The organism is Acinetobacter sp. ANC_7503 (assembly GCF_056780035.1).
Genome location: NZ_JBWYJA010000015.1, coordinates 1 through 56331, shown reverse-complemented (window position 1 = coordinate 56331; position 56331 = coordinate 1). Strand labels below are relative to the sequence as shown.

Annotated in this window: 53 protein-coding genes and 4 tRNA genes; 25 read left to right on the top strand and 32 right to left on the bottom strand. The window is 39.5% G+C overall.

Features of this window, described 5'->3' with window-relative positions; all coding sequences use genetic code 11:
• The first annotated feature begins 278 nt into the window (after positions 1–278).
• The 3 genes from yfiR to yfiB are packed head-to-tail and all read left to right on the top strand — an operon-like array spanning position 279 to position 2508.
• A complete protein-coding gene (gene yfiR, locus AC1M9M_RS13905) occupies positions 279–794 on the top strand; it encodes a regulatory sequestration protein YfiR (protein WP_481592344.1) in 516 nt (171 codons plus the stop codon).
• Complete coding sequence (gene dgcN, locus AC1M9M_RS13900) at positions 787–2004, top strand: diguanylate cyclase DgcN/YfiN (RefSeq protein ID WP_481596631.1); 1218 nt, start codon at positions 787–789, stop codon at positions 2002–2004. The genes yfiR and dgcN overlap by 8 nt, the downstream gene beginning before the upstream one ends.
• A 24-nt stretch (positions 2005–2028) precedes the next feature.
• Positions 2029–2508: an outer membrane lipoprotein YfiB gene (yfiB, locus tag AC1M9M_RS13895; protein WP_481592342.1), complete on the top strand. Its 480-nt coding sequence runs from the start codon at positions 2029–2031 to the stop codon at positions 2506–2508.
• Positions 2509–2618: 110 nt separating this feature from the next.
• Here the strand turns inward: yfiB and AC1M9M_RS13890 are convergent.
• The 8 genes from AC1M9M_RS13890 to secA all read right to left on the bottom strand — a co-directional run bounded on the left by AC1M9M_RS13890 (position 2619) and on the right by secA (position 8954).
• A tRNA-Pro gene (locus AC1M9M_RS13890) sits at positions 2619–2695 on the bottom strand.
• Positions 2696–2712: 17 nt separating this feature from the next.
• A tRNA-His gene (locus AC1M9M_RS13885) sits at positions 2713–2788 on the bottom strand.
• A 37-nt stretch (positions 2789–2825) separates the two neighbouring features.
• Positions 2826–2902 (bottom strand) — tRNA-Arg (locus AC1M9M_RS13880).
• A 47-nt stretch (positions 2903–2949) separates the two neighbouring features.
• A tRNA-Pro gene (locus AC1M9M_RS13875) sits at positions 2950–3026 on the bottom strand.
• Between the two features lie 156 nt (positions 3027–3182).
• Entirely contained in the window at positions 3183–4250 is a 1068-nt protein-coding gene (gene nadA, locus AC1M9M_RS13870; protein ID WP_481596634.1) for a quinolinate synthase NadA, read from the bottom strand.
• A gap of 114 nt (positions 4251–4364) precedes the next feature.
• Positions 4365–5585, bottom strand: coding sequence for a bifunctional glutamate N-acetyltransferase/amino-acid acetyltransferase ArgJ (gene argJ / locus AC1M9M_RS13865; protein ID WP_481596630.1), 1221 nt, complete (start codon positions 5583–5585; stop codon positions 4365–4367).
• 169 nt (positions 5586–5754) lie between these two features.
• The gene (locus AC1M9M_RS13860) at positions 5755–6105 is read right to left on the bottom strand and encodes a hypothetical protein (RefSeq protein ID WP_092768561.1); all 351 of its coding nucleotides are present in this window, start codon (positions 6103–6105) and stop codon (positions 5755–5757) included.
• A gap of 134 nt (positions 6106–6239) precedes the next feature.
• Entirely contained in the window at positions 6240–8954 is a 2715-nt protein-coding gene (gene secA, locus AC1M9M_RS13855) for a preprotein translocase subunit SecA (protein ID WP_092768537.1), read from the bottom strand.
• A 330-nt stretch (positions 8955–9284) separates the two neighbouring features.
• Here secA and AC1M9M_RS13850 point away from each other — a divergent pair, with 330 nt between their 5' ends.
• Positions 9285–9926, top strand: coding sequence for a peroxiredoxin (locus AC1M9M_RS13850; protein WP_481596629.1), 642 nt, complete (start codon positions 9285–9287; stop codon positions 9924–9926).
• Positions 9927–10069: 143 nt separating this feature from the next.
• On the opposite strand, the gene AC1M9M_RS13845 is transcribed toward AC1M9M_RS13850, so the two are convergent.
• The 4 genes from AC1M9M_RS13845 to trpA are packed head-to-tail and all read right to left on the bottom strand — an operon-like array spanning position 10070 to position 14001.
• Entirely contained in the window at positions 10070–11032 is a 963-nt protein-coding gene (locus AC1M9M_RS13845; RefSeq protein ID WP_481596628.1) for an SPOR domain-containing protein, read from the bottom strand.
• Positions 11019–12308: a bifunctional tetrahydrofolate synthase/dihydrofolate synthase gene (gene folC / locus AC1M9M_RS13840; protein WP_481592338.1), complete on the bottom strand. Its 1290-nt coding sequence runs from the start codon at positions 12306–12308 to the stop codon at positions 11019–11021. The genes AC1M9M_RS13845 and folC overlap by 14 nt, the downstream gene beginning before the upstream one ends.
• The gene (accD, locus tag AC1M9M_RS13835; RefSeq protein ID WP_035267924.1) at positions 12305–13201 is read right to left on the bottom strand and encodes an acetyl-CoA carboxylase, carboxyltransferase subunit beta; all 897 of its coding nucleotides are present in this window, start codon (positions 13199–13201) and stop codon (positions 12305–12307) included. Before accD ends, folC begins: the two co-directional genes overlap by 4 nt.
• Complete coding sequence (trpA, locus tag AC1M9M_RS13830; RefSeq protein ID WP_035267926.1) at positions 13198–14001, bottom strand: tryptophan synthase subunit alpha; 804 nt, start codon at positions 13999–14001, stop codon at positions 13198–13200. Before trpA ends, accD begins: the two co-directional genes overlap by 4 nt.
• Before the next feature lie 351 nt (positions 14002–14352).
• Between trpA and AC1M9M_RS13825 the strand changes: the two genes are divergently transcribed.
• Positions 14353–15690 (top strand): Na+/H+ antiporter NhaC family protein, encoded by a 1338-nt coding sequence (locus AC1M9M_RS13825; protein ID WP_481596627.1) that lies wholly within the window; start codon positions 14353–14355, stop codon positions 15688–15690.
• Between the two features lie 62 nt (positions 15691–15752).
• On the opposite strand, the gene AC1M9M_RS13820 is transcribed toward AC1M9M_RS13825, so the two are convergent.
• Positions 15753–16808, bottom strand: a complete 1056-nt coding sequence (locus tag AC1M9M_RS13820; protein ID WP_481590896.1) for an AraC family transcriptional regulator — start codon at positions 16806–16808, stop codon at positions 15753–15755.
• Positions 16809–16949: 141 nt separating this feature from the next.
• Between AC1M9M_RS13820 and AC1M9M_RS13815 the strand changes: the two genes are divergently transcribed.
• Positions 16950–17825, top strand: coding sequence for a metal-dependent hydrolase (locus AC1M9M_RS13815; protein ID WP_035267930.1), 876 nt, complete (start codon positions 16950–16952; stop codon positions 17823–17825).
• Between the two features lie 157 nt (positions 17826–17982).
• Positions 17983–18852 (top strand): metal-dependent hydrolase, encoded by an 870-nt coding sequence (locus tag AC1M9M_RS13810; RefSeq protein WP_481596626.1) that lies wholly within the window; start codon positions 17983–17985, stop codon positions 18850–18852.
• A gap of 53 nt (positions 18853–18905) precedes the next feature.
• On the opposite strand, the gene AC1M9M_RS13805 is transcribed toward AC1M9M_RS13810, so the two are convergent.
• Both AC1M9M_RS13805 and AC1M9M_RS13800 read right to left on the bottom strand, forming a co-directional pair.
• Positions 18906–19901 carry a DUF2804 domain-containing protein gene (locus tag AC1M9M_RS13805; protein WP_481589542.1) on the bottom strand — a complete coding sequence of 332 codons (996 nt, stop codon included), beginning with the start codon at positions 19899–19901 and terminating at the stop codon, positions 18906–18908.
• Between the two features lie 131 nt (positions 19902–20032).
• Positions 20033–21151, bottom strand: coding sequence for a CaiB/BaiF CoA transferase family protein (locus AC1M9M_RS13800; RefSeq protein WP_481592334.1), 1119 nt, complete (start codon positions 21149–21151; stop codon positions 20033–20035).
• Positions 21152–21361: 210 nt separating this feature from the next.
• Here AC1M9M_RS13800 and AC1M9M_RS13795 point away from each other — a divergent pair, with 210 nt between their 5' ends.
• From AC1M9M_RS13795 to AC1M9M_RS13780, 4 genes are all read left to right on the top strand, one after another.
• On the top strand, positions 21362–22372 hold the full coding sequence (locus tag AC1M9M_RS13795) for an AraC family transcriptional regulator (protein WP_092768523.1): 1011 nt from the start codon (positions 21362–21364) through the stop codon (positions 22370–22372).
• A 125-nt stretch (positions 22373–22497) separates the two neighbouring features.
• Entirely contained in the window at positions 22498–22965 is a 468-nt protein-coding gene (locus AC1M9M_RS13790) for a hypothetical protein (RefSeq protein WP_481596625.1), read from the top strand.
• A gap of 154 nt (positions 22966–23119) precedes the next feature.
• Positions 23120–24325 (top strand): acetyl-CoA C-acetyltransferase, encoded by a 1206-nt coding sequence (locus AC1M9M_RS13785; RefSeq protein WP_481596624.1) that lies wholly within the window; start codon positions 23120–23122, stop codon positions 24323–24325.
• 11 nt (positions 24326–24336) lie between these two features.
• On the top strand, positions 24337–26469 hold the full coding sequence (locus AC1M9M_RS13780) for a 3-hydroxyacyl-CoA dehydrogenase NAD-binding domain-containing protein (RefSeq protein ID WP_481596623.1): 2133 nt from the start codon (positions 24337–24339) through the stop codon (positions 26467–26469).
• 37 nt (positions 26470–26506) lie between these two features.
• Here AC1M9M_RS13780 and AC1M9M_RS13775 read toward each other — a convergent pair whose 3' ends face one another.
• Entirely contained in the window at positions 26507–26974 is a 468-nt protein-coding gene (locus AC1M9M_RS13775; RefSeq protein ID WP_481596622.1) for an Lrp/AsnC family transcriptional regulator, read from the bottom strand.
• 137 nt (positions 26975–27111) lie between these two features.
• On the opposite strand from AC1M9M_RS13775, the gene AC1M9M_RS13770 reads away from it, so the two are divergent.
• Together AC1M9M_RS13770 and AC1M9M_RS13765 are read left to right on the top strand one after the other, a co-directional pair.
• Positions 27112–27765 (top strand): LysE family translocator, encoded by a 654-nt coding sequence (locus AC1M9M_RS13770; protein ID WP_481596621.1) that lies wholly within the window; start codon positions 27112–27114, stop codon positions 27763–27765.
• A 120-nt stretch (positions 27766–27885) separates the two neighbouring features.
• Positions 27886–28215, top strand: coding sequence for a hypothetical protein (locus tag AC1M9M_RS13765; protein WP_481592331.1), 330 nt, complete (start codon positions 27886–27888; stop codon positions 28213–28215).
• Positions 28216–28253: 38 nt separating this feature from the next.
• Here AC1M9M_RS13765 and AC1M9M_RS13760 read toward each other — a convergent pair whose 3' ends face one another.
• Complete coding sequence (locus tag AC1M9M_RS13760; protein WP_481596620.1) at positions 28254–28682, bottom strand: GNAT family N-acetyltransferase; 429 nt, start codon at positions 28680–28682, stop codon at positions 28254–28256.
• Positions 28683–28703: 21 nt separating this feature from the next.
• Positions 28704–29915, bottom strand: a complete 1212-nt coding sequence (locus AC1M9M_RS13755; protein WP_481596619.1) for a class I SAM-dependent methyltransferase — start codon at positions 29913–29915, stop codon at positions 28704–28706.
• Positions 29916–30018: 103 nt separating this feature from the next.
• Between AC1M9M_RS13755 and trhA the strand changes: the two genes are divergently transcribed.
• Together trhA and AC1M9M_RS13745 are read left to right on the top strand one after the other, a co-directional pair.
• On the top strand, positions 30019–30657 hold the full coding sequence (gene trhA / locus AC1M9M_RS13750; RefSeq protein ID WP_481596618.1) for a PAQR family membrane homeostasis protein TrhA: 639 nt from the start codon (positions 30019–30021) through the stop codon (positions 30655–30657).
• A 141-nt stretch (positions 30658–30798) separates the two neighbouring features.
• Positions 30799–32109: an MFS transporter gene (locus AC1M9M_RS13745; RefSeq protein ID WP_035267948.1), complete on the top strand. Its 1311-nt coding sequence runs from the start codon at positions 30799–30801 to the stop codon at positions 32107–32109.
• A gap of 44 nt (positions 32110–32153) precedes the next feature.
• Here the strand turns inward: AC1M9M_RS13745 and AC1M9M_RS13740 are convergent, their stop codons facing one another.
• Positions 32154–33164, bottom strand: a complete 1011-nt coding sequence (locus AC1M9M_RS13740; protein WP_035270000.1) for a metallophosphoesterase — start codon at positions 33162–33164, stop codon at positions 32154–32156.
• A gap of 171 nt (positions 33165–33335) precedes the next feature.
• On the opposite strand from AC1M9M_RS13740, the gene AC1M9M_RS13735 reads away from it, so the two are divergent.
• Complete coding sequence (locus tag AC1M9M_RS13735; protein WP_481596633.1) at positions 33336–34898, top strand: phospholipase D family protein; 1563 nt, start codon at positions 33336–33338, stop codon at positions 34896–34898.
• Between the two features lie 34 nt (positions 34899–34932).
• Here the strand turns inward: AC1M9M_RS13735 and AC1M9M_RS13730 are convergent, their stop codons facing one another.
• On the bottom strand, positions 34933–35727 hold the full coding sequence (locus AC1M9M_RS13730) for a lysophospholipid acyltransferase family protein (protein WP_481596617.1): 795 nt from the start codon (positions 35725–35727) through the stop codon (positions 34933–34935).
• Between the two features lie 378 nt (positions 35728–36105).
• Between AC1M9M_RS13730 and hflX the strand changes: the two genes are divergently transcribed.
• Genes hflX through AC1M9M_RS13715 form a run of 3 tightly spaced genes read left to right on the top strand, consistent with a single transcriptional unit; the run spans position 36106 to position 38538 of the window.
• Positions 36106–37437, top strand: coding sequence for a ribosome rescue GTPase HflX (gene hflX / locus AC1M9M_RS13725; RefSeq protein WP_481596616.1), 1332 nt, complete (start codon positions 36106–36108; stop codon positions 37435–37437).
• A 42-nt stretch (positions 37438–37479) separates the two neighbouring features.
• Positions 37480–37851, top strand: a complete 372-nt coding sequence (locus tag AC1M9M_RS13720; protein ID WP_092768555.1) for a hypothetical protein — start codon at positions 37480–37482, stop codon at positions 37849–37851.
• Positions 37852–37860: 9 nt separating this feature from the next.
• Complete coding sequence (locus AC1M9M_RS13715; RefSeq protein WP_035270007.1) at positions 37861–38538, top strand: LrgB family protein; 678 nt, start codon at positions 37861–37863, stop codon at positions 38536–38538.
• A gap of 78 nt (positions 38539–38616) precedes the next feature.
• On the opposite strand, the gene AC1M9M_RS13710 is transcribed toward AC1M9M_RS13715, so the two are convergent.
• The 5 genes from AC1M9M_RS13710 to AC1M9M_RS13690 all read right to left on the bottom strand — a co-directional run bounded on the left by AC1M9M_RS13710 (position 38617) and on the right by AC1M9M_RS13690 (position 41820).
• The gene (locus AC1M9M_RS13710; RefSeq protein WP_180028601.1) at positions 38617–39468 is read right to left on the bottom strand and encodes a symmetrical bis(5'-nucleosyl)-tetraphosphatase; all 852 of its coding nucleotides are present in this window, start codon (positions 39466–39468) and stop codon (positions 38617–38619) included.
• On the bottom strand, positions 39469–40281 hold the full coding sequence (gene rsmA, locus AC1M9M_RS13705; protein WP_035270009.1) for a 16S rRNA (adenine(1518)-N(6)/adenine(1519)-N(6))-dimethyltransferase RsmA: 813 nt from the start codon (positions 40279–40281) through the stop codon (positions 39469–39471).
• 30 nt (positions 40282–40311) lie between these two features.
• The gene (gene pdxA / locus AC1M9M_RS13700; RefSeq protein ID WP_481596632.1) at positions 40312–41280 is read right to left on the bottom strand and encodes a 4-hydroxythreonine-4-phosphate dehydrogenase PdxA; all 969 of its coding nucleotides are present in this window, start codon (positions 41278–41280) and stop codon (positions 40312–40314) included.
• 118 nt (positions 41281–41398) lie between these two features.
• Positions 41399–41554 (bottom strand): hypothetical protein, encoded by a 156-nt coding sequence (locus tag AC1M9M_RS13695; protein WP_481596615.1) that lies wholly within the window; start codon positions 41552–41554, stop codon positions 41399–41401.
• An 80-nt stretch (positions 41555–41634) separates the two neighbouring features.
• Positions 41635–41820, bottom strand: coding sequence for a hypothetical protein (locus tag AC1M9M_RS13690; RefSeq protein ID WP_481596614.1), 186 nt, complete (start codon positions 41818–41820; stop codon positions 41635–41637).
• Between the two features lie 211 nt (positions 41821–42031).
• On the opposite strand from AC1M9M_RS13690, the gene rplM reads away from it, so the two are divergent.
• From rplM to AC1M9M_RS13665, 5 genes are all read left to right on the top strand, one after another.
• Positions 42032–42460 (top strand): 50S ribosomal protein L13, encoded by a 429-nt coding sequence (gene rplM, locus AC1M9M_RS13685; RefSeq protein WP_035270016.1) that lies wholly within the window; start codon positions 42032–42034, stop codon positions 42458–42460.
• A gap of 12 nt (positions 42461–42472) precedes the next feature.
• The gene (gene rpsI / locus AC1M9M_RS13680; protein ID WP_035270019.1) at positions 42473–42859 is read left to right on the top strand and encodes a 30S ribosomal protein S9; all 387 of its coding nucleotides are present in this window, start codon (positions 42473–42475) and stop codon (positions 42857–42859) included.
• Between the two features lie 864 nt (positions 42860–43723).
• Positions 43724–44377 (top strand): glutathione S-transferase N-terminal domain-containing protein, encoded by a 654-nt coding sequence (locus AC1M9M_RS13675; RefSeq protein ID WP_481596613.1) that lies wholly within the window; start codon positions 43724–43726, stop codon positions 44375–44377.
• 21 nt (positions 44378–44398) lie between these two features.
• Positions 44399–44833: a ClpXP protease specificity-enhancing factor gene (locus AC1M9M_RS13670; protein ID WP_035269488.1), complete on the top strand. Its 435-nt coding sequence runs from the start codon at positions 44399–44401 to the stop codon at positions 44831–44833.
• A 21-nt stretch (positions 44834–44854) separates the two neighbouring features.
• Entirely contained in the window at positions 44855–45505 is a 651-nt protein-coding gene (locus AC1M9M_RS13665) for a hypothetical protein (protein WP_481596612.1), read from the top strand.
• A 45-nt stretch (positions 45506–45550) separates the two neighbouring features.
• On the opposite strand, the gene AC1M9M_RS13660 is transcribed toward AC1M9M_RS13665, so the two are convergent.
• The 6 genes from AC1M9M_RS13660 to AC1M9M_RS13635 all read right to left on the bottom strand — a co-directional run bounded on the left by AC1M9M_RS13660 (position 45551) and on the right by AC1M9M_RS13635 (position 54128).
• Complete coding sequence (locus AC1M9M_RS13660) at positions 45551–47500, bottom strand: acetyl/propionyl/methylcrotonyl-CoA carboxylase subunit alpha (RefSeq protein WP_481596611.1); 1950 nt, start codon at positions 47498–47500, stop codon at positions 45551–45553.
• Between the two features lie 83 nt (positions 47501–47583).
• Complete coding sequence (locus AC1M9M_RS13655; protein WP_481596610.1) at positions 47584–48414, bottom strand: enoyl-CoA hydratase/isomerase family protein; 831 nt, start codon at positions 48412–48414, stop codon at positions 47584–47586.
• A gap of 14 nt (positions 48415–48428) precedes the next feature.
• Positions 48429–49586: an acyl-CoA dehydrogenase family protein gene (locus tag AC1M9M_RS13650; RefSeq protein ID WP_481596609.1), complete on the bottom strand. Its 1158-nt coding sequence runs from the start codon at positions 49584–49586 to the stop codon at positions 48429–48431.
• A 141-nt stretch (positions 49587–49727) separates the two neighbouring features.
• Positions 49728–51341, bottom strand: coding sequence for an acyl-CoA carboxylase subunit beta (locus AC1M9M_RS13645; RefSeq protein ID WP_481596608.1), 1614 nt, complete (start codon positions 51339–51341; stop codon positions 49728–49730).
• A gap of 31 nt (positions 51342–51372) precedes the next feature.
• Complete coding sequence (locus tag AC1M9M_RS13640; RefSeq protein ID WP_481596607.1) at positions 51373–52254, bottom strand: SDR family oxidoreductase; 882 nt, start codon at positions 52252–52254, stop codon at positions 51373–51375.
• 74 nt (positions 52255–52328) lie between these two features.
• A complete protein-coding gene (locus tag AC1M9M_RS13635) occupies positions 52329–54128 on the bottom strand; it encodes an acyclic terpene utilization AtuA family protein (protein ID WP_481596606.1) in 1800 nt (599 codons plus the stop codon).
• A gap of 160 nt (positions 54129–54288) precedes the next feature.
• Between AC1M9M_RS13635 and AC1M9M_RS13630 the strand changes: the two genes are divergently transcribed.
• A complete protein-coding gene (locus tag AC1M9M_RS13630; RefSeq protein WP_035269534.1) occupies positions 54289–54891 on the top strand; it encodes a TetR/AcrR family transcriptional regulator in 603 nt (200 codons plus the stop codon).
• A 52-nt stretch (positions 54892–54943) separates the two neighbouring features.
• On the opposite strand, the gene AC1M9M_RS13625 is transcribed toward AC1M9M_RS13630, so the two are convergent.
• Positions 54944–56107 (bottom strand): acyl-CoA dehydrogenase family protein, encoded by a 1164-nt coding sequence (locus tag AC1M9M_RS13625; protein ID WP_481596605.1) that lies wholly within the window; start codon positions 56105–56107, stop codon positions 54944–54946.
• Between the last annotated feature and the right edge of the window lie 224 nt (positions 56108–56331).

The window sequence follows — 56331 nt, the reverse complement described above, 5'->3', positions numbered from 1 at the left end:
AAAACTTAGATCCAACCTATTCAGCTAAATCCTTGTTTTTCAACAAGTTTTAATCAACATCACCGCCGATGGATGTGCATTCTACAGTATTCCTCCCCCAATGCAACCTCTTTTTTCAATATTTTAGTATTTTTTTAAATTATGAGTGTTGAGTGGGCATTTAATAGTCAAATTCACATCATTCACTATGATATTGATAAAAAATCGAACACTTTAACTTTATTAAAATTAGATTAGAATAGTCACTATTATTTAACTGACTAGAACTATGTTACTAAATGGCTATATTTAAAATCAAAAAAGCCGTATTGATCTCCCTACTGCTTTTGATGTGCAGCTTTAGCCATGCCAATTCCAACCAGAACATTTATCAAATGACTCTATCTATTTTGAGCTATGCCAAAATTTCATCTCCACAACCAGATTTATGTCTAATTGATAACACTGTGGCATTAGCAGAGTTTAATCAAACTATTCAAAAGCAAAATTCAAATATCAAAGCACAAAATATTCATGATTATGAATTAAACAAGACCAATTGTGATGTTATATTTTTCTCTAAATCTTCTCCAACAGTCGAACAAAAACTCATCCGAGAATCACTAAATAAGTCAATTCTCTCATTTTCAACAAATAATGAAGATTGCGAGGTTGGAAGTGTTTTCTGTCTCTATAGCAATAAAGCAGGTATTACAAAATTTAAAGTCAATTTAGACAGTCTTGCAAAAACCAAAATCCACGTTGATCCTCGTGTATTACTTCTTGCACAGAAATGGAGTAATTCAGATGATTGATAAATTTTTTGGATTAACTTCACTCCAATCACTATTTAGAAGATCACAATTTTTAATTTTTGCGATTACTTTTTTGATCTGCACTTTAATTTTTGCAACGATTTCAATTTTTACGGTGAAATCATACGCCAATCAAAACTTAACCTTAGTGAGTCGCACAATTGCGGAACGCATTCAACCTGCTCTTGTTTTCCAAGATAAATACACTTTAGACAATATTTTACACGAGTACACACAACAACATTCAATTCGCCTTATCCAAGTATTGGATAGCAGTAAAGTTAAAATAACTGAAAGCAGTAAACTGATAGATCGCCATTCAGAACTTCAAACTTGGTTTGATGGATTATTTTTTTCTAAGCCGATTCAAATTGAAGTTACTCACAATGGACAATTGGTCGGTGAGCTTCATCTATTCGGCAGTTCTCAAGATATCATTTTATTCATTATCAAGATTTGCTTAGCCTTGATTTTAGGTATGCTTTTTATGATTTTCGCCTTATGGTGGTCGGTTAATGCAACCTATCGTCATATTATGAATTCTATATCACCAATTATTCATACAGCACAATTAGTGAGTCAACAAAAAGCATATAATCTCCGCTTTCCAAAAAATGATATTCAAGAATTTCATCATCTAAACTCAGTATTTAATCAACTATTAGAAGAAATTCAATCTTGGCACAATCAGTTACAGTCTGAAAATACTCAGCTTAATTATCAAGTACAACATGATGAATTAACACAATTACCAAACCGACATTACTTTTATAAAGTTTTGTGTAGCCTTTTCGATCAGCCTGATAAACTTGAAAATACTGTTTTGATTTTTATAGATAACAATAAATTTAAGTCTATTAACGATCAATATGGTCATTTAGTAGGGGATGAAGTGTTGAAAGAAATGGCTAAACGATTAAAACAAAACACTCGTCAAAATGATTTTGTCGCAAGATTAAGCGGTGATGAATTTGCAATTATCCTAAGTCCTGTCAGTCAGGTGGATCACTTAATTTCGATCGCCGAAAATCTTATAAAATGTTCTGATGAGCCCTTAAAATATAACGGACAATCAATTCATTTTAGTTTTAGTCTTGGTATTGCTTTGGCTAAAGAAGCTCATAACCCAGAGGACTTAATTTCTCAAGCAGACCAAGCGATGTACAAAGCGAAGAATCTAAAACATCATTGGCACATATTTCAACAATAGAGTTTTTACTGAGGATTAATACCTATGCTCAATCGTAGTTTCAAACTTTTTATCATGAGCATTCTTTGTATAGGATTAAGCGCATGCTTGGGTATGGGATCTTTAAGCTATAAACAAGTAAAAATGTTAAAACAACAAGGTTTCGTACTCACAGAGGAAGGTTGGAGTTTGGGACTACCCGAACGACTTCTTTTCGATTTCGATCAGGCTGAAATCTCTAAAAAAAATCGTGAACAGATTCAACATCTCGCAGCACAACTACAAAAATACAATTTAAAGAAAGTCCGTATCGTCGGTCATACCGATCTTATTGGCAATCCAGATTATAATTTTAAACTTTCTGAAAGCCGTGCCCGAAGCGTAAGCACTATTTTTATCGAAGAGGGTTTTAACCCTACTCATATCCAAACCATTGGTCGCGGTTCCACCCAACCTATTAATACTGCAAATACTGACGCTGCCCATGCAGAAAATAGACGCGTTGCTGTTATTATCGTGCCTTAAACATTCAACAAAAAAAGATCCTGATAGGATCTTTTTTTAACAGTAAAAATCAGACATAAAAAAACCGCTTAACGCGGTATATTTTATCTGACCATTTATAATGAAATAAATGGTCGGAGCAGTAGGATTCGAACCTACGACCCCCTGGTCCCAAACCAGGTGCACTACCAGGCTGTGCTATACTCCGATTACATCGGTTTGTGTTGGGGTGAATGACGGGATTCGAACCCGCGACAACCGGAATCACAATCCGGGGCTCTACCAACTGAGCTACATCCACCATCACAAAATTTGGTTCTATAAAATCAAGCGACCAATGGCGCGCCTGACAGGATTCGAACCTGTGACCATCCGCTTAGAAGGCGGATGCTCTATCCAACTGAGCTACAGGCGCATTACCCATGATTGCGAGATCATTGGAAAACCTTTGCCTTGAAGAATTGGTCGGAGCAGTAGGATTCGAACCTACGACCCCCTGGTCCCAAACCAGGTGCACTACCAGGCTGTGCTATACTCCGATTCATCTCAGCTTTTGTACCGTTCAACTTATCGTTTGATGTATCGTTCGGTACGGTGTGCATTCTAGGCGTGACGCTGGATAACGTCAACACCTATCTTCAAAAAAAATCAAAAAAACACTTCAAATGTATATTTATCAAGCATTTTGACTAATATTAACGCTTTAATGACGCACTAAAGTTTAACATTCGATCTAATGGTAATTTAGCGCGCTCTGCTAAAGCGGGATCAACATGCACTTCCTGATCACCATGTCGTAAAACATGCAAAATGCCATCCAATTCATTCATTGCCATCCATGGACAGTGTGCACAAGAACGACAAGTCGCCCCCTCACCTGCCGTAGGAGCCTCAATCAAAGTCTTATTCGGCACCATTTGTTGCATCTTATAAAAAATACCGCGATCGGTCGCAACAATCATTGTTTCATGCGGTAGTTCTTTTGCAGCTTTAATCAATTGTGAGGTACTTCCTACTGCGTCAGCAACATCAATTACCGATTCTGGTGATTCAGGATGTACTAAAACTGCAGCATCAGGATAGATGGCTTTCATCTGAGCGATGCCACGTGCTCTAAATTCTTCATGTACGATACAAGAACCATCCCAGAGCAACATATTCGCTCCAGTTTTCTTTTGAATGTAACGTCCTAAATGCTGATCAGGTGCCCAAATAATTTTTTCACCTAAACTATCTAAATGCTCAACAATTTCGACAGCACAACTTGATGTTACCACCCAATCTGCACGTGCTTTTACCGCAGCTGAGGTATTTGCATAAACCACAACAGTATGATCAGGATGAGCATCACAGAACTTGGTAAACTCATCTACAGGACAACCTAGATCGAGTGAACAAGTTGCCTCTAAAGTAGGCATTAAAATGGTTTTGTTAGGTGATAAAATTTTAGAAGTTTCACCCATAAACTTCACACCAGCCACAACGAGTGTTGTCGCATCATGATCACGTCCAAAACGTGCCATTTCAAGTGAATCTGAAACACAACCACCAGTAAGCTCCGCAAGCTCCTGTACGACCGGATCACAATAATAATGAGCAACCAATACCGCATTACGCTTTTCCAATTCAGCCTGGATCTCAGCAAATTTTTGCTGCTTTAACTCTGGTGTTAAATCTTGATTGTTAGATTCACCAATCAGGTCTAAATGAGCTTGAACAATTGCTTTCGCATCATTTGCAATTAAATTGGTTGCATCATTCATTATTTGCATCTCTATCCATAGCGCTTATCAATATAAGCAATTACACACCGATTGGATTTGACCAATCATTAAAATTTGATAAATAAAAAGCCTCAACAGGGAGGCTTAATTTATTTAAGAACGATAATCTGCGTTGATCTTGACATAATCATATGACAAATCACAGGTGTAAACCGTATCTTTGGCAGAACCACGGCCCAAATCAACGCGGATAGTAATTTCTGATTGATTCATTACTTTAACACCAGCCTCTTCTGTGTAATCTGCCGCTGCACCACCATCTTTACAGATCTGGACATCATCTAACCATACTTGGATTTTGTCGACATTTAAATCTGGGACACCAGCATAACCGATTGCAGCCAAGATACGCCCCCAGTTAGGGTCAGAAGCAAAGAACGCTGTTTTTACCAAAGGTGAATGTGCAATGCTGTAAGCGATGTCACAACACTCTTGCGTATTTGCACCACCTTCAACTGAAACAGTTATAAATTTGGTTGCACCTTCACCATCTCGAACGATCAACTGAGCCAAGCGCTTCATGACACGTGTAAGTACATCTAAAACAACAGAGTAACCAGCATCTTCTTTAGATGTAATTTCAGCACCACCTGCTTGACCAGTTGCTGCAAAAATACAAGAGTCGTTAGTAGATGTATCACCATCAATCGTGATGCGATTAAATGATTGTTCAACCGTGGTTTTTAATAGTTTTTGAACCAATTCACGAGCAATAGGCGCGTCTGTCGCTACGAAAGACAACATTGTTGCCATATTAGGACGGATCATTCCTGCACCTTTTGAAATCCCCGTCATTGTATAAACAACCCCGTCAATTTCAAATTGTTCAGAAGCCCCCTTAGGTAAAGTATCCGTCGTCATAATACCTGATGCTGCCTGAGGCCATACATCATCTTCAAGACTCTCAAATGCTGGTTTTAACCCAGCAATCAAACGCTCCATTGGTAATTGTTCACCAATTACGCCTGTTGAGAATGGCAAAACCTCGTTCTCATTTACACCAGCAATTTTGGCAAATTCAGCACAAGTGTCCTTTGCATTTTTCATACCTGTAGGACCAGTACCTGCATTCGCATTGCCTGTATTAATTACAAGGTAACGTGGATTTGTTTGAGACAAATGCAGTTTTGAAATATGTACTGGCGCTGCGCAAAAAGCATTTTGGGTAAATACACCTGCAACTTGAGTGCCTTGTGCAAATTCAAATACAACCAAGTCACGTCGATTTGGGTAACGTACATACGCTTCTGCTGAGCCAATTCTTACACCCTTTACCACATGCATTTGTGGCATTGATACGTCACCCACCGCCATTTTTGATTGTCCGAATTAAAAAAAATGATGGCTAAGCTTATTAGAAATTAGAAAAAAAATCGAGTGAATAAGGCATTAGGGTTGATTGAAATGAATGATTTGAAATAAATCTCGATCCCTAAAAACAATAAAGCCAGTCAAAGACTGGCTTTTGTACGAAATTCTAAAATTAATTAGATACAGTTTGTTCCAATAAGGCTTGTTTTGCTTTTTCTTGACTTGAACTTGAAAGAGCTGGATTTGATGCAACAATACGATTTGCTGTAGCTGGAGTTGCTGGTGCTATTGCAGCTGTTTGAAGAATGATTGGTCGACCAGCTGTATTACCAAGTGTGTAACGAATACCAGTGCGAGGACTTATCACCGTTGTGGAGTCATTTTTAACTTCAGTTTGTGCTTGAGTAACACCCGCAGCTGCTTGAACTTTCGCTAGAGGTACAGTTTTTGTATCAGTATTGGCAAATGCAAAAGCTGGTAAAGCAAAAACTGCAAATAGAGCCGGTTTTAGTATTTTTTTCATTGTCGCTTCCATATATTCAATCATGCAAAATTAAATAGCATTAACTGAGAAAATTGGCAATGCTTATTCACATGAACTGACCAAGCACTATAATAAAATAAAAAAAGCAGAACCTAAGTTCTGCTTCATGAAATTTAGATTTTACCGTGACACTGCTTGTATTTTAAACCAGAACCACATGGACAAGGTGCATTACGGCTTTGAGGTGGCGTAATCTCAACTTCATTCTGATCCAATTCTTGAGTATTAACTGTTTGCTCACCTGTTAAACCATCAACTTCAGCATGAGAAAGTGAAAGTTGCATCGCTTCAGCTTGAGCTTGCTGCTGTGCTTCCATTTCTGCCAGCTCTTCAGGCGTTGGTAAACGTACTAATGAAAGATCTGTCACAACATCAGACTTAATGACAGCTAACATATTTACAAACAGATTGAATGCTTCTTTCTTATATTCCTGCTCAGGATTCTTTTGCGCATAACCGCGTAAATGAATACCTTGACGTAAATAATCCATCGCTGCTAAATGATCTTTCCAGTGGCGATCTAAAGAACTTAACATAAAGTTTCGTTCTAACACTGCTGCAGATTCAGCACCCATTTGTTCACGACGCGCACGATAGCGTTGTAAAACCTCATCAGTAATACGACGTGCTAATGCTTCTTCATCTAATCGACGATCTTGATCCAACCATTGCTGCACAGGAAGATCAATATTAAAGTCTGAGCGTAATGCAGATTCAAGACCTGGGACATCCCACTGATCATGAATTGATTCAGGTGGGATATACGTTTCAATCACCCCTTTCATCACTTCTTCATGCATTGACTCGATGTATTCTTGCAAAGTACTTTCTGCCAGAATTTCATCACGCTGTGAGTAAATAATTTTACGTTGTTCGTTATTTACATCATCATACTTCAACAGGTTCTTACGAATATCGAAGTTACGCGCTTCAACTTTACGTTGGGCGTTTTCAATCGAACGAGACACCATTTTATGTTCAATGGCTTCATTTTCTTGCAGACCCATTGCACGCATCATTGCGACGACACGATCACCCGCAAAGATACGCATCAAATCATCTTCTAACGATAAGAAGAAACGCGAAACACCTGGATCACCTTGACGACCTGAACGACCACGTAATTGGTTATCAATACGACGAGATTCATGACGTTCAGAACCAATAATGTGTAAACCACCAGAATTCAGCACCAGTTGGTTATTTTGTTCCCATTCTGCTTTTAAACGTGCTTCATCTTCAGGAGTTGGATTTTCAATTTTCGCCAGTTTCGCTTTCCAGTTACCACCGAGCAAGATATCCGTACCACGCCCTGCCATGTTGGTCGCAATAGTCACGGCACGTGGAGAGCCAGCTTGTGCAATAATATCCGCTTCACGCTCATGCTGTTTGGCATTCAGTACTTCGTGTGCGATACCCGCTTCTTTCAGTTTATCCGATAAGATTTCAGAAGCTTCAATTGTTGCCGTACCAATCAAAATCGGTGCAACACCAGCTTCATGAATTTTCTTAATTTCTTCAATAATCGCATTGTATTTACCATTACGATTCAAATAAATTAAGTCATTCAGATCTTTACGAATCATTGGACGATGGGTTGGAATCAACACCACATCTAAGCCATAAATTTCTTTCATTTCAGCAGCTTCAGTATCTGCTGTACCTGTCATACCTGAAAGTTTACGGTATAAACGGAAATAGTTTTGGAATGTGGTCGTTGCAAGCGTTTGGTTTTCAGGTTGAATCTCTAAACCTTCTTTTGCTTCTACCGCTTGATGCAAACCTTCAGACCAACGACGACCAGGCATCGTACGACCTGTATTTTCATCGACAATAATCACTTCACCGTCATGGACGATATAATGCACGTTACGATGATACAAGTAATGTGCACGAATAGAAGCTGTGACATGATGAACAAGATTTAAGTTGGCTGCAGAATATAGACTTTCACCCTCTGCCAATAAACCCATCGCAATAAGTTCACTTTCAATGGCTTCAAAACCAGCTTCTGTAATTTCGACTGAACGTTGCTTTTCATCGATCCAGAAGTGCCCACCATCTGCAACTTTTTCTTCTTTTTGAGCATGTAACTTTGGCGGAATCGCATTCATTGCCGCGTAAAGTTGTGAGGAATCTTCGCTTTGACCCGAAATAATAAGTGGAGTACGTGCTTCGTCAATTAAGATTGAGTCAACCTCATCGATAATCGCATAGGCAAGACCACGTTGTTTTTTCTCGGCTAACGAGAACACCATATTGTCGCGAAGATAGTCGAAACCAAATTCGTTGTTTGTACCGTAGGTAATGTCTGCTCGATAAGCTTCTGCTTTTTCGACAGGATTCTGCATGGAGTAGATCACCCCAACAGATAATCCCAAAAATTCATAAAGTGGACGGTTTAACTCAGCATCACGTTGCGCCAGATAATCATTGACAGTAATAACGTGAACACCTTGTTCACTAATTGCATTTAAATATACAGCCAAAGTACCCATTAGGGTTTTACCTTCACCTGTACGCATTTCTGCAATTTTACCTTCATGTAGGGTAATACCACCAATCAACTGTACGTCATAATGACGCATACCCATAATACGCTTACCAGCTTCACGACATACTGCGAAAGCTTCTGGTAACAAGCGATCAAGACTTTCGCCGTTTTTATAACGTTGTTTGAATTCTTCTGTTTTTGCAGATAAGTCTGCATCACTTAACACAGATATCGTCGGCTCGAGCGCATTGATCTTCTCGACAATTTTACGCATACGCTTCAATTCGCGCTCGTTTTTAGTACCGAAGATTCCTCCGATCAGACTTGCCAACATATAGACTCTCTAAAACTTACTTATCAAAATGATTTTTCTCAAACGTTATTATGGTGCTAGAAATTTGAAGTACAAGGGTTTTAAACAAATGCAATCAAAAAATTTCTGGATTATTTTCCATGACGCATGAGCAACGGCGAGTTAATGTAGCAAATTTGATCAGAAATATATATCGTTCAAATTCAAATTTATGAACGTTTATTTGCCTTCAGACATTCAAATAAATCTGTTTTTCTCATAACTAAATAAAAAAACACTATTTTTAATTATAAAGAGTTTCCGCCATATTAATTTCAGCACATTAAGGTTTTGATAAAAATAGAGGTTTATATGGCATTACGTTTAGGTGACACCGCTCCAGACTTTGAACAGCAATCAAGTGAAGGAGTAATTAATTTTTATGATTTTCTAGGAGATCATTGGGGAGTTTTATTTTCACACCCTGCCGACTACACTCCCGTATGTACGACGGAATTAGGTTTTACAGCAAAGCTAAAAAACGAGTTTGAAAAACGTAATGTTAAAGCGATTGCTCTCTCTGTAGATGATGTTGAATCACATCATGGTTGGATTAAAGATATCAATGAAACTCAGTCTACCACGGTAAATTTCCCAATCATTGCTGATCAGGATCGTAAAGTTTCGACTTTATATGATTTCATCCATCCCAATGCCAGCGAGACCCTAACCGTCCGATCTCTTGTTATCATTGATCCAAATAAAAAAGTACGCTTGATTATTACTTATCCAGCGTCAACTGGTCGCAACTTCCATGAAATTTTACGTGTTATAGATTCATTACAGTTAACAGATAACTATAAAGTGGCAACCCCTGCAAACTGGCAGCATGGTGAAGATGTTGTGATTGTTCCCTCTATTAAAGACGAAAATGAAATTCAACAACGCTTCCCTAAAGGGTACAAGGCAGTGACACCTTATCTACGTTTAACACCTCAACCTGATCTTGATTAATTTTGACGAGCCATCAAGTTTCAGCGTTCAGCCTATCCTCAGATAGGCTTTTTTTTGATTATGGCTTATATTCTTTAACCTATTAATTTAAAAAAGGATTCAAATTATAGTTTGAATCCTTTTTTCTAAAACAAAGCAAGAAACTACTGACGCTTATCCAGTGGTACCCAATCAATCACCCATGCTGATTTCATATTTAAACTTGCATCACTGTTAATTTTCTTACGTAACGCATCTGCCGAATCACGATCTTTAGATGGACCAACCATAATTCGAATACCTTTCGACGTTGGACTCTTCGTTACCTTATATCCTTTGGCACGAAGCTTAGCCGCAAGCGCATCTGCATTCGCCTCATTCGCAGCCAATGCCACTTGAACCATCCATTGACGATCTCCATTTTCCAGCAGATCACGAGCTTTTTCTGCCTCAGCTTTTTTCTTCGCTTCTTCAGCAGCTTTGCGTTTTTTCTCTTCTGCAGCTTTTTTATCAGCTTCAGCTTTCTTCTTCGCTTCTTCTGCTTTACGTTTTTCCTCAGCAGCTTTTTGCTCTGCTGCTTTCTTTTCAGCTGCACGTTTTTCTGCTTCGGCTTTACGCTTTTGTTCTTCTGAGGATTTCGCCTGTTGTTCTTTTTGCTCAGCTAAACGCTTCTGTTCAGCTATGCGATTTTCTTCAGCCAAACGCTTTTTCTTTTCAGCTTCATCCTCAACCAATTCAGGAGGAATATTGTCTGAACTTTGCTGAGCAGCGTTTCGACGAGCATTCATTGCAGCATATTCTTCAGCAGCGCGACGTGCGGCTTCAGCTTCGGCCTCTTGTTGCATTCTTAAATATTCAGCAGCACGCGCCTCTTGCTCTGCCACAGCTTTCTCACGAGCACGTCGTTGCTCTTCAAGTAAACGCTTTTCAGTTTCCACATCAACTGTGAGAGGTTGAAGTTGTACTGCTTCAGGTTCATTCTTTTTTTGTTGAACAGCTTCAACCGGTTGTTCAACATTATTTTGGTGGATCTCTTCTTTGCCTTTTAGAAGTAATGCTGCCAATAAAACACCACCACCCAATAAAACAACACCACCCATCCAGCGTTGTTTGTTATTCATTGACATTCTCTAAATACTCCCAGACCGCTTCTAAGGTATGAAACGAACCACACACCAAAATCAGCTGATTATTTTTTGTTTCTTCAAGTGCTGATTTAAATGCGACCTGTACATTTGAATACTGTTGTACTGTCTCACCTTGAAGCGCTGACTTTAATTGTTTTAATGGTGCTGCACGAGGCACATCCATCGGCGCAATTTTCCACATAAATACCGTGTTTTTCAATAAATTAACGACTGAATCTATATCTTTATCCGCTAACATCGAAAACACAGCGATAACTTCTGTGTACTGTTTATTGTATTCTAAATAATTTCGCAATTGCTTTAACAAAAATTCTACACCATGCGGATTATGTCCCGCATCGAAAATCACTGTTTTTCCTGCGATTTCCCTTATTTCAAATCGACCTGGTAAATGTGCTTGAATAATGCCCTGCTCTAGTGCAGTTTGAGAAATTTTCAATCCACTGACCAATAATGCAGCTACGGCAGTAGAAACATTATCTAGGGCCAACTGACCACATGGTAATTTTAAGGTCAGTGCTGAACTTGAAAATGTCCAAGTTTTACCATCACCATTTGCTTGATAAAAATAATCCTGATTTAGACATGACAGCGTCGCATTACATGCAATGACTTTATCCTGAATTGATGTTGGAAGTATTTGTTGCCCACCAAAAATGACTGGAATATCTGGACGAATAATACCCGCTTTCTCAAAAGCAATTTTTTCAATGGTGTCACCCAGCCAATCTGTGTGATCCAATCCAATATTGGTAATGACCGCAACATTTGGATTAACGACATTCACAACATCCAAACGTCCCCCAAGTCCAACTTCCAATACCCAAACATCACATTTCTGTTGTTTGAAGATGACAAAAGCTGCAAGGGTTGTTGCTTCAAAAAAAGATAAACTTAAATCACATTCACGTCGTGCTTGATCAACTTGAACAAATGCTTCGATCAGAAGCTCATCTGAAACTTCCTGACCTGCGAGTTTTACACGCTCATTGAAACGATAGATATGCGGAGATTGATACAAACCGACTTGATATCCTTGAGCATTCAGAATAGAAGCTAAGGTTGTGGTTGTTGAACCCTTACCATTCGTACCAGCGACAGTAATGACTTTCGCTTGCGGGTGTGTAACGCCCAATTTTTCAGCCACAGGAATGACGCGTTCAAGCCCTAAATCAATTCCTGTAACGTGAACATGGCTCCAATAATCGAGCCATGTTTGTAAATTATCTGTACTGAGTGGAGCAGTGAGGTTCAAGGCAAATTCATCAATTTCGCTACGATACGATAAACTGTATCACGTAATGCGTGACGATGAACAATTTGATCGACTACACCATGATCAAGCAAGAATTCAGCACGTTGAAACGGCTCTTCTAACTTTTCGCGTACAGTCTGTTCAATGACACGTTTACCAGCGAAACCAATCATTGCTTTAGGCTCAGCAATATGCACATCACCCAACATGGCTAAAGATGCGGTCACACCACCATATACTGGATGAGTTAATACAACAATGTACGGAATACGAGCATCTTTCATTTTTTGAATCGCAGCTGACGTACGTGCCATTTGCATTAAAGATAACATTCCTTCTTGCATACGAGCACCACCAGAGGCAGCAAAACAAATCATTGGCTGTTTGGTTTCAATCGCACGCTCTGCTGCTTGTACAAATCGATCACCAACTACAGTTCCCATCGAACCGCCCATGAAATCAAATTCAAATGCACAAGCGATTAATGATAAACCTTTGATTTGTCCTTCCATCACCACGAGTGCTTCAGTTTCGCCAGTTTTCTCTTGTGCTTCTTTCATACGCACAGGATAAGCTTTACTATCCACAAACTTGAGTGGGTCTTTTGCAACAAACTCTTGACCTAATTCTTTTGCGGTTTGATCAAAGAACCAATTTAAGCGGTCACGTGCTTTCATTTTTAAATGCTCATCACATTGAGGACAAACATAAGCATTGAAAGACATCGCCGTACGAGTCACCAGAGCATGACATTCTGGACATTCAATCGTAGGCTCAGTAAACGTCGCTTTTAACGATTGCTGTTGATCAGGGATTTGAATACCTGGTACTGAACGATCTGTCCAAGGTGTTGCAGGTGCTAAAGTTTTCCCTGATTTAACTTCTTGATTCATACTAACTCATCGAGCGCTGCTCGAAGCTCCTTGACTTTATTGACCGCCTGTTCAACTGCTTGATCAGGAGTTGTCTGTGCAAATGGTTTAACAAAAGCACTACCAACAATGACCGCATCCGCTGCGCTTCCGATTGCTTTTGCAGAGGCTGCATCACTAATACCAAAACCTACACCAACAGGTACATCCGTCATCGACTTGATTTTTTCGATGCGTTGAGCAGCTTCATTCACATCTAAAGTCGCTGCACCTGTTACACCCTTCAAAGACACGTAATAAATAAAACCACTCGCTTGATTAGCGACATGTTGAATACGTTGATCTGTAGATGTTGGCGCCAACAAGAAGATCTGATCCATATCAAACTTTTTCAAGACAACATCGAGCGCTTGTGCTTCTTCAGGTGGTAAGTCCACCAACAGAATACCGTCCACACCACAGTCATGAGCAGTTGATACAAATTTTTCATATCCAATGACTTCTACAGGATTCAAATAACCCATCAACACCACTGGTGTATCTGTGTCTTTTTCACGGAATTGCTTGACCATTTCCAATGCATCCAATGTATTTGTACCGGCTGCCAATGCACGCTCAGCCGCAAGTGCAATCACTGGACCATCGGCCATTGGATCTGAAAATGGTAAGCCAAGTTCAATTACATCCACACCTGCTTCCACCATTTGATGTAACAAAGGAACCGTTACGTGTGGATGAGGGTCACCTGCCATGACATAAGAAACTAGAGCCTTACGCTGTTGAGATTTAAGCTGTGCAAATCGTGTGGCTAAACGTGACATAGGGATGTACTTTCCTTGAATTGTATAGAATTGAGGAGTTGGTTTTGTAAAATACAAGACGGCCCATTGTAACGCTATTTTTTACTCATTGAACAGAGTGTGATGAAAAGCACCAAACACTCTTTTCAGTTAAGTATTCCAAGTGCATATTTATCAATGTTTTGATTTTTTTAACAATGATCAAAAAGCTCGATTTTTTCTGTTTTTTCTAAATCATGAATATTTATATGAACTTATGTTTATTGATTAAAAATGTTTAAAAACAAATAGCTTAGCACTTACATTTTAACTTTTCTGAATTAGCCAAAGCTGTTCTATACTATACATGCTTACTCTTTTATTTCTTATGTTATGACCACAATCTCCCCAGGCAAAGCTTCTTCGCGAGCGCTTGCCCTTCTACCGCTTATTGTGTTTTTAGCCATTTTTTTGGGCAGCGGTATTTATCACACTCTGATTGGCACTGAGTTTGCCTTCTACCAAATTAAAGCACCCATTGCTGCTATCCCTGCCCTCATTCTTGCGGTATTACTTTATCGTGGCAAATTAAATACAGGTATAGATGAGTTTCTCCGTGGGGCAAGCCATCCTAATCTTATTTTAATGTTTATGGTCTTTATGCTGGCAGGTGCTTTTGCCAGTATTAGTAGTGCCATTGGTAGTGTTGATGCAACAGTACAATTAGGTTTATCTCTCATTCCTTCGGCTTTTGTCCTGCCAATGCTCTTTGTTATTTCAGCGTTTATTGCTACTGCGATGGGCACCTCGATGGGTACTATCGCTGCTTGTGCGCCGATCGCATTTGGCTTCACTCAAGTCACCGATATAAATCCTGTTGTTGCGATTGGTGCTGTGGTTGGAGGAGCCATGTTTGGTGATAACTTGTCAATGATTTCAGATACCACTATCGCCGCAACTCGTAGTCAACGTGTAGAACTAAAAGATAAATTTAAAGTCAATATATGGATTGCAGTACCAGCAGCACTTTTCACGATTTTGATTTATTTTGTGATGAGTCGTGATACGCAACAAGTTTCTTTCAATGACTATAATTTTTGGCTGATTTTGCCTTATTTAGCTGTATTTGCTTTGGCTTTTACCCGATTACATGTGTTGGCTGTACTTATGCTGGGCATTGTTATGTCTGGACTCGTCGGTCTGATTCAAGCCCCCGACTTTAACCTACTTAAATTAAATATTGCGATTTACGATGGCTTTTTGGGCATGTTTGAAGTCGCATTGCTTTCAATGTTACTCGGTGGTATTTCTGCCCTTATGCGAAAAGAAGGTGGCTTAGAGTGGCTAATACAACGCATTTATCAACTTACGCGTTTATTCAAAGTGGGAACGCAAAGAGCTGGTGAAATCGGAATCTGCCTTCTGGTAATCTTGTCTAATTTCTTTGTGGCAAATAATACGGTTGCCATTATTCTATCTGGCGATATGGCACGTGAAGTTGCTAAAGAATATGGTGTTGACCCAAAACGCTCGGCTGCTTTGTTGGATATTTTTTCTTGTGTTGTTCAAGGCTTAATTCCGTTTGGCGCACAATTATTATTGGCATGTTCAATTGCAAAATTATCGCCAATGGAAATGATCCAAAACGTTTATTACTGCTGGATCTTAGCGGTGATTGCTATACTCTCCATTGCTTTTAGATATCCCAAAATACAGATGAATCAATTTTAGACTGGCATAAAAGTGAAGTCTTTAAAGGTAAGCTACATGCTTACCTTTTTTATTTCCATAATCTAACTTAGATTATGGTGGTGAGTTGGTCGTTGTTTAAGTTGTTTTTTAAACTGCAACAGCGTTATTCCATTATACATTTTAAATGCTCTAGCAAGCGCAGACTGATCTGAGTAACCGAGTTGCACTGCGATATCCGTTAACTCTAGCCCCTGATTTAATAGGCGCTCACATTGTGACATCCGCTCTTGCTCAAGTATGCGTTTAAATGATGTTCCGCGATCTTTTAATTGTCGTTGCAAAGTCCTCACCGACAAACATAATTCTGTCGCAATATCTTCAATCTTTGGCGCTTCGTGACGAATACGCAAATACTCAGCAATAATTAAGTGGAGTTGCCGATCAAGACTCGATTGCACGGGTTTTGATGCAATCGCCTCTTCCGCTTGTTGAACCAACAATTGCATAAGTGAAGGATCTGCTTGTTGGGGTTTTAGCTGCAACCCCTGAGTGCGAATTTGAAACTGATATTCAACTTGGCTGAACTCTACCTGACAACCATAGAACTTTTGATATTCATACAATGGTGCGATAGCTTCATGCGCCATGATCACTTTATACAGTGGAAAGGTATCATGCACTAATATTTGCTTTGCCAATGAAACCATCATGGCATTCGTCAGCTCATTGATAAAATTATAGTCATCACAAATAAACGGCCAGCTTAAAATCAGTATTTCACCGTTCTGGTGAATCTGCATGGGTGTAATCTCTTCACCATCAATCACCAAGCGGCTAAATCTTAAAATATAGTTCAGTGCTTCCGCCACCGTCTCACTTCGTGTCGCCATATATCCAAGCACACCAAAATGCTCAGGTTTCACATATTGAGCCATTTCAAAAATATAATTGGCGCGATTCAAATAAACCTGCGTGAGAGAGTTAAGTTTTAAGAAAAAAGAATATGATGATTGCATGGCAATCGGTGCTGCCAAAATTTTATTCAGCGTATCAACATCCTGATTTAACGCAGTCTTTATCTCTTTATCGAGCTGTTTCACTTGAATAAATGTTTGCCATAAATGGAAATATCCATTGGGTATTTGAATATCTTTCACGATGCACTATTCCTTTAGGCAAAATTGACTTTATTCATTTTCATTTGTCGTAAAATGTATAAAAAATGGCAAGTACTGTCAAAACAATCAGACCAATGCCATACATACTTAAACGATCTAAAGCGGATGAATGAAAATAAGATGAACGCATTGGTAAAATATCAGGTTGATCCTGTCGTACGCACGAATCTCAATTTCAAGCTCTCAGAAATTCCTCGTTTTTGGTTTGGTGGAGATCCATTCAAAACCCGTATGTTTGATGCATTGAGTCTAACTTTCCCAGACGGAGAGCGCTACTTCATTGAATCAGTTCGATTATTTAGAGATAAAATTAAAGACCCTGAATTACAAAAACGCGTCGCAGATTTTATTCGACAAGAAGCACAGCATGGAATTGCGCATGACAAGATGAATCAGGTCATGAAAGATCAAGGTATGCCTGTCGATCAATTTATTAAGGTTCTTAACAAAATTTTTAAATTCGAACTGACACGTCGTTCACCTCAATATAATATTGCCATGACTGCTGCAGCCGAACACTTAACTGCATTAATGGCTGATACTTTTTATAGTCAAAAAGCAACCCTTGAAGATGCTCACCCCTATGTGCGCGCGCTTTTAGCATGGCATGCTATCGAAGAGATGGAGCATCGTGATGTGGCTTTTGATGTCATGAAACAAGTCGGTGATGTTCCAGAACTTACTCGACAATTTGCTTTGGCATTTACAACTTTCATGATGCTTGGATTTACAACTTATCGTGCCAATATCATGTTGAAGTATGACGGATTTAGTCGTTTAGACCGTTTCAAAATGACCGTCAAAGGACTTCCATGGTTTATCGGTCGAAATGGCATGTTAACGAGAATGAAAGGTCCATACCTAGATTGGTTTAAAAAAGACTTCCATCCAAGCCAACATCCTGTGATTGCCCAATATGATGTATGGGTAAAAACATTAGCCGAGACCAATGATCCAATTCAAGCTGGTGAAGCATTCTGGCAAGCAGCTCGATAGTATTTCTATTACTGGCTAAATCATTTTTATTCGGATGATTTAGCCGACATTACTTACAGTTTTAATCTCCTTCTCTCTTCTTTTGTCCTGTAGAGATAATGACCTTAATGTGATTTTTTTACATACTTGTTCTTTCTGCATAAGTGATAAAAATAAAATGAATGCAATTACCACATACCATCCAGTGATTCGTAAGCACCTTGATTTCCGACTTAACGAAGTACCACGATTATGGTTTAACAACGATCCTTTTAAAACACGTGTATTTGATGCTTTGAGTTTGACATTTCCAGATGGAGAACGATATTTCATACAGTGTGTCCGACTATTTCAACCGCATATTAAAGATCCTGTCTTAGCCAAACGTGTGAAAGACTTTATTCAACAAGAAGCGCAACACGGTATTGCCCATGACAAAATGAATAAAATTTTAATTGAGCAAGGTATGCCAATTGAAAAATATATTCATCAAGTCAATCAACGTTTCAAACATGCGTTAAAAAGGTATCCTGATCGTTTTAATATTGCGATTACCGCTTCATGCGAACACTTAACCGCTTTAATGGCAACGACCTTTTTCAGTCATAAAAGTACGATGGCCCATGCACATCCTTTTGTCCGTGGTTTATTTGCATGGCATAGTATTGAAGAAATGGAACATCGCGATGTAGCTTATGATGTCATGATCGAGGTAGCGCAGACTTCAAACCTTACACGTTATACCGCCTTGGTTTTAGTTACGCTTATGATGTTTGGATTTACCATGCAAAGAACACATGGACTTCTCAAACAAGATGGCTTTACTCGAATTGAAAGGTTAAAAATGTTTGCTCAAGGCTTGAAATGGTTGCTTGGAAAAGATGGCATTTTAACGGCAAAAAAACGAGAATATTTAGACTGGTTTAAACCTGATTTCCACCCAAACCAACACCCTATTATTCATCAATACCAAGTTTGGGTTGATACGCTCGCTGAAACTCAAGATCCACTTCAAGCAGGTGAAGCTTTTTGGCAAGCTGCGATATAAAAAAGAATGTAAAAAAGTCCGATCAATCGGACTTTTTTGTTGTTATGACGCCATTACCATTTAGCGTAATGTTGCTCTAATAGTCCATACTCTTGATTAAGCTCAATATGCTGACCATCATCTGAAATAATAAAACCCGTAATTTTAGATTGCCACTGACTGAACTGGCTGCCTACCATTCTAAGATTAAGATTTTCATAACGGCGCCAGCCTGTTTCAATGGTCAATTGTAATTTGTCATCCATAGATCGTATGGTCCACATCTGATCATTTTGCATTTCAAAAAGAACATCCGTCAACGCATAAAGGCGCCCATTAATCCACAAACAGTTTTCATTGCCAAAGCTTTCATTCACGCCAGAGGCAAGATTCAAACCCACACGGTTTCCTTGCGCATCCCAAAAATTAGAAGATAGCCAAAACCAAGCCGTTTCAGGTCTTAGAAAACCGCAAGTATCATCAAGCGAAGCAAAAGTTCGTGAGTTAAATTCAATTTTTTCTTTTTGTTTATTAATGAAATACCCTTCAACGGCCAATGTAGTTAGTTTCTGAGTATAGGTCCAACCATTTATACCAGTAGGACTGCACATCGACAAAGGATCTGTTCCAGCACAAAAGATTCGTGCAGACAGTTTTTCTTCACCATGTTTGATCACTTTGATATAACGAACACCATTGGCATGTTGGATATCGAGTTGGATTTTTCCATGTTGAAAATGGCTATGATTAAATAGTGGCTGTTCATCTAGAACCGTACTGCGTGCCAATACATTAATCGCATTCCACTCGACGACTTGTCCGGTGTTATGGTCATAAATATAGATGAAACCATGTCCCGCCCAAGCGATATCGACGATAGCCATCCCAATGCTGTAATGCTCATGTTGGATACTACAAAACTTAAATTTCTTATATTTAAGTTTTTTTCTCCATCCTTTGAGCACTTTGCCATATGGCGTTTTATAAATATATTTTGAGACAGAAATTGCACTTGGCAATTCTGTAAAACGCCCATAGCGCGGTTGACCATTTACTTGAATTAAATCCATTGGGACTCAGCCTAATTTCATTCCATGACAATTATAGACTTTAGTCTAAAGTATTTCATTTACTGTATGAAAACATAGATTAAAGAACCGATACAGATCGGTTCTTTTTTTTCATATATTCAATACTTTGACTACCAGTTCCCTTCACCCAGCGTTTGGCCGATATAATGATACTGTGCCTTGGATCTTGAAAATTTAATTGGGCAAGCCAACTGTTTTTCTACCTCATTTGCATCTTTCCTTAGAGGTACATCCACTGTCCAAGCACGTTGTTGAGCCAAATCTGACGTCAGAGCTTCGTCTAGATTTAACACAGGTTCTACACATACGTCTAATTCAGAAAATGTTTTACGCCATACATCAAAACTTTTTTCCTTGATTTTATCAGCGATGGCAGTCTTGACTGCTTTTCGATCTTCAACATCAAATGAAGTTCCTTTTTCCAATAAGATAGGCAGTTCTAATACAGTTGCCAGACCTGTCATAAATTGAGGTTCTAAACTTCCAATTGAGATATAGCGCCCGTCTTGCGTTTGATAATAGTCATAAAATGTTCCCCCGTTCAGATGTTCATTTTCAGGGTACTGATTCTGCCCACCTGCAAGTACAGCTGCCGCGGCCATATTGTTTAAAGTCACCGCACAATCCGTCATAGAGATATCAATATATTGACCTAAACCACTTCGTTGCCTTTCGATCACGGCTGTTAAAATGCCGATCACTGCGTGTAAAGAACCGCCTGCGACATCTGCAATTTGAATCCCCATTGGTGGTGGTCCATTTTCCTGTCGACCTGAATGTCCAGCAATCCCTGAAAGCGAAACATAATTAATGTCATGTCCCGCTTTATCTTTATAAGGACCTGTTTGCCCATATCCTGTTATTGAACAATAAATCAGACGTGGGTTTATTTCAGATAAAGTTTGATAGTCGAGTCCTAAACGTCGCATCACTTCAGGACGGAACTGCTCAATGACGATATCGTATTCTGAAATTTTTGATTTAATGAGTTCAATACTCTGACTATCTTTTAAATCTAGGGCAATCGACTGCTTGTTACGATTCAAATAACTGTGCGCCGTGGCTTGACCATTTGCATAAGGTGGCAACATTCTGACAAGGTCTGGTCGATTTGGTGACTCTATATGGACCACCTCTGCCCCTAGATCTGCTAAGTACAAGGTCGCAAAGGGTCCGGGTAATAATGTGGAAAAATCTAAAACTTTCAATCCCTTTAATGCAGCTGTCATTGTTATTTTCACCAAGAATATGTTGATTTTTCACCCATAATAGAAATATAAAACAAGATTAACAATGTCATGTTCAGCCATTTACCTTGATCATTTCGGCAATTTATGATGTAAAAGAGCAATTACTCTAGTGATAATTGCCAATTAAATTATTTTTTGTGTCATTTAGGTCAAGTAGCAGTGAACATCAAAGAGACTGAAGGATTTAACATGAGTCGCGATACGATAAGTATCCATTTTGTGAATGCAGCCCTGACTGGGGTAAAACGTCTAGGGATGGATGTTGACACTTTACTTTCACATGTCGGCATTGAAGCTGAACTACTCCGCCAACCTAAAGCACGTATTTCTCCTGAGCAGTACACACGCTTTGTTAAAATGCTGTGGATGGTCACCCAAGATGAACACGTTGGTTTTGATATCCAGCCACGTCGCTTAGGGACCTTTGCGATCATGTGTCAATTGATCATACATGCCAAAACTTTAGGTGATGCGCTTGAGTTATCATCACAGTTCTACAAGTTATTTGGTGATGAGTGGTCTGTGACTTTAGAGCGCGATAAGCATGAAGCACGCTTAGTTCCACTCATTCCAAAAACAATGGATCCTGACCATTTCATTACTGAAAGTATGCTCATGATCTGGCATGGTTTGGCATCGTGGCTCATTGAGCGTCGTATCCCGTTAGAGCGTGTACATTTTTCATATCCACGCCCACAACATGCAGATGAATATGATGCGTTATTTTTTGCGCCAGTAATCCAATTTGATTCAGCTCGTACTGAAATCACATTTGCTGCAGACTACTTAGATCTTCCAATTCGCCAAGATGAAAACACCTTGGAAGAGTTTCTAAAAGGTGCTCCAGCGAAACTGTTGGTGAAATTCAAAAATACCAATTCGCTCACATCACGTATTCGTGAAGTATTGAAGAGCCAAATTGGTGAAGAAATGCCAACATTAAATGATGTTGCAGCCATGCTTTATTTATCACCACAGACGCTTCGCCGTCGCTTAGCTGCTGAAGGTAAGAGCTATCAAGGTGTAAAAGATGCCTTACGTCGAGACGCTGCAATTCACTTACTGTTAAACCCATCTTTAACTTTAGAAGATGTGGCACAACAAGTCGGCTTTAGTGAAACCAGTACCTTCCACCGAGCATTTAAAAAGTGGACAGGGGTAACACCAGGACTGTATCGTCAATTACATGGTTATCATTAATTTATTCAAACATAAAAAAGTCTGACATTGTTCAGGCTTTTTTTTACATATGGATTTAAGTGCTTATTTAACAAAAATATTCAAGTTGAAATTAAAATATTCGTAATATTTAAAGGAATAATAAGATGACACTTACTGCAATCTTAATCTCAATTTTGATTGGAATAGCAATTTATTTTTACAGTGTAAAATCGCACAACTCTCGACCTCAAGCTGATATACAGTACACTTATAATATTGTCGGAGAAAATGCATATCAAAAAAATTTACTTAAAATAGCTGGTCAAAAAAAAGCTGTATCTAAATTTCATGAATGTACTGCTCATGTTCTGTCAGAACCATTTAACCAATACGATCCAAATGCAATCAAAGTTGAAATCAACGGATTAACAGTTGGCTATTTAAGTAAATTAGAAGCTGAAAAGCTGAAAGGGCAGATTATCAATAAAAAAGTGCCCGCTGTAATTAACGGTGGTTGGTATGTTGATAAAGATGATGAAGGTTCTTATGGTGTAAAGCTTGCCATATCAAGCGCCAAAGATTTGATAGAGCAAAATTATAATCAAAGCATTCGCAATACAAATTTTTTTTAATTCGTCAAAAACTTTCATTTCACAATTTAAAACACTTAATTTTTCAGTGACCAAAAATATCAAACGACTCATCCGTTCTCGTCATTGCACAATCACATAGATCATCTACACTCAAAACACCATAACAATTTCAACCTATAAAAAAGGAACTATTATGAGCGAGGCTTACATCATTGATGCCATTCGCACACCACGCGGAAAAGGAAAAAAAGATGGTTCTTTACATGAAGTAAAACCAATCACATTACTCACAACGCTGTTAAATGAACTTCAAACTCGCCATCAACTCGATACTTCTAAAGTCGATGACATCGTACTGGGTTGTGTAACTCCAATTGGTGATCAAGGCGGTGATATCGCTAAAACTGCTGCAATTGCAGCAGGCTGGAATGATGATGTAGCAGGCGTTCAAATCAACCGTTTTTGTGCTTCAGGACTAGAAGCTGTCAATCTTGCTGCACAGAAAGTTCGTTCAGGCTGGGAAGATGTTGTCGTTGCAGGTGGTGTAGAGTCAATGTCGCGTATTCCAATGGGCTCCGATGGTGGACCATGGGCACTCGATCCAGAAACAAACCTGAAATCTACCTTTGTTCCACAAGGGATTGGTGCTGATTTAATCGCAACTTTAGATGGCTACTCTCGTGCTGATGTAGATGCTTTTGCTGCAGATTCACAAAAAAAAGCAGCAGCGGCTCAAGCGAATGGTTACTTCAATAAATCAGTTGTACCAGTAAAAGATAAAGCTGGCGTTGTCGTTTTAGATAAAGACGAGTTCATCAAACCAACGACTACCGTTGAAGGCTTAGCCAAATTAAATCCAAGCTTTGAAATGATGGGCGGTATGGGATTTGATGCAGTCGCATTACAAAAATATCCAGAAGCTCAGAAGATTAATCACGTTCACCATGCAGGAAACTCTTCAGGCATTGTAGACGGCGCTGCTGTTGTTCTACTTGCATCTGAAAAAGCGATTCAAGAACAAGGCTTAAAACCACGTGCCAAAGTATTAGCAACTGCGCTTGTCGGAACTGATCCAACAATCATGTTAACTGGTCCAGCACCTGCGGCACGCAAAGCTTTGAAAATAGCTGGCTTAACCATTGATGATATCGATTTATTTGAAGTGAACGAGGCGTTTGCGGCTGTAGTAATGCGCTTTATTAATGAACTCAATGTCGATCCTGCAAAAGTCAATGTAAATGGTGGTGCAATTGCAATGGGTCATCCACTCGGTGCGACAGGTGCCATGATTTTAGGTACGTTGCTCGATGAACTTGAGCGTCAAGGTAAAAAACGTGGCTTGGCTACACTGTGTGTAGGTGGTGGTATGGGTATCGCAACGATCATTGAATTGGTATAAGGAGAAGAATAATGAGTGCAATTCAATTTGAAAAAAATGCTGATGGCATTGTTATTCTCACCTTAGACTCACCTAATCAGTCTGCCAATACCATGAATGCAGATTTCCGAGTTGCTTTGGAAGAGACGGTAACAAAACTGAAAGCCGAATCTGGCATTACAGGTATCATTTTTAAATCTGCAAAGAAAACCTTTTTTGCAGGCGGTGATTTGGATGAGTTGATTCAAGCTCAACCAGAACACGCCTCTGAATTCTTTGGCATGATCCAAAAAATGAAAGCGGAATTCCGATATATTGAAACCTTGGGTGTACCTGTTGTTGCTGCATTAAATGGAACAGCTCTCGGTGGTGGTTGGGAAATCGCACTAGGCTGTCATGCTCGTATTGCATTAAATGATCCTAAAGCGAAATTTGGTCTACCTGAAGTTACCTTAGGATTGTTACCAGGTGGCGGTGGTATCGTGCGTATGGTACGACTGCTCGGCTTGCAGAATGCTTTTCCTTTCTTAATGGAAGGTAAACAATTTGGTGTAGAAAAAGCAAAATCTCTAGGCTTAATTCAAGATACGGCTGATTCTGAACAAGAGCTCATGGATAAAGCGATTGCTTGGGTTAAAGCAAATCCAAAATCTCAACAACCATTCGATGTTAAAGGATACAAAATTCCAGGTGGTACGCCATCATCACCTCAAGTGGCTCAAGTCCTTGCGATTGCACCAGCAATGTTGCGTGACAAAACAAAAGGTTGCTATCCAGCCCCTGAAGCCATTATGTCTGCTGCCGTTGAAGGTGCTCAGGTAGATGTTGATACTGCATTAACTATTGAGTCTCGCTATTTTACGTATCTGGCAACTGGTCAAGTTGCGAAAAACATGATTGGTACTTTCTGGCATGGACTGAATGCAATCAAATCAGGTGAAAGCCGCCCTAAAGAGCCTGCAAAATGGCAAGCGACCAAAGTAGGTGTTTTAGGCGCTGGAATGATGGGGGCTGGCATTGCCTACTCGACAGCGATTAAGGGGATTCAAGTCGTCCTTAAAGATGTATCGATTGAAAATGCAGAAAAAGGTAAGGCGTATAGTCAAAAACTGTTAGATAAACGTGTTTCACAAGGTCGAATGACTGCTGAAAAACGCGAACAAATTTTATCTCTCATTACCCCTACAGCGAATGCATCTGATCTACAAGGCTGTGATTTAATCATTGAAGCTGTATTCGAAAATCAAGAACTCAAAGCCAAAGTAACTCAAGAAGCTGAGCAATATTTAGTTGACGGCGGTGTGATGGCTTCTAATACATCCACCTTACCGATCACAGGTCTTGCAACAGCAAGTAAAGATGCGAAAAACTTTATTGGACTGCATTTCTTTAGCCCTGTTGATAAAATGCAGTTGGTTGAAATTATTAAAGGTAAAGAGACTTCAGCTGAGACACTAGCTAAAGCCTATGATTATGTTCAACAAATTGGAAAAACACCTATCGTTGTGAATGATAGTCGTGGTTTCTTCACCAGCCGCGTATTTGGTACTTTTGTCAACGAAGGTTTGCGTTTACTGGCTGAGGGAGTACATCCAGCCAAAATTGAAATGGCTGCTTTAAAAGCAGGTATGCCAGTCGGTCCATTAGCAATCCAAGATGAAGTCGCATTAACCTTGTCTGAGCATGTGACCAACGAAACGCGTAAAGCGCTTCAGGCTGAAGGCAAAGATTTACCATACTCCCCTGCTGAAGATGTTTTAAAGCAAATGATCCATGAGTTTGGGCGTAAAGGGAAAGCTGCTGGTGCTGGTTTTTATGAATATCCTGAAAGTGGTAAAAAATACCTTTGGGATGGTTTAAACCATTGGACGAAAGAGACTGATATTTCTGAGCAAGAAATGATTGATCGCTTCTTGTTTGTGCAATCTTTAGATACCTTACGTTGTCTTGAAGAGGGTGTTTTAGAGTCTGTCATTGATGGAAATATCGGTTCTATTTTTGGCATAGGATTCGCCCCTTGGACTGGCGGCGCTTTACAGTTCCTCAATCAATATGGACTCGCACAAGCGCTTGACCGCGCGAATCAGCTTGAAGCGAAGTATGGTGAGCGTTTTAAAGCACCTCAACTCCTCAAGGACAAAGTTCAGTCTGGTCAGTCGATTTGATTGATATAAACTAAAAACCTCTCTTCGGAGAGGTTTTTCAATCTAAAGTAACTGGAAATCCCTTAAAAGTCTTAATCTCTTTGAGCGTAAACATGCTCTGCATTTCCTTGATACCAGGGAGTCTTCTAATTGTTTTCATAGCAAAATCTGCATAAGTATCGAGATCTCGAGACACAACTTGAAGCAAAAAATCTGCATCTCCGCCAATACTATAACAAGCGACTACGTTATCTAACTCTAGAACCTTTTCTTCAAATTTTTTGGCTTCAACTTCACTATGTCTATCAATTGACACTCGTATAAAGACCATTACACCCAAATTAATTTTTCTTCTATCAAGGTTAACACCATATCCTTTGATAATTTTTTTGTCTTCTAATCGTTTAACACGACGCCAACATGGTGATGGAGAAATACCGACTTGTTCCGCCAGTATTTGATTGGTCACTCGTGAATCTTGTTGAAGTAGTCTTAAAATTTTTTTGTCAAATCTATCAAAGTTCATAATGAAAATTCTAACCTTTTTTATTTTATTTATAGAAAGGATATACCTCAATCAATAGAAAAGGCAAACGAAAACGATCACTTTGTGCTTTGTATTTGATTGAAAATGTTCTTACCTTCACAAAAAACAAGATATCCATGTTTGTAGAACAAAACTTTTGCACTTATCTTTTAGCTCTGACTATTGCTGCCGCTGTACCCGGGCCAGGTATGATCACAATTCTAATTAATACAATTAAAAATACCAAAATGCATGGCTGGTTTACTCTATTTGGATTAATCACAGGTGATTTCTTATATTTAACCTTATCTCTTATCTTTATTAAATTTCTTCACCAATTTATAGATCCTAAAATTATTCAGATCATTATCATGATTGGTGCATTTTATTTACTATACATAGCAATACAAATTTGGGCATCCAATATCCGTGAAATGAACCAAAATCATTTCAATTTTTCACCAACAAATAAAAAAATTTACAAAACCTCCTATGGACAAGGCCTACTTGTCACAATGAGCAATCCTAAAACGATGACGTTTTACATTGCACTATTACCCCCATTTCTTTCCGCTAATACCATGTTCAGCTTAGAGCAGATCTTTAGTGTATATGTCGCGACGATGTTCGTCTTAGTTTTGATTGGAGGACTGTATATTTCTTTGGCTATCATCATTATGAAATATTTATGTTCTCAAAGAAAAATGGATATCATTATGAAATTATTAGCATCAATTATGGCATTTATATCACTAAGCCTGATCTATTCGAACATTTCAGCTTTTACATAGTGATCATTAAAATATGCTTATAAATACAACAATATTTTGTTGTGAACATTTCTATATTTCTATTCTGTGTTATAAAGTAACATATTCTCAGATTCATTTTACCCAACTTGGTATAGCATTATGACTGATCACTCTTCACCAGAAAAATCTCCTTGGGGTTGGAAAGCGCTAATTATCGCGATCATTTTAAGTATTATATTTATGGTGATTTTCTATATAGCCATTGAAAATGAACCTGACTATATGCCAAGTAAACAACGAACAGAAACCAGTGAACATCATGCATTCAAAGCATCACCTGTGATGTCTGAAGAAGCAGCAGCAAAAATAGAAGCCAACAAAGCTGCTCAAGCTAGTGCAACTGAACACAATATGACTGAAGATGAACACGCAGCAATGGGCGAACACAGTCATACACATGATGGTGAATCAGGTTCACATAGTCATTGATATTTGTGATGAAAAAACGGAGCATTGGCTCCGTTTTTTTATTCAAGCTGCATCGTCATATAAACATGAGGAATACCACAATCTAAGTATTCCTTACCTTGGGGCTCAAACCCTAAACGTTGATAAAATGGTAATGCATGAACTTGAGCAGAAAGATTCAAGGTTGGTCGCTTTTCCCTTTGAGCAAACTCAATTATAAATTTCATGAGCTCAAACCCAACACCTTTTCCTCGATAAGCCTTTATGACTGCTACCCTTCCAATACTATGGTTTTGAAGTAGTCGAGCCGTGGCGATTGCCTCACCTTCATGGAAAACAACGAAATGAATCGATGTCTCATCTTCCATATCCCATTCGTCTTCAGGTGAAATTAGTTGTTCCAGAATAAATACTTGCTCTCGTATCTGCATCGCGTAGCACTTTAATTGCGACCATGAACCTACTTGAACATCAAAGACAGTACTCATATGTTAATTCCCAAAGGGGTGTTAGCACTTTTCACCAATATTTTGTTGCTCCCACTCACCTTTTAGAAGCAACTCTAATGAGTGCTTTTGAATACCATACATATTTTTTAATGCAATGATTTGATCTAACACTTGCTGATCTGGTGCGTTCAAATCTTTGCGCTTGGTGGCTAAAATCATTTTATTTTTGCTAGTATGTTCCAAAGCCACAAATTCAAAAACTTTAGTCTCGTAACCATAGGCTTTTAACAATAGCGCTCGAATTGTATCTGTCAGCATTTCAGCTTGTTGCCCCTCATGAATACCAAACTGCAACATTGGTTTTAATACAGAGGGACTTTGCATTTGAGGTCTCAACTCTTTGTGGCAGCACGGCGCGCACATAATCATTTGCGCATTCAATCGAATACCGGTATGAATCGCAAAATCAGTTGCTACATCACAGGCATGCAACGCAATCATGACATCGAGTTTTTCAGGCGAGTAAGTTCGTACATCTCCTTGGAAAAAATCTAAATGCTTAAAATCTGATTTACGGGCAACATCTTGACAGAATTGCACCATTTTCTCGTTCAGTTCCACACCTGTAACATAAGGATTATAATCATTTTTTTGTAAGTAGTCATACAGTGCAAAGGTGAGATAACCTTTACCTGAGCCAAAATCGACAACGTTGAGCTGCTGATCAACTTGAATTTGGTTTAATGCGCCTGAGCAAATCTCAACAAATTTATTAATCTGTTTCCACTTACGCGCCATGCTTGGAATAATTTGTTCTTTTTGATCCGTAATACCCAACGGTTGAAGAAAATAACTTTCTTGCTCAACAAAACGGTGTTTTTGACGGTCGTGTGATTTTTCAATGATCTTGGAGACTGAAGCCTTTTTACTTTGAGTTAAGATCGCTTTTTTCTTATTTTTCTTGAGCTGTAACTCGCTGTCCAATGTAAAAAGATTGGCTTGTTTGCATTCACTGACCAATTTACTCACCAACGGATCAGCTTCATCAATTGGAAAATTTTTGGTCACATCTTGAGCTTTAAAGCGATACAGAACATTCAGCATCCATTCATCTTGTAATCGAATCATGCGTAAAGTCATCTTCTCTAAAGCTTCTATCTCGCCCTGATATTGACTCAGAATCATACGATCAAAACGCTGAGAAGCTAATGCTTGATGAAATGCTTCAAGAAATTGTTGCTCTTGCGGGGTGGAAGATGCCGAAACGGTCATAAACAGTGCCAAAAAAAGAAATGCTATTAAATTTTAATGCGTCTTACGCGAAAAGCAAAATTCAATTACGATACAGATGTATAATTAAATGTGTAAGTGAACAATGAAAGCATCTCCTGCTTCGTATGATCCATTAGAAGAAAAAATTAATTTCATCAGTCATGCCATTGGTGCTGTCCTGGCCGTAATAGGTGCCATTTTATTGATTATAAAAGGTGCCGCTTATCCTTTAGCACAATGGATCGGGCTTTGGGTCTATGGACTTAGTTTAGTCCTACTCTTTACGGCGTCTAGTCTTTATCATTTTGCGGAAACACCTGAGCGTCGGGGTTGGTTTAAAAAATTGGACCATACGGCTATTTATTATCTCATCGCAGGAACATATACACCGTTTTTATCTATAGCTTTACCAACGCAAAAAGCTCACTATTTATTAATTGCGCTTTGGGTAATTGCGGCGATTGGCACTTTATTCAAATTGGTATTTATTCACCATTTTCAAAAAATATCGCTTTTTGCCTATCTCGCAATGGGATGGTTAGCATTACTTGTGATCGATGATATGCGCACATATTTATCTGATCAAAGTTTAACCTTACTTATAATTGGTGGCCTTGCTTACACCATAGGCGCATTGTTTTATGCTTTAAAAAAGGTAAGATACACTCACGCTATCTGGCATATTTTTGTATTGATAGGTGCAGGATCACATTTCCTGTCTATTTATCTTTACGTGCTATAACCACTTTAACTACATCGTCTAGCAACCCTAACACCGTAGAGCAAGCTGGTATTTCGTATTTTTTTAAGAAATTACGCCTTTTTTAAAAAGATTACGCTATTAAATCTAAGTTTTTTATTTTTAGTAAGTGTAAGGTCTCTCATGGCGTCTAATACAGCATCACAACAAGCTCAGCCCGCAAACTCTAAAACTCGGGTATTAACTGCAAGCCTCGTTGGTACAACCATCGAGTTCTTCGATTTTTATATTTACGCAACAGCTGCGGTCATAATTTTCCCCTACTTGTTCTTTCCAACAAGCACAGATCCTATGACAGCAACGATTCAATCATTAGCAACTTTTGCAATCGCATTCATCGCACGTCCTATCGGCGCCGCACTATTCGGTCATTTGGGAGATCGAATCGGTCGTAAAGCAACCTTAGTGGCAGCCTTGCTAACCATGGGGCTTTCTACCGTTGCGATTGGTTTACTTCCAACCTATGCGCAAATTGGCATTGTGGCACCCTTACTTTTAGCTTTGTGCCGATTAGGTCAGGGCTTAGGTTTAGGTGGCGAATGGTCAGGTGCAGTTCTACTCGCAACTGAAAATGCGCCAGAAGGCAAACGTGCTTGGTACGGTATGTTCCCTCAACTTGGTGCACCTATCGGCTTCATCCTTGCCACAGGCTCTTTCCTTACGCTTGGGGCATTCATGAGTGAAGAAGCATTCATGTCATGGGGATGGCGTATTCCATTTATTTCAAGTGCCTTATTGGTGATTGTAGGCTTGTGGATTCGCTTAAAGTTGCATGAAACGCCAGCATTCCAAAACGTGCTTGATAAACAAAAAGAAGTGAATGTTCCTTTTGTACAAGTTTTTAAAAAGCATTCAAAAATGCTTGTACTCGGAACGATTGCAGCCATTTGTACTTTCGTAGTTTTTTACTTAACCACTGTATTTGCTTTGCAATGGGGTACAAAACAATTAGGTTACTCTCGTGAAGAGTTCCTACAACTTCAGTTGGTTGCAACGCTTTGTTTTGCAGCATTTATTCCCCTTTCTGCAATTTTTGCGGAAAAGTTCGGTCGTAAAACCACTTCGATCGCGGTGTGTGTAATTTCTGCTATTTTTGGTATTTTCTTTGCGGACATGTTGGAGTCAGGAAGCACACTGATTGTGTTCTTATTCTTATGTATTGGTCTTGCGATTATGGGCTTAACCTATGGTCCAATCGGTACAGTACTTTCAGAAATCTTCCCGACATCGGTGCGTTATACTGGTTCGGCGTTAACATTTAACCTTGCTGGTATTTTTGGTGCATCTTTCGCACCTTTGATTGCAACGAAATTGGCAACTGAATATGGTTTGTCTGCAGTAGGCTATTATTTGACGGCTGCATCAATCCTTTCGCTGATTGCTTTCCTCATGATTCGCGAAACGAAACATGATGATGTGAATAATCAAATTTGATGCTTTCAGCTAATAAAAAAAACCGGCTTAAGCCGGTTTTTTTATTAGCTGAGCTCAATGATATCAATCATCGGTGGTACTCTGAATCTGAATGGGACACCTACCATGCCAGTACCTACGGACACATAAACATTGGCATGTTCATGCTTATATAAACCACGTTTATGACCCAAGATAGACACTTTTTTCATGATGTAATCTGTCAACCACGGAAGCTCCACTTGTCCCCCATGAGTATGCCCTGACAACATCAACGGATGAGTTGGCAATTTTGGCACCATATCCACCGTATCCGGATTATGTGACAGAATTAACCACGGCTTATCTTGTGGTAAATCAGGCATATCCCGCATGTCAGCCTTACCTGCCCACAAATCCCCCACACCAATCAATCTAAACTCATCAAACTCAACAATCTTACCTTCAATATCCATCACCTGATTTGAAGCTAGCGCATCTTTTAATAATGCCTGAATCGGTGGACCTGGATATTGCTCATCATGATTACCATTCACAGAATAGACAGGCGCTTGAATTTCTCTTAATACTCGGAGCTCTTCTGCCAGCTTATTTTCTGGTTCATAGGTCCAATCACCTGCCACAACCACTAAATCTGGTTGAGCTTGATTAATCTTATTCACGATAATTTTCAGTTGTCTTTCATGCCCAGAAAACAATCCAATATGTAAGTCTGCAATTAATGCCACTTTAATCGGATGTTTAAAGGGTTGCGCCGAACTTAACTTGTAACTCAGGTTATTCACTACTACACGATGTGGCTCAATGAAACGTGCATAAATCAATACACTGCTCAACAAGAAAATAAACACACCTTCATGCAATGAAAATATACCTTGCCAAGTAGCAAAAATACTAAAAAACCACAACGGAACAAGTAAATAAGAAAGATAAAATGCCAAGAGATGAACAAAGGCTTTAAATGGATGTATGGTTTCAGTTCGAGATTGGCTCATCCATGCTTGCGTGACTCCCCAAATAGCGAAGAGCGAGAAAATAATATAGAACGCAGCAAGGATGTTATTTGTTGTCCACATATTCAATCTCTTTCATTAAATCAGACGAATAATCTGAGTGGTTCATTTATCTTTTAAATGGTGCTCTTTATACTTTAGCACATTGAGTTCAAAGAATAGATTATGCAAGCAAATCACATGGAAAAGAATCAATCTCAACAATTGAATCGCCAAAAGAAAACATCTTTTAAAATGCGCTTCATTATGAGTTCATGTTTGATTCTTGCTTTACCCGCATGCTCAACTTTACCCAATCAACAAGCTGTTGCACCTCAATATGCGTATGACATCGACACTCATGACACTTCATTGGCGCAAATTGTCGAACCTTTGAAAATTAAGAATCCTGAATTAACAGGTTTTCATGTTTTATATGATCCAATCGAAGCGATAGCTGCACGTTTTCAATTAATTGAGAAAGCCGAAAAAACACTCGACCTTCAATATTACATTTGGGATAACGACCGTGTAGGTGCATTGGCTCTTTATAAAATCATTCAAGCTGCTGATCGTGGTGTAAAAGTCAGATTGTTAATGGATGACAATAACGCTAAGACGATGGAAAGTATTTATCTCGCGCTGGATCAACATCAAAACATTGACGTAAAGTTATTCAATCCTTATAAATTCCGACGCCTTAGACCCGTTGATATGATTTTGGATCTGAAACGTATCAATCGACGGATGCACAACAAAACGTTTACAGCTGACAATCAAATTACCCTGATTGGCGGCCGAAATATGAGTAATCAATACTACAATGTCAGTGACCGATATCAATTTTCAGATGTTGATGTCATGCTTGTCGGTCATGCAGTAAGTGATATTACACACTCATTTGATGAGTACTGGAATCATGAATATGCCTATCCAGTTAAAAATATTGTCAATCATCAACAATATACATTGCGCTATGAAGGTTTAAAACAGCAACTGCAAGAGCACTTTGATGATGGTGCTGTACGTAGTTATGTTGAAATTACTCGTGAATCTCATGATTTTGATCGTTGGCTCAATCAAGAAATTAAGCTGGATTGGGTGAAAGCAGAAGTCATCAAAGATTCTCCTGAAAAAATCAAAGCGAAAGCTAAGAAAGAAGAACATCTCAACTTTCAACTGGTTGAACGCTTAGAGAAACCAGAAAAAAGTGTCGATATCATTTCCGCTTACTTCGTTCCTGAGCGCAAGGGTGAGCAACGTTTAAGTGCAATCGCACAAGATGGCGTTAAAGTTCGTGTACTGACCAACTCTTTTAAAGCCAATGATGTTGCACTTGTACATGCGTTTTATGCGAAATACCGTCAAGATTTACTGCAAAACGGCGTAGAGTTATATGAGTTCCTCCCTGCTTTGCCAGAAGAATTCCAAAATAAAAATAATATTGAAATTTCTAAGCAGTCCAAAGTGAGCCTTAAAGGGCTGAGTCGCTCAAGCCTACATGCAAAAATGATGGCTTTGGATGATAAGCAAGTATTTATCGGATCATTTAATTTTGATCCACGTTCAGCCAATTTAAATACTGAAATAGGCGTCATTTTAAACAGCCAGCCCCTAGCGCAAGCTGTGCATAAAACCATGGATCAGAACCTAAAAAAATATGCCTATAAATTAGTTCTAGATTCACAAAATAATATTAATTGGAAACAAGCGACACCTGAAGGTATTAAAATCTATACCAAAGAACCAAAAATGAAATGGTGGCAAAAAGCAAGCTTGAAAGTTATCTCCTGGTTGCCAATCGAAGGATTCATGTAAAAGCAGGGATCATCATGATCCCTGCTTTTACTGATTAAGCTTTGAGTACTTTTTGATGTAATACTTCCAATCCTTCCTGCATTCTGAGTTGCACTTCTCTCGTTAAGCTTTCAACTGTATGTCCAGTAACATCAATCGTGGGCAAAGCTGTTAAATGTGCAACGACTTGAGGCATTTCCAATACTGCTTTGAGATGCGCTGTAAATCCAATATTTCCAATAAAGGGAGCAACCTGATCTAACTCCCCCTCTTGATTGACATAACAGATTAAACAAACTTGCACTGGTTTTTGAGCCTCGATAGCTGCAGCTAAAAGTCTTCCATGCACTTTTTTGACTTTAGTTCCATCAGTCGTGGTTGCTTCTGGAAAAAATAAGACAGGAATATTTTGCTTCAAAAATTCTGTGATTTGCTCTTTAATACGGACCGAATCTCCTGAACCTCGTTTAATGAACAGTGTTCCACCACCCTTGGCAAGTTTCCCAAAAATCGGCCAATTTTCAATTTCTGCTTTTGCTAAGAAAAATACACGCGCACTCGAACCTAATACAGGAATATCTAACCAAGAGATATGATTGCTCACCCATAATGCGGGTTCACGAGGAATGTTGCCATGTACTTGTAAATCGATATTAAAAACTTTGCATAAGCGACGGCAAAAATGTTGTACATAGCGAGTATTGTTTGGATTATTCGGATTTTTATACATTTGATGCCTAAAAATTAAATAAAACCCTTCAGTGACAGCAGCAGTACCTGAGATGATTTTTTGGCTATATAGCGCTGTTTTTGAAAATAAATTGAGTTTTTTAGGCGTTAATGTTGTCATAAATTATTTCACTGAATAATAACAGGCGTTATCCACTATAGCTCCATTCTATACTGAGCTCACCAGAGATGCATTGATTATAAAAACCGTATACATAGATTTGAAAATTCAATTTCAATTCAAATACCCAATAAAATATAATTTTTAAATCGAATTTATAGATTTAAAAATTATGCAAACTACAACTCAATCACCATCAAATCAAGTCATTCCCATCTGGTCGGCACTCTTCTCATTGGCATCAATTGTCGGTGGCGTCTTTTTATTTATGCTGGCGTTTATACTTATGTTCAAAACTGCTTTAGGTTAATTTAAATCTATTTCCCTCAATTGTTCAATTTCCTCTACACTAGAGTTTTGATGTGGAGTATTAGCTGAGTGGAAGTTACTGGACAAAATCAAGCAAATGAACGTGCGGTCTTGGTGAGTGTTAATGTCCAAATATTAGAAGATCTTGATCAAGAAGAATTTCGTTTATTGGCCAAATCTGCTGGTGCAGAGATTCTTGAACATATACAAGCTCAACGTATTAAACCTGACCCTAAATTTTTTATTGGTTCGGGTAAAGCTGAAGAAATCGCCGAATTTGTTGCAGCGGTAGAAGCTGATATTGTCATTTTCGATCATTCCCTCACACCATCTCAAGAACGTAATCTCGAGCGTGTTATTCAATGTCGGGTCATCGATCGTACTCGCCTTATCTTAGATATTTTTGCACAACGCGCACGCACACATGAAGGTAAACTACAAGTTGAATTGGCTCAGTTAGACCATCTCGCTTCACGTTTAGTGGGTGGTCGCATGGGCTTAGATGGCCAAAAAGGTGGTATTGGTTTACGTGGTCCAGGTGAAACACAATTAGAAACAGACCGTCGTTTACTCCGCCTCCGCATAAACCAGCTTAAAGACAAACTTGAAAAAGTCCGCCAGACACGAATCCAAGGTCGTGCAGCGCGTCAAAAAGCGTCTATTCCAACAGTGTCTCTAGTCGGTTATACCAACGCAGGAAAATCCACCCTATTTAATATTCTTGCTGAAAGTGATGTGTATGCAGCAGATCAATTGTTCGCAACTCTTGACCCAACTTTAAGAAGATTAAATTGGGATGGCATTGGAACATTGGTCTTGGCTGACACAGTGGGATTCGTTCGCAATCTTGCACACTCCTTAGTAGAGTCATTCAAAGCAACCCTTGAAGAAACACTTGAGGCGACTTTGCTTTTGCATGTTATCGATTCAAATAGTCCAGACAAGCTTGAGCAAATTGATGCTGTTGAAAAAGTCCTGAAAGAAATTGGGGCTCAGGTGCCAATATTACGCGTATACAATAAAATTGATCAAACGGGTGAAGAGCCTAAAATCATTTATGCTTCTCCCAATTTGCCTGATCGAGTCTATGTTTCAGCACACTCAAGTCAAGGTTTAGATTTACTGCGACAAGCCGTTCAAGAGTGTTTAATGGGGCAAATACAACAATTTGAACTCACACTCAGACCTGAATATGGCAAATTACGCAATCAACTGTATGAATTAAATGTGATTCAGTCTGAACATTATGATGATCTAGGTCATTTGATTTTAAATATTCAAATTGCGCCACATAAATTAGAGCAACTTATAAAACAAGCACATTTACCAATTGATCAAATTCTTGGTGATAAGGCGCAACAATTTAAAAGACCTTTAGAAGAGTTTGAAATCAAATCATAAATCAGTTAAAACGTGATAAATAATGTTAAAAGTATAATCATGATGCAGTGGATGAAAACGATAGATTGGCCAGCATGGATTGGCACCATAGTGCTTATTATTGGCTTCCGAGAAGGTTCAGTTTGGCTTATGACTCAATTGAATCATCCCGAACTGGGCAATCTTGTCGGGTTGCTTTCCTTACTACTTGTACTGTTTGCTTGGCGTAGATTTGGCACTCTTCCAACCAGAGTTGTCGATGTAAATAATAAAATCATGAAAGAAAGTGCTTTCGCATTTTTACCAATTAGTGCTGGGGCATTGGTTATGTTGGTTCATATGGGTAAAGAAATTCCTCTTTTTTTACTCGTACTCACGTTAAGTACACTTATTCCACTTTGGGTTTACGCCAAAATGGCAAAACGCTGGTTATAGGAGAGAAATATGCTCGCAATTTTAATCGGCTTTGCTATTACGTTATTCGCCTATTTAATTTCAAAACCCTGTAACCGTGTCGTACCACAGATTCCTGTAATTGTATTCGGGATGTTCTTTGTGATCGTCATCTTACTGATTATTGGTATTCCTTATGATCACTACATGAAAGATGTCAATCCGATTTTTGATCATTTATTAGGATACGTCACAGTGGCTCTCGCGATCCCACTTGCAGCAATGCGTTATGACGATTTACCACTAAAAGGCATTTTAGGAATATTAGTGTTTGCTAGTGTCAGTGCTGTCGCATTGCCTATGGGCTTAGCGTATCTACTGCATATGGCAGATTCGACCATTATGGCTTTCGCTACACGTGCAGTGACAACACCAATCGCAATTAATATTGCGACCTTACTCCATGCACCAATTAGCTTAGCCATTTTAATCGTTATTTTATCTGGTGTGATTGGCGCAGCTTTTTCACCACTCATACTACGTCATATTAATGATGAGCGTGCCTCAGGCTTAGCACTCGGTTTAGCAGCCCATGCGATTGGGACAGCTCAAGCTTGGCAACGAGGCAGTGTAGCTGGTCGTTATGCTGCATTTGGTATGGCGGTAAATGCAACGTTTACAGCCGTTTGGCTCCCTACTTTTATTCACTTTTTAAAAGCGACCTCTTGATTTACCCACGATTGAAAATAAAAAAGCCACTGATGAGTGGCTTTTTTATTAGACGAAAACGACCTAAAGTAGATGATTCTATGCAAACATAGGATTATCTACAGCAAACATTTGCTGATCTTCAAGACGATACGCCATTAATTGATTGCCCCAGACACAACCACCGTCAACATTCTGAATATGCGCAGATATTGTTCTGCCCTGTAAGGCAGCCCAATGTCCAAAAATGACTTGATGAGTTTGAGCAGCTTTTGACTCATATTCAAACCATGGCTGATAGCCAGCTGGCATCGGCTCATCTAAAGCGTCTTTAAAACTAAATTCAAGTCGACCCTCTGGATCAGTCAAACGCATACGGGTTAGATAATTCACGATACATCGTAAGCGCTCATGTCCTGTTAAATCATCTGACCATAATGTAGGTTCTTTACCATACATTTCTTTCAAAAATGCATCCAGAACATCAAAATCATCATGCGCAATAACCGTTTCAACCTCTTGAGCAAACTGTTTCACTTGCTCTACTGTCCAAATATGTGGAATACCCGCATGTGTAATGACAATATTTTCATTTGGACATAAACATAAGGGTTGTTTGCGTAACCAGTCGATTAAATCATCACTGTCAATCGCATCAATCACATCACGAGTATTGTCTTTCTCTTTAATCTCTTTAATGCCCCTTGCGCACGCTAACAAGGTCAAATCATGATTACCCAAGACTGTCGCAGCAACGCCTCGATCGACCAGTTTCTTGATAAAACGTAAAGCGCCAATCGAGTTTTCACCACGTGCGACTAAATCACCCGCAAACCATAAAAAATCCTGATCAGGATCAAATTTGATTTCCTTGAGTAACATTTTCAAAGCTTCAAAACAGCCCTGAACATCACCAATCACGTAATTATATCGAATGTTTTCACCAGCCATTTATGCATCTACCATTTGATCTGCAAGTGCAACAAATTGAGCAAGTGTTAATGTTTCTGGACGCGCCATTGGATCAACACCAGCTTTTTCAAATCCTTCCTCTTGCAACATGCCTTTTAAACTGTTGCGAAGTGTCTTACGGCGTTGTGTAAATACATGGGAGACTAAACGTGCCAAGGCTTTTTCATTCTTCGCCACTATTGGTTTTACATCATACGGCTCTAAGCGAAATACCGCAGAAGTTACTTTGGGTGGTGGGTTGAACGAACCAGGTGGCACTTCAAACAAGAATGTCGGTTTACAGTAGTACTGAATCATGACTGATAAACGACCATATTCTTTGGTATTTGGTGATGCCGTAATACGATCGACCACTTCTTTTTGCAACATGAAGTGCATGTCTTTGACCTTGTCACCAAACTCTAAGAGATGAAATAACAAAGGCGTAGAAATGTTATAAGGTAAGTTACCGACAACACGCAACGGACGACCATCAAACAATTCAGTGAAGTCGTAGCGTAAAGCATCAGTTTCCACAATAGTTAAACGTTCAGGATGCGGTACACGACCGGGTAATCCAGCTGCTAAATCACGGTCTAATTCAATGACAGTCAAAGCATCACATTCACCAATTAAAGGCGATGTTAAAGCAGCAAGACCTGGACCAATTTCAACAATATTGTCACCAGTACGCGGGTTCACCGAACGCACAATTTTGGCAATGACACGTTGGTCATGTAAGAAGTTTTGACCAAAACGCTTACGCGTGTGATGCCCTTCATCTTTCGGGTTTAAGGCATTAATCTGATACATAAAGATTTCCAACGTGTAATTAAGACAAGATCACTGACGCGCTAAATCGAGCGCTAAGTCCACAGCCACATGTAAGCTCGAGCTTTTCGCAAGTCCAGTACCTGCGAGGGAGAGTGCTGTGCCATGATCGACAGAGGTGCGAATAAACGGCAAGCCCAAAGTAATATTAATGGCTTCACCAAATCCTTGCGATTTTAACACAGGTAATCCCTGATCGTGATACATGGCTAAAACTGCATCGGCATCTTTTAAATTTTCTGGTGTAAATAAGGTATCTGCAGGCAGACATAAACTCATGTCTATCCCTTGCGCACGATAGCGTTCAAGTACAGGATTAATCACTTCGATCTCCTCCACTCCTAAATAACCATCTTCACCTGCATGAGGATTTAAACCGCACACCAAAATTTTGGGAGATTCGATTTTAAATTTTGATCTTAAATCATGAATTAGAATGTCGATGACCTGATGCAAGCGCTCAGCTGTAATCGCATCCGCAACCGCACGAAGGGGTAAGTGCGTGGTTGCAAGTGCAACACGTAAGGTTTTGGTTGCCAGCATCATGACCACGCGTAATACACCAGCAAACTCTTGGTAAAACTCAGTGTGACCACTGAAATGAATACCTGCCTCATTGATCACTGACTTTTGTACAGGTGCTGTCGCCACGCCAACGCTTTTACCTGACATCGCATAGTCTGCAGAACGGCGGAGTTGTTCTAAGACATAACTCGCATTTTGAACATTTAACTCACCCAGTACTACACTTTCATTTAAAGGAATATGTTCCACATAAAGCTGACCCACTTTTGACGATGTTTGTTGCCCTTGATACTCAATCACTTCAACTTCAAGATGAAGTTTTTCTGCACGTTGCTTGAGCATTTGTATATCAGCAAGCACGACGAGTGGACGCTCATCCAAACGTTGCGCAAGGCTTAAACAGATATCAGGACCAATTCCAGCAGGCTCACCGCTGGTGACATACAAAGGAAGCATAACGATCATCATTCAAGGATTTTTATTATTTTAATACAGATCGAATGTACGATGTTCAACAATACCAAAATGGTAAAATCTTAGCCCTCTGATTTTTTTAATCGTTCTTTTGAGTCTTTTAGCGCCAATCCATACGAAATCTTGCATCTAATAGACCCAAAGCATGAGCGACTTCGGATACACATACAATCACGATGACGAAGAACAAACCCAACAAAAGAATGCGTCCAATCGTTGAACGCGCTGAATAAAATGCTGAATCTTTAATGCACAAGAAACCAAAGCCACCGATTAAATAGATGATCTAAGGGAAAATCATAAAATGTGCATACATTGAATATATAAGAATGACACTTAAAACATCGATTCCATAAATAGCGCCAAACACCATGCTAACACTAAATATATTCCGAGAAAAATGAATAAAAATCCGGTCAAAAATTTCGTCACCTTGCTCACTTTGATTTGATCATGGCGTGAAGATAAATCTGAATGACGAACAGGAGGAGAGAAACGATCATTATTATTTTGTGAACTCATCAAAACTCCGAGCTATTATTATGATTATTTCCTCATTACAAACGAAATTGATTAAATAAACCGCTATACTTTTCAATCTAAATTAAATAGAATATGCCCCTCGAAATCTTAATATTTTGATTGTGGTTCTAGTGTTTTTCCGCTAGAATTCGCTCTCCTTTTTGTTTGGACAGATTCCACCGTCCAAACCAACTATAATAGGTAGTGGTTAATGAAAACTCTCAGCGCTAAGCCAGCTGAAGTTCAACACGACTGGTACGTTGTTGATGCTTCTGGCAAAACTTTAGGTCGTCTTGCGACTGAAATCGCACGTCGTTTACGCGGTAAGCACAAAACTTCTTATACTCCTCACGTTGACACTGGTGATTACATCGTAATTATCAATGCTGAGCAAGTTCAAGTAACTGGTAATAAGTCACTTGATAAGAAATACTATCGCCACACTGGTTTCCCTGGTGGTATCCGTGAAACTAACTTTGAAAAATTAGTTGCTCACAAGCCAGAAGAAATCTTCCAACGCGCTGTAAAAGGCATGTTGCCAAAAGGTCCTCTTGGTTATGCTATGATCAAGAAAATGAAAGTGTATGCTGGTGCTGAGCATCCTCACACAGCTCAACAGCCACAAGTTTTGGACATCTAAGGGATACAGCACATGGCTACTAACTATGGTACAGGTCGCCGTAAGACCGCAACTGCACGTGTTTTCCTATCTGCTGGTACTGGTAAACTCGTTATTAACAACCGTTCTTTAGAACAATACTTCGGTCGTGAAACTGCTCGTATGGTTGTACGTCAACCACTAGAGCTTTTAGATGCTACTGAGAAATATGACCTTTACATCACTGTTGCTGGTGGTGGTATCGGTGGTCAAGCTGGCGCAATCCGTCACGGTATTACTCGTGCATTGATCGCTGCTGATGAAACTTTAAAACCTGCTCTTCGTCAAGCTGGTTTCGTTACTCGTGATGCTCGTGAAGTTGAACGTAAGAAACTTGGTTTACGTAAAGCTCGTAAACGTCCACAATTCTCTAAACGTTAATTCGTTTTCCGAATTCGGACAAAAAAACCTTGGCTTATGCCAAGGTTTTTTTTCATCTTTATATTTTCCCTTACTCATGAAAATCAGTCGTACACGATACTTTAAAATGAATATTAAACGCTGATATCAATAAAAAGACGCTAGTTTTTATTGCTCTATTTTGACTGACTTAAACAAATATATGCTTAATCATCTCCAATTTGAGGATTGTTAACTTTTTACAACTTTATTAAAAATACTTTCATGCAGTTTTTTAAATTAAAGGGATAAAAATGTTAAATAGGGAAATATGTTTATCATTCGCCGTAGCCGCTACAATATTAGGTACATCCAATATTGCACAAGCAAATAACTCACAATCGATAGATGCTTTAGCCGTGTGTTGGCAATCCAATACGGGTAAGCATGTTTGTGATGGACCCATACAAAGATTAATGTCTTCATATGAAAACATAAATAAACCATTAGAGTTAGTTGGATGCTCAGATGGATATCCTGTACAAAATAACAGTCTGGTACATCGATCTTTAGGTCAAAAATTCTCAATGGTTTACAAGTGTGGCTATAAACTTAGACCTGGCGACACAAGTGCATTAACTAACAATCGCGACGTCCGTCAATGGTGGAGTGGAATCATACATTAGTGCACAAGGCCGATTTAAAGATCGGCTTTTTATATCGCTTTGGATAAAAAGCTAAAGATTAAATTTCAACAATACAAGGATAAAAATTAAAAAAAACGTTCCAGACATAAATACGACTCAATATAAAATTCAAGTGTTTTAATATGCATCGCTCATTAAACGATGATTTTAGCGTGCATTTTTAGTATCCTTATCTATTCATTAATACTTTGATTGGAATATGTCAGTCGAAACCACCCCATTACAAGGCATCACCATTTATAGTCATGCAGATGACTTTCGATCGCATTGGATTCGCTTCTTACTGGCAGAAAAACAAATTAAACATAATTTATTTATTGTCGACGAAGACAACGAGGATCTTGCGAGTTTAAATCCATACAATCGACTCCCGATGATGATTGAAAATGAGTTAAAACTTTTCAATACATCCATCATTTCTGAATATTTAGATGATCGCTATCGTCAGAATAAGTTATATGCAGATGCTCCTGCTCCACGTGCAGAACAACGCCAATATATATGGCGTTTTGAAAATGACTGGTTAAAACTTGCAGATGATATGTTGCGCCACCCAGACACACTTGATGTTGACGCACAAAAGGCAGCCCAAAAAAAGTTAAAAGATACGCTTATCTCGCTGACACCTTTGTTTCAGCACTATCCTTATTTCATGTCTGAACAATTTACAATTTTAGATTGCATGTTGGCACCGATTTTTATACGGTTAAGAACGATGGGTATTGAGCTTCCAAAGCAACAATGCCGCCCGTTTTATTTATATTGCCAGCGTGTTTTCAGTCGTCCAGCCTTCATTAAGTCCATGACGGTTCAGGAAAAAAATCGTTATAGTCCTGAATTAAAATCCGCTTAAAAAAGCAAAAGAGTGAGTCACATGTCTGATCAAGAAATCAAATTAAGTCCAACTCGCCCGTATTTAGCACGTGCGATTTATGAATGGATTTGCGATAACAATCTCACCCCATATCTACTGGTAGATGCCACACAGCCTTATACCGATGTACCTACACAGTTCGTTCAAGACGGTCAGATTGTTTTAAATATCGTGCCACATGCTGTGCATCAACTACACATGAGCAATGAAGCGATTACCTTTTCTGCACGTTTTGGTGGTGTTTCCAAAGATATTTATGTGCCAATCAATGCTGTACTCGGGTTATATGCAAAAGAAAATGGTCAAGGATTATTCTTTGATCCTGATGAATATGCCAATGCACAAACGGATGAAAATCCGATAGAATCTAAACAGCAACAAAATCAAGAAAATGAAGCACCAAAGAAAAAACCGAGTTTAAGAATTTTGGATTGAAAAAACTTACAGGAGAGTTGAATGGCTTTTGATTTAGTACAATATTTTGCTGAGCAGACCAAAATTCAAAAGCCTCAGCTGTTGAAACAGTATCCAGCTGAACAACGGCATGAATATCTCAATGAATTAAATATCTTAGCTTTAGGTAAACTCATCAGCCTATGGCGTAAAGACGAAAAAAAAATATACCAAGAAATTCATGCCGCTGACCAACTTTATATTCAAGAAGTCGCACGGCATTTGACGACATCTCAACATAATCAGTCTACGCTGTCTCATCAAGAACTTGAAACTGCGACATCAGAGATTTTGACCTTACAGCTTAATGAACTTAAACAACTTGATGTAACAGGTCATTATCAACTACAAGGCATGAATGAATTACTTCAGGGTCAAGTTGAACATCTCTCTGGTAAAGCAAAAGATTGGGTTTGGCTAACAAATAACCTAAATGAGTTGATTGGTTCTCAACCTGTCATTCAAGAAGAGATATCATTAGACCAAACGATGAAGGAGTTTCATGACATGGTCAATCAAGTTCAACATGATCACCACGATGTTGCTGAGCCAGAAGTAGTGGCTACACCAACTTGGGCAAAAGTTTTAGAACCTGTAGTTGCGATTGCAATTCTTTGGGTGCTTTACTGTGCCGTACAAACAGTATTTGCATAAATCCGGTCATAAAAAAAGCCATCGTTAGATGGCTTTTTTTATTGCTTATTCAGCATCAACCTCAATATTCATCAAGATTTGACGTTTTTTCACTTGCTGACCAACTTGTCCTACGATTTCACCCACAACACCGTCGACATCTGACTTAATTTGCTGTTGGATTTTCATCGCTTCAAGAATCAATAATGTTTGCCCTTTAGTTACACGCTCTCCAGGTTGAGCAATGACATTTATAATTGCACCATCCATTGGGGCACGAATTTTACCATCCCCTGCCACATCGGCAGTCTCAGGTGGTAAATAGGTAATATTTTCCACCATGACGTTGCCATTCGCGCGATCTAAATAAACAAAATTACCATCAAGAACATAGTCGATTCGACGTCGAATTCCATTAATGCTATAAATCAATTGCTGTGTATTTTGCGCTACAACCTCAATCGACTGGCTTTCACCACAGGTTTCAACACTCACTGAACGACCATCACGATGCACAATGAGATCTAACTTTTGATCATCATATCGAAGTTTCAGTGGTAATGCTGAAGAAACTCCTGTGTTCCAATCTGTTTGCGCAGATGCATTTATCAACAACGCTGCAATCAATGCTAAGCTTTCTAAATTTAGACTCTGTTTATTCAAACTCACATCACTTTGGAAATGCTGTTGAATAAAACCAGTGTTCACATCACCCTCCACCACAAGTGGATGACGTAATAAGTTAACTAAAAACTCCTTATTACTGTTTACACCTAACAGTACAGAATCATTTACAGCACGTGCAAGTAAACGAATCGCATCGGTACGTGTTTTGCCATGTACGATGATTTTAGCCACCATTGGATCGTAGAATGGGCTAACTTCATCAGTTGGCATCATACCGTGATCGATACGTACGCCTTCTAAATCCGAAGGTTGCCAACGTAATACTTTGCCTGTTTGTGGTAAAAAGTCTTGGCGTGGGTCTTCTGCATATAAACGCACTTCAATGGCATGACCATTCATAGTCAATTCTTCTTGCTTGAGCGGTAATGTTTCACCGTTTGCCACACGAAGCTGCCATTCTACAAGATCAAGACCTGTGATCATTTCTGTTACAGGATGCTCTACTTGCAAACGTGTGTTCATTTCTAAGAAATAAAACTCGCCTGATTGATCTAGCAAGAATTCAACCGTACCTGCACCCACATAGTTACAAGCTTTGGCCGCTGCAACTGCTGCATCACCCATCGCTTGACGTGTTTCTTCTGTAAGAACTGGACATGGTGCTTCTTCAACCACTTTTTGGTGACGACGTTGAATCGAGCAATCACGTTCAAATAAATACACGTAGTTACCATGCGTATCACCAAACACTTGGATTTCCACGTGGCGAGGTGCAATCACTGCTTTCTCGATAATCAACTCACCCGAACCGAAGGCATTTTCTGCTTCAGAACGTGCCGTTTTTAAAGCTTCAAGCAAGTCCACTTCTTGGTGAACAAGACGCATACCACGTCCACCACCACCTGCTGATGCTTTTACCATCAGTGGGAAGCCTACTTTCTTCGCTTGATCTGCTAAAAAGTCGATATCTTGTTGGTCGCCTTCATAACCCGGTACACATGGTACGCCTGCTTCGATCATGGCGATTTTAGACAAACGCTTGCTACCCATGAGCTCAATCGCACCTGCAGGTGGACCGATAAAGATAATGCCATTTTCTGCACATGCTGCAGCAAAATCAGTATTTTCTGATAAGAAACCATAACCCGGATGCACCGCATCTGCGCCAGTTTTCTTACATGCTTCGATAATATTTGGAATCGATAAATAAGATTCTGATACTTTTGAAGGACCGATATAAACCGCTTCATCTGCGACTTGTACGTGACGCGCATTTTTGTCGGCATCTGAGTACACAGCAACGGTTTCGTAACCTAAGGCTTTTGCTGTACGCATCACACGAGCAGCAATTTCACCACGGTTTGCAACTAATACTTTTGTAAACGCCATAGTTCCACCAATTTTTTAGGCTCCTCTGATCTTGAGGAGCGTATCCTTTTTAATTCACATTCATACAGGCGTTGGAATGTGGTTTATTCTGCCCAGCTTGGTTGGCGTTTTTGAATAAACGCCATTGTGCCTTCCATTCCTTCTGCGCTTGCCACGGCATCTGCAAATTGACGTGCTGCATCATCAAGTAACGGCCCCAATTCTTCTTTGGTGGTACGATGTAATAATGCTTTGGTTGCACGCGATGCCAATGGCGCACAGCGTTTAATTTGGGTAATGGTTTCTTCAAGTGCTGATGCAAGTTCAACTTCATCTGCAACCACTTGATGCACAATCCCCACCTCTAAAGCGGTTTGACCCTTAAAGCGCATACCTAATAAGGCTAAACGACGTGCTTGAGTTAAGCCAACACGTGTCACCACAAACGGTGCTATTTGTGCAGGTAAAATCCCTAAGCCAGTTTCAGGTAAGCCAAATTGTGCTTCTGCATGCGCAATTGCAACATCAGAGACACATGCCAAACCGAAACCACCACCGAGTACAGCACCTTCAAGTACAGCCACAACCGTTTGCGGTGCTTGATCGACTTGCTCAATCAGCGCACCAAACGTACGGTTAAATTCGGTATAAGGTGTGTTGTTGCCCACTTCCATTGCTTTAGCACGGATCGCTGCCATATCTTTAATGTTACCACCTGCACAGAAGTGACCGCCTTTACCACGCAAAATCACTGCACGTACAGACACATCATCTTTAATTGCTGTAAATACAGCCTGAATGGATTCCACCATTTTTAGGCTCATGGCATTACGGCTTTCAGGATGGTTTAACCATAAGGTTAAAATGCCACCGTCTTGCTCTAGGATGATGCTGCCATCAACCTCTAAATTGGCAATTGAACTTGATAATGTCATATCAGATCTCCTGCTTATTTTTTCTTACCAGGAAGGATGTCCATCATCTTACAGATAATGCCAAGCATGATTTCGTCCGCACCACCGCCAATAGATACTAAACGACCATCACGGTAGAACTGAGCAGCTGGGTTATCAGCCATAAAGCCATTACCACCCCAGAACTGTAAGCAGCTATCTGCAACTTCACGCGTTAAACGACCCGCTTTTAGTTTTGCCATAGATGCCATTTGCGTTACGTTTTCGCCTTCGATATGCAATTGGCAAGCACGATAGGTTAATGCTTTCAGTGCTTCGATCTCCGTCATTAACTCAGCAAAACGGAAATGGATATATTGGTTATCAATTAATGGCTGACCGAAAGTTGTACGCTCTTTAGTGTACTGAATTGTTTTTTCGATACATTGCAACATACCGCCCATTGCATTAGCTGCACCCCACATACGCTCTTCTTGGAACTGAAGCATTTGCATCATAAAGCCCATGCCTTCTTGACCCACCAAATTACGTTGTGGCACACGTACGTTGTCAAAGAACACTTGTGCAGTGGTACTAGAACGCATACCTAACTTTTCTAATGGCTCAGAGAATGTAATACCCGGTGTATTTGCAGGAACAACAATCATTGACTTGTTAAAGTGTGGTTTACCATCAGATGTATTCGCTAACAAACAGAAAAAGTCTGCTTGTAGAGAGTTTGTGATCCACATTTTATGACCATTGATAATGTAGTCATCGCCATCTTTAGTTGCTGTGGTTTTCAGTGCTGCAACGTCAGAACCTGCTTGAACTTCAGATACTGCAATAGCTGCAACTTTTTCACCTGCAACTGCTGGCGTTAAAAACTCATCACGTAATTCTTTGCTACCAAAACGTGCAATTGCAGGAGTAGCCATGTCAGTCTGTACACCCATCGCAAGTGCAACACCACCCACGTTGATACGACCTAATTCTTCTGCAACAACAAGGTTATAAGAATAATCGAGTGCCAAACCACCGTTTTCTTCAGGTTTACAAATACCTAATAAACCCAAATCACCCATTTTTTTGAATACTTCGTGGATTGGGAATTGACCCGCTTTTTCCCATTCTGCTGTATATGGGTTGATTTCGTTTTCTACAAATTGACGTGTTGTACGGCGTAGCGCTTCATGTTCTTCAGTAAATTTCATTTTTTGTCTTCCTTAAAATTTCAATATTTGTTTTTTAATCTTTAATATACCTTGCGAATCCATGCTTCTCACCTCTTTAAAAAGAGGGGGTATTCCTCACTTTTTAAAGGGATGAGGAATATATTCCGCAAGAGGGATTGATTAGAATCTTGGCACACCAAAACGTGTTGGATTCAACTCACGTGCTTGTGATTCATTAATGGTTTGCAATAAGAAAATCAGCAATTTACGTGTATCACGTGGGTCGATAATGCCATCATCATGCAACATCGCTGTGTTGAATAATGCAGTCGATTGCGACTCTAATTTCATTGCTGTCGAGTGTTCTAAGAAGTCCAACATTTGCTCATTTGGCTCCATGCCAGATTCACGTTGTTTCGCTTCCGCAACAATACGAAGTACCTTACCTGCTTGCGCACCGCCCATTACCGCAACACGAGAGTTCGGCCATGAGAAGATAAATTGTGGGCCAAGTGGACGACCACACATCGCATAGTTACCTGCACCGTATGAACCATGAGCAATGATCGAAATCTTCGGCACTGTACAGTTGGCAACCGCTTGGATCAGCTTAGAACCATGTTTGATGATGCCGTTTTGTTCTGCATCTGTACCCACCATAAAGCCTGTGGTGTTGTGCAAGAATAAAATCGGGCGACGTGTTTGTTCACATAACTGAATAAACTGCGCTGCTTTTGCTGCACCTTGTGGGGTAATTGGACCATTATTAGTGATAATGCCTAAATGCATACCACCAATTTGCGACCAACCACATACCGTATGTGAGTCATACTCATTTTTAAATTCGAAGAAATCAGAATCATCAACAATACGTGCAATGATTTCTTTCATATCCAAAGGTTGTTTTGGATCTGATGGAATGATGCCAAGTAATTCTTCTGCTGAATAACGTGGCTCTTTATATTCTGGTGTTTCAAGCTTAACTTGCTCTTTCCAGTTTAAATGCTTAAAGATTTCACGTGCGATTCGGATACCATCGGCATCATTTTCTGCCAAGTATTCTGCTGTACCTGCCACTTGAGCATGCATTTCCGCACCGCCCAATTCTTCAGCAGTTGCGACTTCACCTGTTGCAGCCAATAACAATGGCGGACCTGCGAGCAACATTTCAGTTTGCTTACGTACAGTAATCACATAATCAGAAAGACCCGGTTGGTATGCACCACCTGCTGTTGCGTTACCATGGACTACAGAAACTTGTGGAATCCCTTTTGCAGATAAACGTGCTTGGTTGGCAAATGTTGTACCACCAGCAGTAAATACTTCTGCTGCGTAGTTTAAGTTTGCACCACCACTTTCTGCTAAAGTAATGATTGGTAATTTTTGCTCTAACGCAATTTGGTGTAAACGAAGGCTTTTGTGTACACCCATTGGAGCAATCGTACCGCCTTTGATCGCACTGTTATTGGCAGCCACCATACAACGTGTACCATTTACAAAACCAATCCCTGCAATGATCCCGCCACCTGCTTCTGAACCATCTTTATCATCATGCATCTTGTAACCCACAAGACCACACAACTCTACAAATGGAGAATCTGCATCGAGCAACATACGTACACGCTCATGCGGTAAAATCTTTCCTTTTTTATCAAACTTAGGCTTAGCTTTATAAGAACGATCTAGCGCACTTTTTTGAATCGCTCGAATCTCTTCGATTTGCTCGAGCAATTTCGCTTTATTCTGTTCAAATACTTCGCTTCCTACTGCAACTTCGGACTGAATCACTGCCATTCCGTTTCCTCCTTGTTCCTTATAATCTCGATTAATTCTTTTCGTCTTTTTTCTTTAGTACATCTGGAATAAATGCACGGTGGAAGCCGTTATAAGACTCACTATTTTCTGCAGATGATAATGGGAATACGCGTGTACCTTGTGAAGCCGCACCATCGATACGTACTGTCATCCCTGAAACAAAGTTGGCAGCGTCAGATAATAGATAAACAATCGCCGAAGATACTTCCGACTCTGTTCCCATACGTTGTAAAGGCACATTGCTAGAAAGGTTAGGGATAATGAATTCTGCGACAGGGCCTGAATAGGTATCCATCCCTGATGAGATAATCCAACCAGGTGCCACACAGTTTACCCGCACACCTGATTTACCCCATTCCACCGCAGCCGTTTTGGTCAGGTTATCAACACCTGAACGTGCTGCACCTGAGTGCCCCATACCCGGCATACCGCCCCACATATCTGCTGCCATATTGACGATGGCACCACCATTTTTTGCCATCCACTGGTTATAGGCTTCACGCATAAGATAAAAGGTCGAATGTAAGTTATTACGGATGACAGCATCAAAACCATTGGCAGAAATACTTTCTAATGTTGATGGGAACTGACCGCCTGCGTTATTCACTAAACCATCAATACGACCGAATTTTTCGATCACTTCCGCAATCATTTTTTTAACTTGTTCTTCTTCGCGGTTATCACACACGATGCCATGTGCACGACCACCATCTTCAGTGATTTCAGCAATCACATTTTCAAGTTTTTCGATCTTACGACCTGTAATCACCACTTGCGCACCAAGTGATGCAAGCTCATGCGCCGTACAACGACCAATGCCCGAGCCACCACCTGTGACAATCACGACTTTGCCAGCAAATGCATCATTTCTAAATATCGACTGATAACCCATTACTTACACTTCCATATATGAATCAATTGTTTTTTTTATTTTGCTTGGGCATCAGATGATGCCCGTACGCTGGCTTACAATAAATTTGCAGGAACTTTTACCGGTATATCTAATAATTGTTGTGCAAATGCTTTGCCTTGTGGATCAATACGTAAGCTCGCAACACCACCACCACCAAGCGCATCAATTAACAAGAAGTTAAGTGCATTTAAGCCCGGCAATTCATAGCGACGTACTTCGCCACCATTACCACCTTCAAACACATGCTTCATATATTCCGCAACATTGGCTTCAGTTAAAGATGCACGAATCCAAGGTAAAAATTCTGGTTTACGTGCAAGTACACCGATGTTGCTGTAGTTACCTTTATCACCACTACGTGCATGTGCAACTTGAACTAAAGGCACTTCAATTTCGTTACCAGTTAAAGTTGCCACTTCCCCTGCTGGGATGGTTGGAATTTCAGCAAGTGGCTCACCATGTGGTACAGAAACTTTATGACGCTCACCATTGATATCCACTTCAACATTTAGTTGAGATTTCTCTACCAAGAACGAGAATAATTTAATCACTGGAGATGGTTTTGGACGACCACCGACAATACCTGTTAATGCAGGTGCCATACCTGTAGAAGCTTGTGCAATCTCAGAAGCAAAGAACATACATGCTTCTTTAAACATATGTTTAACGGCAATTTTCACTACAACTTCACGTGGTTTTTCTACACGGCGGTTTGCACCATAGGTTGTTTCTGTACCTAAAATCTCAATTGATTTTTCAGTAAATGGTGGAATCGAACGAAGCGCCATTACACGCTCAACTTTATTTAAAATTGCGTTTGATACTGCATACGCTTTTTCTTCTGCATCCTGCCCTGCAAGTAAGAAGCTGACTAATACACGGTTACCATCAGGATAGGTCGTGCTTACTTTGTAGTGTTGTGTTGGCGCTGTACCTTTTGCACCTGTCACAAGTACACGATGCACACCCACTTGCTCAAGTTTGACTTGGCTAAAATCAGCCGTTACATCAGGCAATAGATAAGCTTGTGGATGACCAATCTCATATACAATTTGTTCGCCTACCGTACCCGGAGATACTAAACCACCTGTACCATTTGGCTTAGTCACCACAAATGATGAATCTGCTTTCACTTCAACAATTGGGAAGCCCATATTGTCAAAGCCTTCAACCAAACGCCAATCTGTGAAGTTACCGCCAGTACATTGTGCACCACACTCAATCACATGACCTGCAAGTGCCGCCTGTGCCAATTTATCGTAATCCGCTAAATCCCATTTGTATTCATGCAATAAAGGCCCAATCACCACAGCCGAATCCACGACACGACCTGTGATCACAATGTCTGCACCTAAATCCAGAGCGTCTCGAATCCCTACAGCACCCAAATAAGCATTACTACTTGCGACATGTGGAGGAAGATCCTCACCATTAAACATTTCTTTTATATTTTGTTTTTGAAGTTCAACGTGCTGATCCATTAAATCATCACCAAGTACCACCGCAACTTTCAAATCTAAACCAGCATTTTTGATCACTTCTTGAAGTGCATCACGGCATGCCAATGGATTTACACCGCCAGCATTACTTACAACTTTGATTTTCTTGTCCGCAATTTTGTTGATGAGCGGTGTCATAACACGACTAACAAAGTCCAATGCATATCCATGAGAAGGATCTTTCATTTTGGCCTTTGCCATGATAGACATGGTGATTTCTGAAAGATAATCAAATACTAAATAGTTAATATCCGACATGTGTACCAATTGAAATGCAGCTGTGTTGGTATCTCCCCAGAAACCTGAAGCACAGCCAATTTTTACAATTTTTTGTTCGTCCTGAATATTTGTCATAACCATCTCATTATTCTGTTTAGAATTTGAGCTTAATTTACCAAGCAAGCGCTTGGTTTGTAAAGTGCAAAATGTTATTATTATTTGCAAATCTGCTTATTGCGCTAAAATTTGCATGGAAGCAACGCGTTTAGAAAACAAAATAGGATAAAATAACAAGATGATCGCGACCTCTATTGACCAAATTCAACCAATAGCCTGCTTTGACGATACACCACGTGGTCGTTTACTTTTGGGGGCAGCTTATTTATTCCATAAACAAGGTTATGCCAAAACCACTGTTCGTGAACTCGCACAGTTTATTGGTATCCAATCTGGAAGTTTATTTCATCATTTCAAAACCAAAGACGATATTTTGGCGCATGTGATGGAACAAACCATCATTTACAATCACGCTTGCCTTGAAAGTGCCATATCCACTTCAGACCATCCAGAGCAACAACTCAAGGCTCTGATTAAAGCTGAACTCGATGCGATCTCTGGGGATACAGGTTCCGCTATGGCTGTATTGGTCTATGAATGGTTTTCACTTTCTGAGGAAAATCAGAAGAAACTATTAAAATTAAGAAATGATTATGAAGGGATATGGCTGAGTGTCATCAAGGTATTACATGACAAAGGCAAAATTAAGCACGATCCTTTTATCTGGCGAAGACTGATTGGTGGTTCAATCGCTTGGACCGTAACTTGGTACAATCCAGAAGGGAAAATGTCACTTGATGAGTTAACCAATATCGTCTGGGATATGGCAATGAATGCTTAACTTTATATCTGATCAATTAAAAAAGGTGGCTTAATCCACCTTTTTATTTCTTTTAGAAGCCCAGCTGTCGGCTTGCCAAATCTTTCATAATTTCCTCAGCTCCACCGCCTATCATATTCACTTTAACTTCGCGATATATACGTTCAGATTTCATGCCACGCATAAAGCCCATGCCACCTAGTGTTTGAACGGCTGCATCAGCACAGAATTGCATAGTTTGCGTTGCTACGTTTTTGAGCATACAAATTTGTGCAATCATTTCATTCCCTTGAAGTTCAGGACGACCCATTTTATATGCCGTATCTTCAAGTAAAGCGCGAGTCGTTTGTAAACGTGTTGCCATATCTACCAATTTATGACGAACAACTTGATGATCTACCAAGCGTTTACCAAAAGTACGTCGCTGTTGAGCCCAATCTAGAGCTTCTTCATAACAAACTTTTGCATAACCATAACTACTCGCAGCCAAGAAAAAACGTTCCATATTGAAGTTATTCATAATCACAAAGAAGCCCATATTCTCAGGACCAATCAAATTTTTTGCAGGCACTTTAACTTGATCGAAGTGCAAATGAGCGGTATCAGACGCCCACCATCCCATTTTATCTAACTTCGTTTTTGTAATACCTGGCGTATGGGCATCAATCAGTAGCATTGAGATACCATTGGGTCCCTTTCCTTCAGGATCAGTTCGAACGGCAACAGTATAGTAATCAGCACGAATACCAGAAGTAATAAATGTTTTTTCACCACTGACTATATAGTAATCACCTTCTTTTACTGCTTTTGTTTTAAGTGCTGCAACATCAGAACCTCCGCCTGGTTCTGTAATTGCTAAAGCAGAAATCTTCTCACCTGATAAGATTTGTGGCAAAACCTCTGCTTTCACCTCTTCACTTGCAAAGCTATTAATTGGTGGCGCACCGATCATATGTGAAAGTAATGAAGCGATTAACCCACCTGATGCCGCCTTTGCCAACTCCACACATCCCAATAAAGTATAGAATGCATCTGTATCTGGGATACCACCGTATTTTTCATCAAAACCTGATGCCATCAATCCAACTTCTGCAGCTTTTTTGTAGAGTTCTCGTGGAAAAGTTTCAGCTTCGTCCCACTCATTTACATAGGGAATAATTTCTTTTTCTACAAATTTTTTTACTGCATCTGCAAATGCAAAGTGTTCATCTGTGTAATAGATCGGATTGTATTGCATCAACTATGTCCCTGAAATTATTTAAATCCTCATAGGCATACTGACATTTATTGTTGTTTTTTTAATTGCAAGAATCATCAATCTTTTGGCATAAATTAACTGATTGGAGCTTCTTATTCAGTTACAAGGGTTTAATTATTTTAAATTCGATTTTTATATATAAAAAAACACCCCCTTCTATTGAAGGGGGTGTTTAGAATAATGAGCTGGCGATGACTTACTCT

Coding starts and splice junctions, on each gene's coding strand:
- AC1M9M_RS13845 (WP_481596628.1), bottom strand. CDS start 11,032: ATGTCAATGAATAACAAACAACGCTGGATGGGTGGTGTTGTTTTATTG.
- AC1M9M_RS13770 (WP_481596621.1), top strand. CDS start 27,112: ATGTTTGTAGAACAAAACTTTTGCACTTATCTTTTAGCTCTGACTATT.
- rpsI (WP_035270019.1), top strand. CDS start 42,473: ATGGCTACTAACTATGGTACAGGTCGCCGTAAGACCGCAACTGCACGT.
- AC1M9M_RS13785 (WP_481596624.1), top strand. CDS start 23,120: ATGAGCGAGGCTTACATCATTGATGCCATTCGCACACCACGCGGAAAA.
- AC1M9M_RS13645 (WP_481596608.1), bottom strand. CDS start 51,341: ATGGCAGTGATTCAGTCCGAAGTTGCAGTAGGAAGCGAAGTATTTGAA.
- AC1M9M_RS13740 (WP_035270000.1), bottom strand. CDS start 33,164: ATGTGGACAACAAATAACATCCTTGCTGCGTTCTATATTATTTTCTCG.
- trhA (WP_481596618.1), top strand. CDS start 30,019: ATGAAAGCATCTCCTGCTTCGTATGATCCATTAGAAGAAAAAATTAAT.
- rsmA (WP_035270009.1), bottom strand. CDS start 40,281: ATGTATCAGATTAATGCCTTAAACCCGAAAGATGAAGGGCATCACACG.
- AC1M9M_RS13800 (WP_481592334.1), bottom strand. CDS start 21,151: ATGACAGCTGCATTAAAGGGATTGAAAGTTTTAGATTTTTCCACATTA.
- argJ (WP_481596630.1), bottom strand. CDS start 5,585: ATGGCGGTGGGTGACGTATCAATGCCACAAATGCATGTGGTAAAGGGT.
- AC1M9M_RS13730 (WP_481596617.1), bottom strand. CDS start 35,727: ATGACAACATTAACGCCTAAAAAACTCAATTTATTTTCAAAAACAGCG.
- accD (WP_035267924.1), bottom strand. CDS start 13,201: ATGAATCAAGAAGTTAAATCAGGGAAAACTTTAGCACCTGCAACACCT.
- AC1M9M_RS13655 (WP_481596610.1), bottom strand. CDS start 48,414: ATGACATTATCAAGTTCAATTGCCAATTTAGAGGTTGATGGCAGCATC.
- AC1M9M_RS13665 (WP_481596612.1), top strand. CDS start 44,855: ATGGCTTTTGATTTAGTACAATATTTTGCTGAGCAGACCAAAATTCAA.
- yfiB (WP_481592342.1), top strand. CDS start 2,029: ATGCTCAATCGTAGTTTCAAACTTTTTATCATGAGCATTCTTTGTATA.
- AC1M9M_RS13810 (WP_481596626.1), top strand. CDS start 17,983: ATGAATGCAATTACCACATACCATCCAGTGATTCGTAAGCACCTTGAT.
- AC1M9M_RS13805 (WP_481589542.1), bottom strand. CDS start 19,901: ATGGATTTAATTCAAGTAAATGGTCAACCGCGCTATGGGCGTTTTACA.
- AC1M9M_RS13755 (WP_481596619.1), bottom strand. CDS start 29,915: ATGACCGTTTCGGCATCTTCCACCCCGCAAGAGCAACAATTTCTTGAA.
- AC1M9M_RS13745 (WP_035267948.1), top strand. CDS start 30,799: ATGGCGTCTAATACAGCATCACAACAAGCTCAGCCCGCAAACTCTAAA.
- AC1M9M_RS13815 (WP_035267930.1), top strand. CDS start 16,950: ATGAACGCATTGGTAAAATATCAGGTTGATCCTGTCGTACGCACGAAT.
- AC1M9M_RS13670 (WP_035269488.1), top strand. CDS start 44,399: ATGTCTGATCAAGAAATCAAATTAAGTCCAACTCGCCCGTATTTAGCA.
- AC1M9M_RS13790 (WP_481596625.1), top strand. CDS start 22,498: ATGACACTTACTGCAATCTTAATCTCAATTTTGATTGGAATAGCAATT.
- AC1M9M_RS13825 (WP_481596627.1), top strand. CDS start 14,353: ATGACCACAATCTCCCCAGGCAAAGCTTCTTCGCGAGCGCTTGCCCTT.
- AC1M9M_RS13795 (WP_092768523.1), top strand. CDS start 21,362: ATGAGTCGCGATACGATAAGTATCCATTTTGTGAATGCAGCCCTGACT.
- secA (WP_092768537.1), bottom strand. CDS start 8,954: ATGTTGGCAAGTCTGATCGGAGGAATCTTCGGTACTAAAAACGAGCGC.
- AC1M9M_RS13765 (WP_481592331.1), top strand. CDS start 27,886: ATGACTGATCACTCTTCACCAGAAAAATCTCCTTGGGGTTGGAAAGCG.
- AC1M9M_RS13660 (WP_481596611.1), bottom strand. CDS start 47,500: ATGGCGTTTACAAAAGTATTAGTTGCAAACCGTGGTGAAATTGCTGCT.
- AC1M9M_RS13720 (WP_092768555.1), top strand. CDS start 37,480: ATGCAGTGGATGAAAACGATAGATTGGCCAGCATGGATTGGCACCATA.
- AC1M9M_RS13710 (WP_180028601.1), bottom strand. CDS start 39,468: ATGGCTGGTGAAAACATTCGATATAATTACGTGATTGGTGATGTTCAG.
- dgcN (WP_481596631.1), top strand. CDS start 787: ATGATTGATAAATTTTTTGGATTAACTTCACTCCAATCACTATTTAGA.
- AC1M9M_RS13860 (WP_092768561.1), bottom strand. CDS start 6,105: ATGAAAAAAATACTAAAACCGGCTCTATTTGCAGTTTTTGCTTTACCA.
- AC1M9M_RS13635 (WP_481596606.1), bottom strand. CDS start 54,128: ATGACAAATATTCAGGACGAACAAAAAATTGTAAAAATTGGCTGTGCT.
- AC1M9M_RS13780 (WP_481596623.1), top strand. CDS start 24,337: ATGAGTGCAATTCAATTTGAAAAAAATGCTGATGGCATTGTTATTCTC.
- pdxA (WP_481596632.1), bottom strand. CDS start 41,280: ATGCTTCCTTTGTATGTCACCAGCGGTGAGCCTGCTGGAATTGGTCCT.
- AC1M9M_RS13650 (WP_481596609.1), bottom strand. CDS start 49,586: ATGAAATTTACTGAAGAACATGAAGCGCTACGCCGTACAACACGTCAA.
- AC1M9M_RS13715 (WP_035270007.1), top strand. CDS start 37,861: ATGCTCGCAATTTTAATCGGCTTTGCTATTACGTTATTCGCCTATTTA.
- AC1M9M_RS13690 (WP_481596614.1), bottom strand. CDS start 41,820: ATGAGTTCACAAAATAATAATGATCGTTTCTCTCCTCCTGTTCGTCAT.
- yfiR (WP_481592344.1), top strand. CDS start 279: ATGGCTATATTTAAAATCAAAAAAGCCGTATTGATCTCCCTACTGCTT.
- rplM (WP_035270016.1), top strand. CDS start 42,032: ATGAAAACTCTCAGCGCTAAGCCAGCTGAAGTTCAACACGACTGGTAC.
- AC1M9M_RS13640 (WP_481596607.1), bottom strand. CDS start 52,254: ATGGGTTATCAGTCGATATTTAGAAATGATGCATTTGCTGGCAAAGTC.
- AC1M9M_RS13850 (WP_481596629.1), top strand. CDS start 9,285: ATGGCATTACGTTTAGGTGACACCGCTCCAGACTTTGAACAGCAATCA.
- trpA (WP_035267926.1), bottom strand. CDS start 14,001: ATGTCACGTTTAGCCACACGATTTGCACAGCTTAAATCTCAACAGCGT.
- AC1M9M_RS13735 (WP_481596633.1), top strand. CDS start 33,336: ATGCGCTTCATTATGAGTTCATGTTTGATTCTTGCTTTACCCGCATGC.
- AC1M9M_RS13675 (WP_481596613.1), top strand. CDS start 43,724: ATGTCAGTCGAAACCACCCCATTACAAGGCATCACCATTTATAGTCAT.
- nadA (WP_481596634.1), bottom strand. CDS start 4,250: ATGAATGATGCAACCAATTTAATTGCAAATGATGCGAAAGCAATTGTT.
- AC1M9M_RS13775 (WP_481596622.1), bottom strand. CDS start 26,974: ATGAACTTTGATAGATTTGACAAAAAAATTTTAAGACTACTTCAACAA.
- AC1M9M_RS13760 (WP_481596620.1), bottom strand. CDS start 28,682: ATGAGTACTGTCTTTGATGTTCAAGTAGGTTCATGGTCGCAATTAAAG.
- AC1M9M_RS13630 (WP_035269534.1), top strand. CDS start 54,289: ATGATCGCGACCTCTATTGACCAAATTCAACCAATAGCCTGCTTTGAC.
- AC1M9M_RS13625 (WP_481596605.1), bottom strand. CDS start 56,107: ATGCAATACAATCCGATCTATTACACAGATGAACACTTTGCATTTGCA.